Source organism: Streptomyces sp. NBC_01260 (assembly GCF_036226405.1).
Taxonomy (GTDB): Bacteria; Actinomycetota; Actinomycetes; order Streptomycetales; family Streptomycetaceae; genus Streptomyces; species Streptomyces laculatispora.
Map to the genome: position 1 here is coordinate 8873128 of NZ_CP108464.1, position 57051 is coordinate 8930178.

Consider the following 57051-nt stretch of genomic DNA (forward strand, 5'->3'; position numbering starts at 1 on the left):
GAGGGCTGAGTGCGGGCGCTCGGTGTTGTACCAGCCGACCCACCAGACGACGGCACGTTCTACCGCGCTGCGCCAGGTGATGTACAAGCTCGCCTCCGCTGGTGTGCTGCCGCACACGCCGTCGATGTACCGGCACCTGTCCTCCCACCTCGCCCAGGCCCGCCGTGAGGGCCGCTTCCCCGATCTCGTCGACACCCTGCGCGAAGTCCACGTCCCGCAGGCCTGGCCGGACGCGGGCACGTTCCTGCACGAGAGCCCTGACTGGTTCGGCCTGGACCTCACGCATGGCCAGTCGCATGCGGTGTACGTCGCTGCGGAAAAGGACACTCTCCGGCAGCTCCTCACGGGCTGGCTGGCTCCGTACGGCATCCCGGTACTGGTGGTCCGCGGCTTCGGCTCCCAGTCCTACGTCGACGTCGTCCGCGACCGGGTCGCCGCCGACTCGAGGGAAACGATTCTCCTGGTAGTCGGTGATTTCGACTGTTCCGGCGAGGACGTCGAACGGGACTGGGTAGCGCGCACGGCCTGTTGGAGTCACACCGAGCGGGTGCTGCTCACCTACGACCAGGTCGTCCACGACTACGAGCTGCCCGCGACCGAGGGCAAGCGCGGCGACCCGAGGTGGCCGGCCTTCGCGCGCCGCCATGGTTTTGAGATCGAGCACCCGGTGCAGTGGGAGGTCAAAGCACTGGAGCCGGACGAACTCCGCCGCCTGGTCCTCGCCGCCGTCGACCCGTACATCGACCGCCAGGCCCTCGCGCAGCAGACCGCCCGGCAGGAGGAACAGCGCCGCGCCCTGGCCTCCTTCGTCCGGGGCTGGGGCGCGGCAGGCGGGACATCGTCCTAACCCTGTGACGTGGCCTGGGCGGCCTGGGCGAAGTGCATGACGATCCCCTTCGCCCCGGCGGCGACTTCGTCGATGAGTTCGTAGCCGCGGGGGTCATCGGGGTGGTTGCGGACCCAGATCAAGGCGTAGCTGATGATCTGGTTGATGTCGCTGGGCCGCAGGAAGATGGCGTCGCCGGTGTGGAGCCGCTCGGGGGCCGTGCGCTGCCACAGCCGGTAGTACCGGCCTTCGACATCATGAAGCCCAAGCGCCGGTCGCCGTGCGGGTTGATCAGGTGGGTGGTGAAGGGCAGGTCGTTCGGGCCCGGCTGCCAGGGCTGCTCCGGCTGGTTCAACGTGTCCTCCGTCAGTACTCAGTGATCACGACGGTGCCGAGTGTGTCAGCGTCGGTCGGCGGGCTGGGCTTGCGGCCACTTCGTCCGCACTGGAGCGCCGGCGCTCCAGTGGGTGGTGTGGTCAGCCGAGGAAGGACAGCCGGACTTGGTGTTCGGGGCTCTCCCGGTTGGAGTTCACCAGTACAACGGACTGCGAGGCCCCCAGCTCCAGCTCACCATTGACTACGGGCAGCGTGGCGTGTGGTGGTACCAGTGCCGGGAGCACGTGGTCACTGCCGTGGCCTGGACGACCGTGGCGGGCTCGCCAACGGTCGTCCGCGGGAAGAATTTCGCGGAGGGCTGCCAACAGGTCATCGTCGCTGCCCGCGCCGGTCTCGATGATGGCAAGGCCGGATGTCGCGTGGGGGGTGAAAACGTTCAGCAGTCCGTTTCGCCCATGAGCGACCTCCCGGAGGAACGCGGAGCATGCATTGGTCAGGTCGTGCATGGTCTCAGTGGCGCCGGTTGCAATATTGATGGTGCGGGTGGTGAAGGTGCTGGTCATGCTTCACCGGTACCCATCGCGGAGCAAAAGCACTAAGGGCCGGATGGGTTGTTCCTCCGGGACTCCGCCGGTAGAGGCACGTACTCCCGTACCTGGACAGTCCCATCGCACCGTCTCATCCGAGTACCGCAAGCCAGAGCAGAACGGGCTCTCTGCGCCCGGGACGGCCCGGTCGGGGCCGGATCGTCCGTACCGGGGTCCAGTGGCCCGGCCCGGCGATACCGTGATGACACACGCCAGATGACAGCCAGGAGCCCCCGGATGAGCGAGCAGCCGGCCCTCGTGCCCGACCGCCAGCCCCTTGATGAGCACGCCGCCGCTTCCGCCCGTGCGTACGCGGCCGACCAGCGCGCGCGGGTCGACGTCCTCGCCTCGGTGCTGGAGGACATCGCCGCCAACGGCTACCCGTCCCCGGAGACGGGCGTGCTGTGGGAGGACGCCCGCGACGCCCACCTGGAGCGCCTCGCCGGTGAGCAGCCCCGTGTCGCTTGAGCACGCGCCGCGCCGGTCCCAGGTCGTCATGGTGGAGCCCGCGCTGAGCCAGCTGGCGAAGCTCACGGCGACCGAGACGCACCGCCTGGACCGCGCGATCGTCGCGATCAGCGTCAACCCCGAGCTGGGCACCCCGGTGCCCGACACCCTGCTTCGCGACTACGTCGATGTCATCGACGGAGTCCGCGTCATCTACTACGTCACGGCCCTTCGACAGATCTCTATCTGCGGTTCTGATCTGGCCCTTGTTGTGTGAGGCACATGGGCTCATCAGTACGTGTGACTGTGGGATATCTGCTGGTTGTGAGGCACGCCCCGCCACGGCCTCGCTGAAGAGCGACAGGCCCGGCGTGGACGCAGCAGCAGGGCCACCGCACCGAGGGCGGCCGCGTTCACACCGAGGTCGGCCTGGACGACCTCCACGCGCCGGGTGGCGAGCGGGAGCGCCGGTCCGGCAGCCCGGGAGTTGTTGCCGAGCACGACGGGCACGTCGAACTGGCCGACGGTCTGCTCGATGACCCTCACGAAAAGGAGTCCGTCGCGGGCTGACTGCCGGGTGCTCGCCGCGACGCCTGGAGCAGGAGCAGGAGTACGAGCGCGCCCGCCTGCGCCTGCGCCCGCGGTACGCATCGACCTGCTGTCGGCCCGTCCCCTACGGCATCTGCGTCGAGCTCTCTCCCTGTGCGGGGAGGCCGGAGGCCAGTTCGAGGACGCACGTTCCGGAGGGCGGAACCTCGATCGTGTGGATGCCCGGTGTGAGGGTGAGAGCCGTGGCCTGCTGCAATCGGCCTCGGGCGTCATGGATCCGTGCACGGACCTGGCGGGGTGGTCCGGAGACGTCGAGGACCATGCGTGAGGCGGTGGAGGCGTTGATGAGGGAGTGGGAGCGCCAGGACTCGGTGCGAAGGGGCACGATCCTGTCGGTGTAGTTGGTGATGACCCGTTGGTCTCCGTGAGCGGCGGTGACCTGGGGGAAGAGTTCGTCCGGGCGGCCGGGTTCGTAGTGGCCGGAGGTGAGGACGGGAGCCAGTCGACGCCAGGTGGCGAGCCAGAACGCGAGGGTCTCGCGGTGGCTGGGGGAGAGCCGGCTGAGGCGGACGGAGATCTGCGGCACGGAGTGCAGGGCCCCGTGGAAGTGGCGGGCCAGGCTCTCCGGTGTTGCCTGCGGATCCCACATCACCATGTCGGAGTGGACTGCTCCGCAGGGTGCGAGCAGTGCGATGTCCAGCGTCCGGATGCGGTTGGCGACGGGATCGGCGGGGCAGTCGGTGGCGCGCAGTGCGTTGCCGAGTGCGGTCATGGCCGGCCCGATGTAGGGCTGGCGCAGCTCGATGACGAACTGGTCGCCGCGCAGGGCCCGCAGGGCGTCGCGGATATCGGCGAGCAGCGCGGCCATCGCCTCCCCGATGTCCGGAATGTATCCGGGGGCGGGCTGGTCGGGTGCGGGCACTGCGGCGTAGGCCATGGCCTCGTCGAGGAAGTCGATCTTCAGGCCGTCGAGTCCGTACGTGTCGACCAGGGTGCGGCAGGTGTCCACGATGTGTGCGCGCACTTCGCTGTGGCGGGGGTCGAGGACGAAGCAGTCGAGGTGCGGGACGTGGTGCGGCGCGTACGGTGCCCAGGCCTGGTGGGCGGAAGAGCGCTCTCCCAGGAGAAGCGGGGCGATCCAGGCGGTGTAGTGCAGTCCGGCACGCCGAACGGTACTGACGTGGGCGCGGAAGTCGGGGAACTTGAATGGGTCCGGCTGCCAGTCGCCGCAGCCCGCGTAGCCACGGCCGTTGCCGAGCAGCTGCCAGCCGTCGTCCAGGAACAACTGGCCGCAGCCGAGGGCGGCGGCGAGGGCGGCCTCCTCCTCGACCTCGGCCGCGGTTACGTCCTGGGTGAAGGCATACCAGGTCGAGTAGACGGGCGTCCGGGCGAACTCCGGAACGGGCAGCGGCTCTCCGCCGGGCAGGCCGGCGAGCCACTGACGGAGCCTACGGAGGGCGGCAGCCATGGTGGTGCCCGGCGCGGAGATGCGGACTCGGCAGGTCTGCCCGGCGGTGAGGGAGAGGCGCAGCCACACGCCGAAGCGCTTGCGCTCCTCGGAGACACCGAAGCGAATCCAGCTCTTCTGGACGGTGCGGTTGGCGGCGAGGGCGAGCAGACTGCGACCGGCGGTGTCGTAGAGGCAGCCGACGGGGGCGGATCGTACGAGTGACAGGCCGCGCCATGCCGACCAGTCGACGGGCAGGGTGCGCTCCCAGCCGGCGTCGGGGTGCCAGAAGCCCACGGCGTCCCCCAGCGGGACGTCCAGGCGCAGGGTCACGGTGCCGTCCGCCGTCGCCGTGACGAGAGCCTCGGTCCCGGCGGCGTCGTCCTGCGACAGGGTCAGGGTGGCGCTGTCGGCGGGAGTACGCAGGCTGATGCGTGTGTCGCCCACATCGAGGGTGTTCGCGCCGTCTGCCCACTGGCCGGGGTCGAAGGCGGCCAGGTCGATGGAGTCGAGGGACGTGGTATCCACGGAGGGAACCTCTCTGCGGGACGCGAGTGGGGCGTCGTTGCGGTTGGCTGCCGCGCCTCGGGGACGCCGGCCGACGGCTTCCTGCCGGCCGGTGGTTTCGCTCCGGCCGGTGGATTCCTGGCGGCTCAGGCGGACTGGGGCGTGAGGGAGTGGAAGGGCTGCCCGTCGAGCGTCCAGTGCAGGTCGGGCGTGATACCCAGGGCGGCGTAGACGTGGGCGGCGACATCGGCGTGGCGGAGGCTGTCCGGTGGGGTGGTGGAGTCGATGCCGGGGCCGTTCGCAGCGATCCAGGCGGTGCTCTCCAGTGTGCTGCGACCGCCGTGGCCGCCTTCGTCGCGGTGGCCGTGGTCGGTCACCACGATGACGGTCCACTCCTCGGACCCGGCGTCGGGACGCTCACGTATGGCAGTGAGCAGCTGTCCGAGTTGCCGGTCGGCGGTCTCGATCGCGTTTCGGTACTCGGCTCCGCAGGCGAGGAAGTGGGCGGTCTCGTCAACAGCGCCGAGGTAGACGAAGGAGGCGTCGAGGTCTTCGCCGGAGCTGAGAATTCTTGCGGCTTCGTCGGCCACGCTCTGGTCGCACGCGTCCCAGCCCTGCGGGGTGTCCTCGCGCGGAGCGATATAGGCGAGCCTGCTCGGGGCCGCGAAGACCGGGCCGCCCTGCCGGGCCAGGAACAGGGGTTCCCAACCGCCGGCCGCGAAGGTCCGCTTCCCGCGCTCGGCGGCCAGCCGCGTGGTGAAGTCGGGGAACACCCCGAGCCGGTTCCCGGAGAAGTTGTTGCCCCAGACTCCGTGCTTGGCCACGCCGACACCGGTGACGATCGTGGTCCAGCAGGGGCCCGACATGGTCGGTGTGTCGTCGTCGATGTGGACGGGCGCGAAGAAGCCGGCGTTCGCGACTTCGTCGAGGTTGGGCGTTTCCAGCATCGGCAGCAGATCGAGGCGGACGCCGTCGATTCCGACGACCAGGACGCGGGGTGTGGGCATGTTCTCGGTTCTTTCGTGGGGCGGGCGGAAAAAGGGGACGGGGGATGCTCTTACCGGTGTCAGACGGTGCGGCGCAGCCGGATCAGGCGGCTGGCGTAGTCGCCGACGGGCAGCCGCAGGTCGATGCCCCGGCGGGTCAGGGCGGCGCCGCTGTGGGTGATGCCCTCGTCGATGTCGAGGTAGTGGGCCGCGGGGTCCAGGGCCGGCAGGGGGAGACCGGGGGCCGGGTGGCCGAAGCGGGTTGCGGGGCGCCAGGCGAGGACGGCGTGTTCGGTGTCGTCCTGGGACGCGTAATGCACGGCTGTCAGTCCGGCGGGGCCGTGGAGGCGGTACTGGCGGCCGTGCTGGACCAGGGGGCGGATCTCCTTGTAGCGGATGACGAGCGCGGCGGCCTCTTCGAGCTCCTCCTCGGACCAGGCGGTGAGATCCCCGCCGAGGCCGAGTGCTCCGGCCATGGCGACATGGAAGCGGAACCGGAGAGGCGTGGTGCGGCCGGTGGTGACATTGGGGCTGTCGGTCACCCAGGCCGCCATGGCCTGGGCGGGGAAGAGCTGGCTGAAGCCGTGCTGGATGTTGATCCGGTCGACGGGATCGGTGTTGTCGGAGGTCCAGACCTGGTCGGTGCGGGCGAGGATGCCGAGGTCGGCCCGTCCGCCGCCGCCCGCGCAGGCCTCGATGCGAAGGCCGGGGTGGTCGGCACGGAGGCGGTCCATGATCCGGTGGACGGCGCGGGTGTGGTCGATCCACAGCCGGTCGGGGTCCGGATGGCCGGCCCAACCGGCCTCGGTGACGACCCGGTTGGCATCCCACTTGAACCAGTCGACGTCGTGGTCGCGCACCAGCTGGTCCAGGGTCCGGTGGGCCCAGGCCTCGACTTCGGGGCGGGCGAAGTTCAGCATGAGCTGGTTGCGCAGCTCGGTCGCGTCCCGAGTCGCCGCATGGACGACCCAGTCGGGATGGGCACGGTAGAGGTCGCTGTCGCGGTTGACCATTTCCGGCTCCACCCACAGCCCGAACGCCATGCCCAGGCGGTGCACCTCGTCGGCCAGTGGACGCAGCCCGTCGGGGAACGCCTCGGGCCGGGGCGTCCAGTCGCCGAGACCCGCCCGGTCGCTGGTACGGCCGCCGAACCATCCGTCGTCCAGCACGAAGAGTTCGGCGCCCAGACGTGCGGCCACCCGGGCCAGGCTCAGCTGGCCGGGCTGGTCGACGTCGAAGCCGGTGGCTTCCCATGAGTTGTAGACGACGGGCCGGTCCCGGTCGGGGGCGGGCAGGACACCGGTACGGATGTGGGCGTGCCAGGCGCGGCTGGCGGCGCCGAAGCCGTCGGGGGTGTAGAGGCCGGCGAAGACGGGTGTGTGCAGGCTCTGGCCGGGCTGGATGGTCCAGCTGAGTCCTTCGTGGCCGAAGCCGCCGGTCCAGGTGGTCCGGCCGACCGGGTCGCGGTGCACGGTGATGCGCCAACTTCCGCTCCAGGCCAGGGCGGTGCTCCAGACCTCGCCGTGCTCCTCGTCGGCGGTGCCGTCGTCGAGGGCGAGCCAGGGGCTGGCGTGGTGGCTGGTGAGGCCCCGGCGGCTGGTGAGCACGGTCTCGGCGACCGGGAGCCGGTCGCGCTGCAACTGGAACTCGCTGTTCCAGCCGCCCACGAGGTGGTTGAGCCGGTAGTCGGGCAGTGCTGGCAACGTCCAGGCGGCCGAGTCCAGCCGGTCGACGGTGATGGGGCCCGAGTCGTCGGCTCCGGTGTGGGTGAGTTCCACCCAGCGCTCGATGACGTCACTGCCGGGACGGACGCGATAGCCCAGTTCGGCGGCCAACGGGTAGTGGCGGTCGGCAAGGTACAGGCGGAGTTCTCCGTCCCGGACCGTGTGGCCGGTGAAGGACCACTGGGCGCCGCGGGTGCCGTCGGCGAACCGCACCTGGAGGCCGGCCGGCCCGAACCGCGCACCGGTCTGCGGGGCCAATTCGTCCGGGGCGGGGTCTGTCTCGAAGCTGCTTGCGGCAGGTGAGGTGGCCGCGGGCAGTCCGCAGAGGGCGTCGGTGTCGAGCGGTTCCCCCCAGTGCAGATGCCGGGGGCTGCCGTCGGCGCCGATGCGTACGGCGTAGACGCTGTTCGGGGTCTGCAGGACCACCAGCCCGCGGGTGGGGTCGAAGGAAACGGATGAGGGTGTGGGAGGCACAGGTGATCCCGAGGGGTTCGAGCGTCGGTGAGGACCGGGCAAACGGAAACATCGAATGATGTTTGGAGTGGCCGCAGTTGGGCCAGAGCGTAGGGCCGCTCGAACGAGAAAATCAATACTGGACGAAGTTATTTATTTATCGTAGGTTGCCGCCGTGTTTCCAAACCACTCGCGACCACTGGTGACGGCACCGGCCGAAACCGCCATCCTCGCCCTGCTGTTGGCCGAAAGCCCGCTCAGCCGGGTGGAGCTGGCCCGCCGGACGGGCCTGTCCTCGACCGCTGTGACCAAGGCCGCGCGACCACTCCTCGACGACGGCTACCTGCACGAACTCCCCCCGGAGCGCACCGCTCCGGGGGCCGGACGTCCCGTGAACCCGCTGGCCGTCACTCCCGACCGGGAGTTCGTCGTCGGTGTGAAGATCAGTGCCGACACCCTCTTCGGCGCGGTCTGCGACCTGCGGGCGCGGATGCGCACCACCGCCAGCCGGCCGCTGGGCGACCGCGACCCGGCCGCCGTATGTGCGCTACTGGCCGAACTCGTCTCCGAACTCCTCGACGTGAAACCCGAGTACCGGGCCCGCACCCGGCACCTGGGCGTCGCGGTCTCCGGCGACGTGGACCGTTCCTGCGGACGTGTCCGCTACTCCGTGCTCCCCGATTGGCGCGATGTGCCACTGGCCGATAACCTCGCCGCGGCGACCGGCCTGACCGTCACCGTGGAGAACGACGTCAAGGCCATCACCGCCGCCGAGCACTGGTTCGGTGAGGGTATCGGTACCGAGTACTTCGCACTGGTCACCATCGGAGCGGGGATCGGCTCCGGGATCGTCATCAACGGTGAGCTGGTCGCCGGCGCGTACGGCGTGGCCGGAGAGATGGGGCACATCAGCATCGACCCGGCCGGGCCGCGGTGTCACTGCGGCCAGACCGGTTGTGTCGAGGCCGTCGCCTCCAGCGACGCCGTCCTCGCCGCCATCCGCCGCGCCACCGACGACCCGGACCTGGACTTCGACGGTGCCGTTCAGCTCGCCCGTGGTGGAGACCCCGCCGCGCAGAGCGCCTTCGCGAGGGCCGGCCATGCCATCGGCGTCGGCATCGCCACCCTTGTGAACCTCATAGGTCCCGAGCGCGTCGTCGTCACGGGCGAGGGGCTCGACACCTACGACCTTTTCGGAATGCACATCAGGGACGCCTACGAAGCGCACTGCTTCAAAGCAGCGGCGAAATGCCCGCTGACCCTGCGTCCGCTCCCCTGGGAGGAGTGGGCCCGCGGCGCCGCCGTCGTCGGCATCCAGGCTCTCTTCCCCTGAACGAGCTTCACCACCCCGTTCGCCGGCCCGAGCTTCCGGCGCAACCGATGTCCAGCACCGTCTGCCAACTGTGAATAACCGGACACCGGCTGCGCCGGACAACAACACCCGTACACCCAACCCTCTCAACCTGAAGGACGCGAAGTGAGCGCACGGAGCTCCAAGCTTAGTCGCAGAGGATTCCTCGGCGGATCCATCCTGTTCGTCGCCGGAGCGGCGGTCGGTTGCAGTACCGACCCGTCCAGCGGCGGCTCCTCCGGGGCGAAGACCACCCTGAACGTCTGGTCCCACGCCTACGGCGAGGCCGGCACCCAGCAGGCCCTCACCCGTTACGCCACCGCGTTCACCAAGGCCAACCCGGACATCGCGGTCAAGGTCACCTGGACCCCCGGCGACTACTCCAGCAAGCTCTACGCGACCCTTCTCACCGACTCCGCCCCGGACGTCTTCGAGATCGGCGACTTCAGCGAGAGCCTCGCCCGGCAGGGCCAGATAGCCCAGCTGGATGACATCTACGGCAGCGCCAAGTCCGACTTCAACCAGGGCGCCCGCGACATGGTGACCGTCGACGGCAAGCTCTACGGCGTCAAGACGCTCGACGACATCATGATGCTCTACTTCCGCAAGAGCGTGCTCTCCAAGGCCGGCATCACCCCGCCCGACAGCTTCGACGCGCTCGCCGACGCGGCCAAGGCCCTGAGCTCCAAGAAGACCAAGGGCCTGTTCGTCGGCCAGGACGGTCTGGGCGACAGCGCCATCCTCTCCGTGTTCTCCAACGGCGGCGACCTCGTCACCGCCGACGGCAAGGCGGGCTTCGGCTCCTCCCAGGCCGCCGAGGCCGTGGCCGGACTCAAGCGCCTTCACGACGACAAGTCCCTGCTGCTCGGCTTCACCACCGACTGGTGGGACCCCGCCGCCCTCACCCAGAACGCCGTCCCGATGCAGTGGGGCGGCCTCTGGTCGATGCCCGCCATCAAGACCGCGCTCGGCGACGACTTCGGCGTCATGCCGTGGCCCGCCTTCAAGCCCGGCGGCAAGCCCGCGGTTCGCGTCGGCGGCTGGAGCACCTGCGTAAACGCCAAGGGCAAGAACGTGGAAGCGGCCAAGAAGTTCGTCCAGTGGCTCTGGATCAAGCAGACCGACCTCCAGACGGACTGGTCGCAGAGCTACGGCCTCCACATCCCGCCGCGCACGTCCGTCGCCGCCGCCGCCGACAAGCTCGCCCAGGGACCCGCCAAGGAGACCGTCGAGCTGGCCACCAAGTACGGCAGGAACAACCCCAGCACCTGGAACAGCGCTGTGAGCTCCCTCTTCACCGCGGCCGCGGTGAAGATCGTCGGCGGGAAGGGCGACGCGGAGAAGCTCCTGGCCGACGCGGCCAAGAAGGCCCAGGGCGAGATCGACAAGCAGCGCGCATGATGAAGTCCGCACCTCCACCCACGCTTGACCACGAGCGTGTCGGGTGCCCCGCGGCTGAGCCGCGGGGCACCGCCCCCGTCCGCCGTTCCCGCCCGGACTGGCGTGCCTGGGGAGCGTTCGCACTGCTCGCCGGGCCCCTCCTGATCGGCCTGGTCCTCTTCAAGTACGTCGCCATCGGCTGGAGCTTCCTGCTCAGCCTCAGCGAGGCCCGTGGCAGCATCGCCCTGGGCCGCTGGGTCGGCCTGGACAACTACCAGGCGCTGCTCTCCGATGCGGTGTTCCGTAAGTCGCTCGGCCAGATCCTGCTGTTCACGGTCTTCATCGTGCCGGTGACGTTCGCCGCCTCGCTGGGACTGGCGCTGCTGGTGCACCGGATCCGGCGCGGCCGGGCCGTGCTGCGCACCGCCTTCCTGATCCCGGCCGCCGTCTCCTACGTCGCAGCCTCCCTGCTGTGGAAGATGTCGCTGTTCAACGGGCTGCCGAGCGGCATCGCCAACACGATCGGCGGATGGTTCGGCATGGATGCCGTCCCATGGCTGCAGGCCACCTCGCCACCGCTGTACTGGGTCGTCCTCATCACCCTCCGCCTCTGGCTCCAGGTCGGCTTCTACATGGTGCTCTTCCTCGCCGGGCTCCAGGGCATCCCCAAGGAGATGTACGAGGCCGCCGCCCTCGACGGCGCCACCGGCCTGCGCCTGCTGCGCAGGATCACCCTGCCGATGCTGCGCAACACCTCGGTGGCCGTCCTGATGCTGCAGTTCATCGCCGCCTTCCAGGCGTTCGACGAGTTCTACAACCTGTTCAACAGCGGGCTGTCCGGGTCCGCCGCGGCCCCGATCCGAACCCCTCTGGGCTACCTCTACGACACCGCGATGGGCTCCCAGAACTACGGCCTCGGATCGGCCGGAGCTTTCGTACTCACCGCCCTCATCATCGGTGTGACCCTGATCCAGGGCCGGCTCACCGGCTTCGGCAAGGGTGAGGAATGAGCAACATGACAACGACAACACGACAACTGCCGCTGGTGGTACGCCGGTCCGTGCGCGGCCTGCTGGCAGGCCTGCTGACAGCGGTATTCCTGGCGCCCTTCTACCTGATGCTGCGCAACGCGCTGATGGACACGCAGGGCCTGACGTCACCGGAGTGGAGCTGGTGGCCGTCGACGATGCACTGGGAGAACTTCAGCTCGCTCTTCAGCGACCCGGCCCTGCACATGGGCCAGGCCCTCGGCAACTCGTTGCTGATCGCCGCGATCACCGCCCCGGTGTCGACGCTCCTCGCCTCGGCCGCCGGATACGCCCTCGCGCGCATCCCGGTACCCGGACGCGGCGTCGTGCTCGCCCTGGTGGTGGCCACGCTGATGATCCCCGGCTCGGTGACGTTCGTCCCCACCTTCGTCGTCGTGGGCTCCATGGGCGGGGTCAACACCCTGTGGGGGATCATCGCACCCGGGCTGTTCAACCCCTTCGCCGTTCTGCTCTTCCGCAACTTCTACCTCCAGTTCCCCAGCGAGATCGAGGAGGCCGGACGCCTGGACGGGCTCGGTTGGCTCGGCCTCTACCGCCGGATCGCGTTGCCGTCGTCCGGCGCGATGCTCGCCTCGCTCGGCGCGCTCGCCTTCATCGACAGCTGGAACGCCTTCCTGTGGCCGTTGGTCATCGGTCAGGACCCGTCCGCGTGGACGGCCCAGATTGCCTTGTCGACGTTCCTCACCTCACAGACCATCAACCTGCCCGGCCTGTTCGCCGGAGCGGTCGTGACCATCGCCCCACTGGTGGCCATGTTCCTGGTCGCCCAGCGTTACATCGTCGAAGGCATCGCCACCAGCGGCCTCAAGGGCTGAGCTGCTGAAGACGTCGTCATCAGCGGCCTCCATGGCTGAGCCGCACCTGACTCCGGACCACCGGTCCGGTCCGCATCACCTGAAGATCCAACCCCCACACCCACCCCACCCTTGGAGGGGACAATCATGAGATCCGAAAGGTCGGCTCCCGCCGTCAGGAGATTCTTCTCCCGAATTCTGCCTGCCACGGCAGCCGCGGTCACCCTCGTTCTCGCGGGAACCACCGGCTCCGTCGCAGCGACCCCCACCGCCACCACCGCTCCCATGACCGGACCGCAGTTGGCAGCCTCCTGGACGGGGCCGCTGAGTACCCGCGGGCGGTACATCGTCGATGCCAACGGCAACCGCTTCAAGCTGAAGGCCGGCAACTGGGCCGGTGCCCAGGGCACCTGGGAGGGCAGCGGCGACGTCAACGACCCCACGAACCACCAAGCGGACCAGATGTCGCACAACCTTCCGTTGGGCCTGGACCGCGCGCCGATGGCACAGATCATGGCCGACTTCCACGAGCTCGGGCTGAACAGCATCCGGCTGCCGTTCGCCAACGCGATGATGCGTGACACCACGGTCGTACCCGACTCCGCGGTCGCGGCCAACCCGCAGCTGAAGGGCAAGACCCCGCTGCAGGTGTTCGACGCGGTGGTGGCGGCCCTGACCGCCGACGGGTTCGCGGTCATCCTCAACAACCACACCACCTCCTACCGCTTCTGCTGCGGCCTGGACGGCAACGAGCGCTGGAACAGCGGCCAGTCCGCCCAGCAGTGGCAGGAGGACTGGCTCTTCCTGGTGAACCGCTACAAGGCGAACAAGCGTGTCGTTGGCGCGGACCTGCGTAACGAGATCCGCCGCGACACCCTGGACGACCCCAACTGGGGCCGGGGCGACGATCACGACGTGTACGCGGCCTTCGAGCTGGCGGGCACCCGCATCCTGCAGGCCGACCCCGACATGCTGGTCATCATGGAGGGCATCAACTGGTACGGCATCCCGCTGGACGGGCTGGACTACGGCAGGCCGATGCTGACGCCGGTCCGTCAGCTCTCGAATACCCTGATCACCTCGGGCAAGCTGGTCTACGCCGCGCACTTCTACGGCTACACCGGCCCGAACTACACGGGTGCCGAGAGCGGACCGGGGCACACCAACGACTGGCCCTACGAGGACTTCCCGCTCGACAAGCTGAAGCAACTGGTCCACGACGAGGCCCTGTTCGTCACCCAGTCCGGCCAGCACTTCACCGCCCCCGTCTGGATCAGTGAGTTCGGTGCCGGCGGCCGGGGGTCGCAGGACACCAAGGAGAAGACCTGGTTCGGCAACTTCACCGACATCCTGGTCGAGAACGACACCGACTTCGCCATCTGGCCGCTGGTCGGATGGACCGGTCCCAACGGTGCGCCGCAGGATACCTGGGCCCTGATCTCCTACGACACCGCCGGCAAGCGGCAGAGCCTCAGCGACTCCGGCGACTGGCGGACCGCCGACTGGAACAAGCTGGTCAACGGCTCGGGGAAGACCGGCCCGGTGGCACAGGTCAACCACTGGAACATGCTCGACCTCGACTTCCGCGACCACAACGTCTCCTCCCGCATGCTCTCCCAGAGCGACTGGAGCCCCGGCTACCGCAAGGGCAACTGCCCCGACAGCCAGCGTCTGACCGGCCTCGGCCGCAGCGACAAGCGCGGCCTGTGCACCGACGCGAACCAGCCCGCCAAGGGAACCGGTGGCTGGGTGGCCGTCCACGACGAGCGGTACGTCACCCACGGTGACTGGGCGGCGGGCTACAACAAGCTCCAGTGCCCCGACAACACCTTCGCCGTCGGCTACAGCGTCAACGGCAACTCCATGGCCGGCCTGCTCTGCGCGCCGTCCGCCGCACCGCTGCCGCTCAACGGCCGCAACGTCTGGTTCGACCAGGGCGACAACCGCCCGGCCACGGGCGGCTCGATCGAAAGCGACTGGGCTCCCGGCTACTACAAGGGTCAGTGCGCCGACAACGAGTACATCGCCGGCGTCGCCTTCACCTGGAAGTGGAACCACAACGGTGTTCCCGACACACTGCTCTGCCGTCCGCTGAGCTGACCCACCCCCTCAGTTCCACCAGTTCGACCAGTTCCATCATCGAGGAGACCACGGCCATGCCCCGACTCGAGGTTGCCGCAGACGGCTTCCGTCTCGACGACCGACCGCTGCGGATCATTTCCGGCGGGCTGCACTACTTCCGGATCCATCCGGAACAGTGGGCCGACCGCCTTCGCAAGGCGCGCCTGATGGGACTGAACACGATCGAGACCTACGTCCCATGGAATCTCCACTCGCCCCATCCGGGTGAGTTCCGGCTGGACGCAGGTCTCGATCTTCCCCGGTTCCTCGATCTGGCCGCCGCCGAAGGCCTGCACGTACTGCTCCGCCCCGGCCCGTACATCTGCGCCGAGTGGGAGGGTGGCGGCCTTCCCTCCTGGCTGCTCGCCGACGAGGACATCGAACTGCGCAGCCGCGACCCGCGTTACCTGAAGGCGGTGGACGACTACCTCGCTGCCCTGCTGCCGCCCGTCCTTCCCTACCTCTCCACACATGGCGGCCCGATCCTCGCCGTGCAGCTGGAGAACGAATACGGCGCGTACGGCGACGACTCCGGCTACCTGGAGGATCTGGCGGAGCTGCTGCACCGGCACGGAGTCGACGTACCGCTGTTCACCTGCGACCAGCCCTCCGACCTGGAGCGAGGCGGCCTCGACGGTGTCCTGCGCACCGTCAATCTCGGCAGCCGGGTGGACGCCGGGCTCGCCGCACTGCGCACACACCAGCCGTCCGGGCCGCTGATGTGCAGCGAGTTCTGGATCGGCTGGTTCGACCGCTGGGGCGGAATCCATACCACCCGCAGCGCGGCCGACGCCGCCGCGGACCTCGACCGGCTGCTCGCGGCCGGCGCCTCGGTCAACATCTACATGTTCCACGGCGGCACCAACTTCGGTTTCACCAACGGCGCCAACGACAAGGGCACGTACCGTCCCACCGCCACGTCGTACGACTACGACGCGCCTCTGGACGAGGCCGGCGATCCCGGCCCCAAGTACGCCGCCTTCCGCGAGGTCATCGCCCGGTACGCGCCCGTGCCCGAGGAGCCGCTACCCGCCCCCGCGCCCAAGCTTTCCGCGACCACCGCCGAACTCACCGCATGCGCCGGACTCCTGGACCAGTGCGAGCGGCTCGGCAGCACGGTGCACACCGACCGCCCGCAGACCATGGAACAGCTCGGCCAGTCCTTCGGGTTCATCCTGTACGAGACGACGCTCCCGGCGGCAGGGCCGGCCATCCTCCGCATCGCCCAGGTGGGCGATCGCGCCCAGGTCTTCGTCGACGGCCAGCCGGTCGGCGTCCTGGAACGCGAGAACCATGAGCACGCCCTCACCTTCCACACCCCCCGGCACGGAGCACACTTGGCCGTGCTGGTGGAGAACCAGGGCAGGGTCAACTACGGGCAGGGCATGCACGACCGCAAGGGACTGCTCGGCGAGGTCACCGTCAACGCACAGCCCCTGGACGCCTGGTACAGCCGGCCGCTGCCTCTCGACGATCTGGGCCGGCTGTCCTTCACCGGGTCCGAGCCCGCCTCGCCCCCGGTCGGCCCCACGTTCCACCGCGGACACCTGGACATCGAGCAGCCGGCCGACGGCTGGATCGCCCTGGACGGCTGGACCAAGGGCCACGTCTGGATCAACGGCTTCGCACTCGGCCGGTACTGGTCCCGAGGACCGCAGACCACGCTCTACGTCCCCGCACCGATCCTGAACGCCGGCCGGAACGAGATCACGGTGCTCGAACTGCACGGCGCCACCACCCGCACGGTGGAGCTACGGGGAACTCCCGATCTCGGCCTCCTCGAGGACTGACGTCCGAGACACCGGACAACGGGCCTCACCCAGGCAGGCCGACCGGCCACGCCGACCGGACCGGTCGGAACGACTGGACATCCGCCTTCGGAAGGCCCCGCCCGGACCCGCACGAGGAGCCAGGAACTCGGTCCGCGCCGGGCTCGAACCGCTCCTGACGGTCGGCCGGCCGCGACAAGATCACCGTCCTCCACCGACGACAGAGGAATCCATGCACAGCAAGCGACGCCTCACCGAGCAGCGGCTCGACCGGGTGCTGAACCAGCGCATCCGGCCCGCGGCCCACGCCCGTACCGTCCCGGTCGAGATCGCGATCTGGAGCGTGCCGGGCGAGCCGGTCCCCGTGGCCGACGGCCTGGCCGCACCGTACGAACCCGTGGCGCTCGGGCACCGGTGGGGGCCGGCCTGGTCCACCAGCTGGTTCAGGATCAGCGGCAGGGTTCCGCAGGAGTGGGCCGGCCTGCGGGTCGAGGCGGTCATCGACCTCGGCTTCAACGTCACCGGCGCGGGCTTCTCCACCGAGGGCCTGGTCTACCGGGCGGACGGCAGCGTGGTGAAGGCCCTCAACCCCCGCAACGCCTATATCCCGGTCGCCGACCCGGCGGTCGGCGGCGAGGAGTTCACCTACTACGTCGAGGCTGCCGCCAACCCCAACCTGAACGACGACCACGTCCCGTCCCGGACCGGGGACCGCCCCTCCTGGATCACGGGAGCCGGCTCCAGCAGCGCGCCCCTGTACCAGCTGCTCCGACTGGACCTGGCGGTCTTCGACGCACAGGTGTGGGAACTCGCCCAGGACCTGGACGTCCTCGGGGGCCTCATGCACGAGCTGCCCGAGGCCGACCCACGCCGCTGGCAGCTCCTGAACACCATCGAGCAGGCCCTGGATGGAATCGACCTGCAGGACATCGCCGGCAGTGCCACCACCGCCCGCGAGGTGCTGCGCCCGGCGTTCGCCGCCCCCGCGGCCGCCAGCGCCCACCGCATGTCCGCCGTCGGACACGCCCACATCGACACCGCCTGGCTGTGGCCGCTGCGCGAGACCGTCCGCAAGGTCGCCAGGACGCTCTCCAACGTCACCCATCTCATGGACGAACACCCGGGCTTCCTCTTCGCCATGTCCCAGGCCCAGCAACTGGCCTGGCTCAAGGAGCACCGCCCCGAGGTCTACACCCGGGTCCAGGAGAAGGCGGACAAGGGGCAGTTCCTGCCGGTCGGTAGCCTGTGGGTGGAACCCGACACCAACATCACCGGCGGCGAGTCCCTCGCTCGGCAGCTGATCCATGGGAAGCGCTTCTACCTCGACGAGTTCGGCGTCGAGACCGAGGAGATGTGGCTGCCCGACACCTTCGGGTACAACGCGGCCATGCCGCAGCTGATGAAACTGGCGGGAATCCGCTGGTTCCTCACCCAGAAGATCTCCTGGAACACCACCAACAAGTTCCCGCACCATACCTTCTGGTGGGAAGGCATCGACGGCACCAGGATCTTCAGCCACTTCCCGCCGGTCGACACCTACAACGCCGAGATCACCGGCGCCGAACTCGCCCATGCCGTCGGCAACTTCCAGGACAAGGAGGCAGCCAACAGCTCACTGCTCCCGTTCGGCTACGGAGACGGCGGCGGCGGCCCCACCCGGGAGATGCTGGCACGGGCGGAGCGTCTCGCCGACCTGGAGGGCTCGGCCAGGGTCGTCATCGAGAGCCCCGCGGACTTCTTCGAGCGGGCACACGCCGAATACCCCGACGCACCGGTGTGGCAGGGGGAGCTGTACCTGGAGTTCCACCGCGGCACACTGACCAGCCAGCTGAGGACCAAGCAGGGCAACCGTCGCAGCGAGCACCTGCTGCGAGAGGCCGAGCTGTGGTCGGCGACCGCCACCTCGCGCACCGGACTCGCGTACCCCTACCAGGCCCTGGACCGACTCTGGAAGACGGTCCTGCTGCACCAGTTCCACGACATCCTGCCCGGCTCCTCCATCGCCTGGGTCCACCGGGAGGCGGAGCAGACCTACGCCGCCGTCACCGCCGAGCTGCGCGCGATCACGGACGCCGCCCAGCGCGCCCTGGCCGGCGAAGGCGATCTGCCCGTGGTCTTCAACGCCGCTCCGTTCGCCCGCGACGGTGTCCCCGCCCTCGGCGCCACGCTCCGCACCCGGCCGCAGGGCCGGCCCGTCGCCCCGGTCCCCCGCGGGGACGGTTTCGCGCTGGACAACGGCCTGGTACGCGTCCGGGTCGATGCCCAGGGCCTGGTGACCTCGGCGTACGACATCGCGGACGGGCGCGAAGCGCTGGCCCCCGGTGCCGTCGCCAACCTCCTCCAGCTGCACCAGGACTTCCCCAACGAGTACGACGCCTGGGACATCGACGCCTTCTACCGCAACACCGTTCACAACCTCCTCGACGCCGAATCGGTCGAGGCACAGGAAGACGGTGTCCGGATCGTGCGGACCTTCGGTGACTCCCGCATCGAACAGCTGGTCTCCCTGTCCGAAGGCTCCCGACGCCTGGACGTCGACACCGAGATCGACTGGCACGAGAAGGAGAAGCTCCTCAAGGCGGCCTTCCCGCTCGATGTGCGGGCCGACCACTCCAGCGCGGAGATCCCCTTCGGACACGTCCGGCGCCCCACCCACACCAACACCAGCTGGGACGCCGCCAAGTTCGAGATCTGCGCCCACCGCTTCCTGCACCTCGGCGAACGGGGGTGGGGCGCGGCCGTGGTCAATGACTCGACCTACGGGCACGAGGTCACCCGGGACGTCCGCGCGGACGGCGGCACCACCACGACCGTCCGGCTCTCCCTGCTCCGCGCTCCCCGCTTCCCCGACCCGGACGCCGACCAGGGCCACCACCATCTGCGATACGGGTTCGTCATCGGCGCGGACATCGCCGACGCCGTCCGCGAGGGCTACGTGTTCAACCAGCCCGAGCGTAGCCTCCTCGGCTCGGCCGAGGTCGAGCCGCTCGTCACCGTGGACAACGAGACCGTGGTCATCGAGGTGGTCAAACTCGCCGATGACCGCTCCGGCGACATCGTCGTACGTCTCTACGAGGCATGCGGGGGACGCGCCCGAACCGTTCTGACCGCCGGATTCCCGCTGGCCTCCGCGGTCGAGACCGATCTGCTGGAGCGTGAACTCGACCCCTGCCAGAACACGGACGCCGTACAGACGGACGGCCGAGGAGTGCACCTGGCACTGCGCCCGTTCCAGATCCTCACTCTCCGGCTGAGGCCCCGGAAGAGTGACTGACCGACGCTCTCCGGCAAGGGAACTCCGGAACCACCGACCTCACGAGTGATCAGCCAAGCCATGACCGAAGAAGGTAGGACCGCTGTGCCCGTACCCCCCGCCGCCGTCCTGTTCGACATGGACGGCACGCTGGTCGACACCGAGCGTCTCTGGCTCCGGACCACGGCCGAACTCGCCGCCGATCTCGGCCACACCCTCACCGAGGAGGACCTGCCCGAGGTGCTCGGCCGCGCTGTCGGTCACACCGCCGCCCACCTGTGCCGTATCACCCGGACCAGCCTCACCCCGGACGCCTTGGCCGAGATCCTCAGTGACACGTTCAGCAGCAAGGTCGCCGCTGAGGTCGTCCCCAGGCCCGGCGCACTGGCGCTGCTCGCCGAGCTGAGCGAGGCGGCCGTGCCCACCGCGCTGGTCTCGGCCTCACCCCGCCGCGTGGTGGACCTGGTCCTCGGCAGCCTCGGCGCTCACTGGTTCACCGTCACGCTTGCCGCCGAGGACACCGAGCGCACCAAGCCCGACCCCGCCCCCTACCTGGCCGCCGCCGACCGACTCGGGTTGGACCCTGCGGCCTGCGTGGCCGTCGAGGACTCTCCGACCGGGGTCGCCTCCGCGCACGCGGCGGGCTGCTCGGTGCTGGCCGTTCCCTCCACCGTGCCGATCGCCGAGGCCGACCGGATCACCTTGCTGGACAGCCTCGAACAGGCCGACCTGGCGTTGCTGTCCACACTGACCGTGGCGACGACACCGACCGCCTGAATCCGTACGCGACCGGTCAGAGGTGTCGTGTCCGGTCGCCGCGCGGACGCACCAAGTGGACAACCCGTTCGGCGACGACCACGGGCCCGGGCATGAACGCCGCCCCGCCCCGCGGTCGTACTACGCTTCCCGGGTGACGAAAGCCACCGAGTCCCCGGCCCCGCGACCTGCCGCCCGGGGCTCGGCCGCCGCGCAGGGAGGGCCGCCGGCGAGGGCCGTCCGACCAACCAGGGGCGCCGGGTCGCGGTCCGCAACCGGGCCGCCCTCATCGCCGCCGCCCACGAGGCCTTCGCCGAACAGGGCCTGAACGCACCACTGTCCGGTGTCGCCCGCCGTGCCGGGGTGGGGCAGGGCAGCCTGTACCGGCACTTCGCCGACCGGTTCGCGCTGGCCTCCGCCGTTCTCGACGAGAACGTCCGGCAGATCGAGCGGGCCGCAGCCGAGCCGGGCGGGGAGCGTCCTGGGCGTGATCACCTGGCACCTGAGCCGCTCCACGGCGTTCGCCGATCTCCTGCGGGTCCGCGGCGAGCAGGCCCGCACCCTGTCCGAGCGCGTCCGTCCCGCCTTGAGCCAGTGCCTGCCCGTCGGCCATCGCCTGCCGGCCGACGACGTCATGCTCGCCGTGGCCGTGGCCGTGGCCGTGGTCTCCGGAGCCGTCGGCGGCCCCACCCCGGCGGAACGAGAGCGCTCGGCCCTGCGGGCCTGGCGGCTGCTCGGCGTCGAAGTGGGACCGTTGCGGCCCTTCGAGGCCGCCGGCGACGAGTGACGGTCAGCCGCCGTTGGACTGGCGGATGCCCTTGGCGAGCGCGGTGAACCTGTACACGTACCCGCCGTCGGAGCCGCTGACGGTCATGTAGGCGGCCTTGCCGCCCTGGGTGATGGCGACGTTCGTCGCCGACTTCAGACTGCCGGCGTCCTCGGCGGGCACCTCGACAGTGGCGAGGCACTCCCCGTACTTGCTGTAGACGGCCATGGCCGGCCGTGCAGCGCCTGGTAGAGGCTGCCGTCGGCGTCCACGGCGCTGGAATCGGTCTGGGCCAGGCCGCCGTCGACGTGGATGGCCTTGTGCCGCGAGGTCACGGAGGCCTTGTCGGCGTCGAGCGACAGGTAGAAGATGGCGTCCTCGGTGAGCTCGCTGATCCACAGGCCGCGCACCTCGGGGTCGAACATGATCCCGCTGGGGTGGGCGAGCCCGTCGGCCCGGACGGTCGTCCCCGTGCCGTCGCGTTCGATGCGTACGGTGCGCCCCCCGGTGTCGCCGGGCTCGTTGCCGTGCGAGTCGCTCACGTACAGGTTGCCCTCGTCGTCGAAGGCGATGTCGTCCGGGGTCATCCGCGAGCCGTCCACCTTGCCGGAGAAGAACGTGCGCGGTTCCGAACCGTCCCGCTCGACGTCGACGACGGAACCGGTGGCGAAGTCGGTGAGGTACAGACACCCGTCGTACGGGCTGATCTGCGCGGAGGTGTAGGCACCTGTCCTGTCGGTGTAGACGCCCTGGTGCTCACCGGTGGCCACGTCGACAGAGATGACCTTGGGCTCGCCCGGGGGAGCGGTGACGTCCACGACGTACAGGTCGCCGTTCTCCGTCAGGACCGGGCCCTCCAGCCCTGGTACCGGTACGCGTGCAAGCGCCCCACGTTCTCCGGCCGGTACCTGCCCACGTTCAACCGGGACGACGTCACGCTCGTGGACACCGCCGACAGCCACGGCATCGAGCGCATGACCGCGCGCGGCGTCGTCGTGGGCGGTGTGGAGTTCGAGCTCGACTGCCTGGTGTTCGCCACCGGGTTCTCCGTCGGTGTCTCCGGCATCACCTCCGGCGCGCTGCCCGTGACCGGTCGCGACGGGGTCCGGCTCCTCGACGCACGGGCGCAGCACGGCCCGCGCACCCTGCACGGCTTCACCAGCAACGGGTTCCCGAACCTGATCCAGATGGGCTCGCTCCAGAACGCCAGCAGTGTGAACTTCACGCACATCCTGGACGAGCAGGCCGTGCACGCCGCCGCCCTGGTCGCCGCCGCGGAGAAACACTGCGCCGTCGTGGAGCCCACCCGAGAGGCCGAGGACAGCTGGACCGGCATCTGCGCCGGGGGCGCCCCCGACCAGGAGTGGTTCCACGCCGAGTGCACCCCCGGCTATTACAACCGGGAGGGCCGCGGCCGCCCGAACGGTCCCCTCGCGTACCCGCACGGCGCCGTCGCCTTCCACGACCTGCTGCGCAGCTGGCGCGAGGAGAGCATCATCGAGGTGCTGCAGGCCAAGGCCTCCACCTCGGTCTGACGCCCGCCCGGCATGCCCTGCCCGGCGTGCTCTGCCCGGGGCCCGCCGGGTGAGCCGGGAAGCCGTCAGGTCTTCCGGCGACCGGTCACCCCGGCGACGCACGTGTCGAAGTCACCGGATCCGGTGCCGGATCGGTGCCGTAGCGGCTTCGGGTCGGCTCCGGATCGGCTACGGAACACGAGCCGATCTCCCTCTGAAGCTGCTCCAACTCGCCTGGTAGGAACCGGGCTTGTGGCATTCGCCCTTGCAACATGAGCTCGTGCGCCTTCCGGATCTCCGGAGGTACTGCGCGCCCCGCCACACGATCGCGGATCCGTCATCCGGATTCACAGCTTCAACCCGGGCCCGCGGTAGCGGCGCCCGGTGGGCAGACCGGACGCCGCTACCACTCACCTTCAGGCCGGAGAGATGACCGTCCGGCCAAGATGCCGGGCGAAGAACCGGACCGCGCTGTCGGCCTCGAACCTGGGGAAGCCGAAGTGCCCGCCCGCGTTGGCGTGCAACGTCTTCTCCTTCGAGGCGAAGGCGTCGAATAGCGCGAGGCCGGCCTCGCGCGGGATGCGCTCGTCGTCCCACTGCAGGTCGAACTCGATCGGGACGGTGATCTGCCTCGCCGTCTCGACCAGGGCATCGGGCCACATCAGGCCGAAGACCGCGGCCGTGATCCTGGGCTCGACCGCCACCAGCGGTACCCCGATCGCGGTGCCCAGGGCGATACCGAAGTAGCCCACCGGCCCATCGGCGCCGATCTCCGGAAGTTCCTGAAGGGCATCCAGGGTCGCCCGCCACTCGGACACGGCGAGCTCCGCCAGACGGGCGTTGTACCGCACGACGATCGGGCCTTCCGGCTCGCCCGCCGCCTGCGCCTTGCGCAGCTCGGCGATCTCCTGCTCGTCGTGCTCGGTGCGTGGCCGGTCGCCGTGACCGGGCGCGTCGATGACGGCGACATGGAAGCCGCAGCCGGTCACGAGACGGTGGGCGCGGCCCACCATCGCCGGATGCTTCTTGTGGGCGCCGCCGCCGTGACCCATCAGGACCAGGGGCGCACGATCGGCACCGGAGGCCGGCGACCGGAGAACACCAGGGATGCCACCCACGGTGAAGTCGCGCTCGACCATGCCGTTCGACGACGACTCGGCGGTGAACTGCAGAGAATGCATAGGTGTTGCCTTTCGGGAGTGCCTTGTTGTCGAGGCGCTCCCGGCGACACTTACGTCAATCGCCCGACCGTGACGGAAAGAGGGAGCACCCACATCGATACGCGTTCATGGGTCTCACCTCCTCGGGCGGCGTCACGGTCGATCGCAAGTTACCAGTCCGATCATCATCCCTCCAAATTGTTTCAGTGGCACCAAAATGTCCAGCAAGCGGGCGGCTCGCTCGTCCCGTCTGCCCATGGTCATCGCAGTGAGCGCATCCGCACTACTGTCCGTCGTCGGTCCGACGCACGCGGCCCCGGCCAAGGACCCCTCCCGGCCGACATCCCCGACCACCAGGCCGCCCTCAACGCGGTGAAGTCCACCGACGCCCGCAACGCCGTCTGCCGCTTCCTGCGCACCCCGGTGCCCACCGGCGTACACCGGCGTACACCGGCAAGCCGGTGCAGACGATCCCCGAAACGGCCGAGCCCTGCGCGGCACTCCTGCGGACCCTGATGTGACGTGCGCCTCGTCTCCCGGATGTGTCTTCCGACCTGGCGCTGCAACGATCAGCCTGTTCGGCCCACTACCCGATGACAGAACACACCAGGAGGGACAGGAGGTGCGGCAGTGCCCGACTACGACGCGGATCGTTTCACCGTCATCTACGACGGCTGTCGGCAACGCGTGTGGGCCTACGTCGTCAGCCGTGCGGGACGGCAAGTCGCCGACGAGGTGGTGAACATGCTGACTCTCAGTGGGTGTTCTGTGAGCTTTCGCCGGGTCTCAGTCTGAGCGTGAGGTTGGCTGTGGCGGTAGGACGAGGGCAGGGGGTGAGGCCACCGGCAAGGTCCGGGGGTGATCTCCAAGACGGTCTCCCGGGTGCAGTCGCTCCAGGGCCTTTTCGGCGACCTCGAGTTGGACGGTGAGCTGAGAGATCTGAGTGCGGCGCATGTCGGGCAGGTCACGTCCCGCCGCTTCGCGTATCTCGATCCACTCCAGGAACTGGCGCATACTCACTCCCGCCCGTTCGTACCGGTCCCAGCGGCCGGGCCGGTGGCGGATCACGCCAGGCCATCGTCGCCGTAGCGGTGAGCCGGCGGGTCATCACATCGGTCATCGACCAGCGGATCCATGACGCCGAACTGGCGGGCAGGGTCTCGTAGTCGCGGGCCAGGCACCGGCGCAGCATCAGCATGCCGAAGGTCTGTTCGACGATCCACCGCTTCGGCGCCGACGCGAAACACTTGTGGTCCGGATCCCGCCGGACCATCTTGACGTTGATACCCAGGGCGGCGCCGTGGTCGAGGACCGCGTTGTTGAACCCTGCGTCCACCCGGCCCTTGGAACCGGCCAGGTTCGCGTCCGCGACCTGGCCCAGCACCGTGATCCCGATGGCTTTGTCGTGCACGCTTGTGGCGACCACGAGCAGGCCGAGCGCGTCGGTGGTGATACCTCGCTCGCGGCCCCGGCTCTTGCCCGGATCCAGACCGGTCGCCTCCTTCGGCGCATTGAGCGACGCGTGAACGGTCTGGGTGTCCATCACGATCGCGGACGGTCCTCCCGCCGGCCGCGCCCCTCGCGGACCTGCCAGCGCAGCAGATCGTGGATCACCTGGTCGGTGCCGTCGACACGCCACAGCCCGAAATAGTCCAGGAGGAAGGCGGCAAGGCGCGCCTCTCGCTGATTTGCGCCCGCATCTTCTTGGGCATGGAACTGACAACCTCGCGTAATCGTGAGTCGCCTATTCAGCAGCATGTAGGGGTGGTGTTAACCGTGAGTCGTGAGGGGCCGGCAGCGTGCGAGAAGTCGGCGGTGAACCGAGGGCGTGGCGCGACGCGCAGGATGTAGCCCCGGCCGCGTCGTACGGCGCCCCCTGGTCGAGCGCGGCCCGCTCGGTGGGCTCCAGCTCGACGGCGCGGAGGAAGTCGGCGGCCTTCGGCATCGGCCCTCCTACCGCCCTCTCAGTGCTCGACGGGCACTGTACTGCCACGCACCACCATGCCGACTGCGACACCCTTGCGGTACTGGGACAGCACATTTCCGTCGAGCAGCAGGCGGGTCGCCGCAACTGCCATCTCCTCCACCGGCATGCGCATCGTCATCAGGGGCGGATTGGCGCATACCGCTGCAACGCTGTCATCGAAGCCCACGAGGCTGACGTCGTCCGGAACCTTGTGGCCACGCTCCGTGATCGCCTGCACCGCGCCTGCTGCCATCAGATCGCAGGCCACGAACATTGCGTCGACCTCCGGGTGCGCTGTCAGCAGCCGATGCGCCGCCCGGTGGCCTCCCTCCCGTCGGAAGTCTCCCCCGCAGCTGAACTCGGGAAGGCCGAACTCCCTTACCGCTCGTAGATATCCCTGTTGGCGCGCGCGTGCGTCGGCACTGTGATCAGGACCGTGCACTGCCGCAATACGTCGCCTGCCCGACCGGTACAAGTACTCCACGGCCGCGAATGCGCCACCCTCGTTGTCGGCCTCGATTGCCGGCCGGGACGACGACGTTGCGGCCAGCGACACCACCCTGCGGCACCGTCGCTGAAACCGCACAGCCATGGCAAGCGGGACATCGGCCAACACCGCACCGACGGTCGCATGAGCCGCGATCGCGTCCACCGCTTCGAGGTCGTCAGATCTCGAGAGCGCCCGGACACGAACCTGCACATCGGTGCCCTCCAACGCCGAGATGACTCCGGCCAACACCCGGCTGTAAGTCAAGCCAGCCATCTGACACTACGTGAAGAGATCTGGCTGCCCGCAGGCCGCTGCACCTGGACGTGCTTCAGGTGCGCTTGCGGTTCGGCTGTGAGGTGGACCTTGCTCGCGGGCCGGTCAGTTCGACCGGCATCGCGCTGAGGCACCTGCTGCTCGGCCTTCTGATCGCTGCCGCTGCGATGATGGGGTCATGTCTGATGGTGGAGCCAAGGTGCCTGCGTCCTCGCATGGGTATGCGAAGGGGCGGGCGCGCCGTGAGCAGATCGTGACGACCGCTGTCGAGGTGTATGCGGATGTGGGTTATCACGGCGCCTCGTTGCGGGAGATCGCGAAGCGGGCCGGGATCAGCCACGTGGGCCTCCATTACTACTTCCCCAACCGTGAGGCGCTGTTGGCGGCGGTGCTGGAGCGCCGGGACGAAGAGGACACCGCTCAGCTCGGGCCGAAGGTGTATTCCCCCAAAGCGGCGGTGCAGCATCTGGTTGATCTGGCCGATCACAATGCCCGGCATCCAGGCATGGTGGAGTTGTACGTGCGTCTCGCGGCGGAGGCGTTCGCTGAGGATCATCCCGCGCATCAGTACTTCAGGGAGCACTACAGGACGACGCGGGAATATGTGCACCATGCGCTGCGGGAGCTGGCGGAGCAGGGGGCGTTGCGGGACGGGGTCGATTCCCGGGTGGCGGCGGCCGGGTTCGTGGCACTGATGGACGGGTTGCAGGTGCAGTGGCTGACGAGTCCGGATGCGGTGGACATGGCCGGGGTGCTGCGTTCCTATGTGGAGCAGTTCCTCAAGGAGTCTTCGGCGTAGCGCCGTGCAGGCGTCGCAGCAGCAGGAGGGCGGATGCTGCGGTGGCCACTTCGCCGGTGGCCAGTGCGGTCCAGACGCCTGTGGTGCCCATTCGGCCGAGGGCGGCGATCAGTGGGACTTTGATCAGGAGCAGGGTGCCGATGGAGATGAGGTACGCGGGTGCCGGGCGGCCCAGTGACTGGGCGTAGGCCGCTACCAGCGGGCCGATCCCGGCGACGGTCAGCCCGATCGCGATGACCGGCAGTGCCTGTCCGGCGGCGGTGATGGTGTCGTCATCGTTCAGGAACAGGCCGGCCAGGGGCCTGGCCAGCGCGGCGAGGGCGGCGGCGGTGATCAGTCCGTACAGGAGTGAGGCGAAGAGTGCGTAGTTGCGGGCTTTGAGTGCGCGGTCGGTCAGGCCGCGGCCGCTGTTGTAGCCAACGATGGGCTGCAGTCCCTGACTGATGCCGGTGTGCGGCATCATCACGAAGGTCTGCAGGCGGGCGCAGACGGCGTAAGCAGCGAGCGCGGTGGCCGACCCGGTAGCCGCGAGGGCGGCGTTGACAAGGACGGCCAGGAGTGTGACACCGGTGCCGGCGAGGAACGAGGGCAGGCCGACGCCCAGCAGCGCTCGCAGCGTCGGGCCGTGGGGCAGCAGGTCTCGGAGGCTGATGCGGTAGGAGCGGCGCGTCTGTATGAAGAAGAACCATAGGCTCATCGCCGCGGAGACGGCCTGGCCGCCGATGGTTCCGAGCGCGGCGCCCCGTACACCCATGTCGAATCCGAAGATCAGCAGCGGGTCGAGGGTGATCTGTACGGCGACGGGCACGAGCCACAACAGGGTTGAGAAGCCCATGCGGCCTTCGGCTCGCACCAGGCTGGAGAAGCCGGTGGAGACAAGGGCCCCGCACAGCAGTACTGCGGCGTAGGGGCGGGCGGTTGCACGCAGTTCGCCGGTGGCGCCGAGCAGAGTGAGCAGCGGGTCCAGGAAGGCCAGTCCGAGGATGGTGGTGGCGGTGGCGCAGGCCCAGAACAGGGCGAAGGAGTTGCCCGCCGCACGGGCGGCGGCCCGATGATCTCCCGCGCCCAGGGCACGGGAGATCAGGGAGGCGCCACCCGCGCCGACGGTGGTGGACACTGCGCCGAGCAGCAGCAACAGCGGGGCGACCAGGTTGACCGCGGCCATCGCGGTGTCGCCTACGCCGCGGCCGACGAACCAGGCGTTGGTCAGGGCGTAGATGCCGTACACGCCGACCGCGGCGGTGGTCTGGGTGCAGGTGCGCCACAGCAGACGGCCTACCGGGTCGGTGCCGAGCCGGGTGGTGTGGTCTGCGGCGGGAGGCGTCGGCGCGGAAGTCACCGGCGGGTGCGGCCGAGCAGAGCCATGGCCTCGTCGAGGTGCGGGCGTGCCCAGTCGTACTGCTTGGTGTCGGTGTGCCCGCGGTACACGGTCTCGATGACCATGATCAGCAGCAGGTGCAGGCAGTACAGGCGGCGTCGTGTCTGTTCGGTCTCGGTCAGCTCGCCGTGACCGTAGCCGCGCATGAAGGGCGCCGGGTCACCGAAGGCGGCTATCTGGGTGCCGGCGAAGCCGGCCTCGATCAACGGGTCGCCGTAGGAGGCACGTTCGTGGTCGATGATGCAGACGATCTTGCCGTCGCGGACCATTACGTTGCTGTCCCACAGGTCCCACTCGACCAGGCGGGGTTCGGTGACCTCGTCGAGGCTGCCGGCGTGTTCGGCCACTACTGCGCGCACGGTGTCGTAGTCCCAGCCGATGTCGACGCCGCGACGCTCGCCGTCGACGAGGACGTTCTCGATCATCGTGGTGAACGCCTGCCGCCAGCTGGCATGGCCGGGTCCGGCCAGCGGGCCGAAGTGCTGACCGCGGATGGCGTTGATCTCCTGGTTGACCGCGCCGAGTTGCTCCATCAAGGCGTCGCGATCGGCCGTGGGGAGCGTATCGGCGATGATGCCGAGGTTGTCGGCGTCGATATACGGCATGAAGAAGTAGTGGGCGTCGCACAGCTCGCGGCTCTGGTCGGCGAAGTCGACGGCGGGGACCGGCACGGTGGTCTGCGTGCGCAGAAGGTCCAGCGTAGTCATTTCGATCGACATGGCACCGTGCTCGTAGGTCATCACCTCCACCGCCGGCGGCGGGGCGATCTTCAGGACGACCTCGGCGCCGTCGCGCAGACGGATGCGATAGGCGACGTTGAACCAGCCGTGACCCAGCTCACTCGCCCATCCGTCCCCGGCCGGGACTTGGGCGGCCCCGTAAGCGCGCTCGATCATGGCGCGCAGCACCTCGGGAGACTGCCTGTTCTTGGTGATGCTCTCCACACTCGGTCCCTTTGTTGATGGCGTGTTGGTGGTGCCTGCTGCGGGTGCGAGATCGCCCGGTGCAAGGTCGGTACCACGGTCGGCCGTAAGCCGCCGCCAAATATCTACCACGTGTTAGAAATCTTCACTAGGGGGGAGAGTACGTTCGTACGCACGCACGCAGGTCTAGACGTGTCCTGTGTGGCGAGGCGGACAGGACGCTTGTAGCAGCACAGAGCAAGGCGGCGAGTCCGAGAAGGGCCAGGTGGTCATGGGGAGCGCCGAGGTCACGCCGGGGTACTCGTCGTCGCCCAGCGCGGTGCCCTCGAAGGTACGGGTATACAGGTCAAGGACGCGCTGGGCCCGGGGGTGGAAGTCTGGGTCAGTGATGAAGATCCAGGAGTGGTGCTGCCACGGCTTGAGCGCGTCGGTCTTGAGCCAGCGGCGCACGGTGGAGGCTGACAGGAAGGTGACGATGCCCCGTGTGACGGCCTCGCGGGCCAGCTCCGGACACGACCAGCGCGAAAGCGGCACTCCGCTCTCGGCGGGCAGCCGGCAGGCCAGTGCCTTCACCTCGACCGCCTGCAAGGGCGTGAACGAAGACGGGCGGCCGGATCGCTGACGGTCCCGGAGCCCGGCAAGTCCCTGCTCGGCGAAGCGGCGCCGGCATCGGCGCACCGTGTCGAGGTGCAGATCCGTCTCCCGCGCGATGTGGGCATTGGAACGGCCGTGCGCGGCGTGCAGCACGATCTGCGCCCGCACCCGCTGCCGGTACTCGCTCTTGTGGCCCCAGGCCACCTTCTTCAACCGCTTGCGATCGGTGGCGGTCAGAAATATCGCACAGGCGACGGTAACAGGCACGGCAGACGGGCCAATCGGGAGAAAATGATCACGGTCGGAGGCGGCCTGCCGCACCCGCGCGCCGGCACGCCACACGCCTTGCTACGGGGCTCGGGCAGGATGGCCGCCATGGCCGCACCTCCCGACTCGTCCAGGGTCAGTGAGGCGTGGAGAACAGCGCGTTGAGTTCCGGGAAGGCCATGCCTTCGGCGAGCGAGTCGTAGTCGCCGGTGCCGAAGAGCTCCTGCGCGGTGCGGCGGGCGGCAGCGTAGGCGGCCTGGGCCACGCCCGATCCGAGACTGACGCGAGCCACCCCGAGGGTGCCGAGCTCCGCGACGGTCGGGGCGCCGGGGCCGGCCATGACGTTCAGCGGTACGGAGATGTCCCTGGCCAGCGTCGCGATGGTGGCGGTGTCGGTGACGCCGGGGACGAAGATGCCGTCCGCGCCCGCATCGACGTACATGTGCGCCCGGGACAGGGTTTCCTTCAGTCGGGTGTCCGGGTCGCCGAGCCCGAACAGGAAAGTGTCGATACGGGCATTGAGAAACAGGTCCGCGCCGGCCTGGTCGGCGGTCTGCCGGGCCGCGGCCAGCCGCGTCGCGAGCTCTGTCGGTGGCCGGGTGCCGTCCTCGATGTTGATGCCGACGGCACCCGCCGCGAGCACTCCGGCTACGGTCTCGGCGACACCGGCGGTGTCCGTGCCGTACCCGCCCTCGATGTCAGCGGTGACCGGAACCGCGACGGCAGTGACGATTCGGCCGATCAGTTCCAGCGCCCGGTCCCGGGTAAGGACATCGCCGTCCGGAGAACCCAGTGACCAGGCGACGCCGGCACTGGTCGTGGCGATCGCGGAGGCACCTGCGGCCTCGATGACGCGGGCGCTCGCAACGTCCCAGGCGTTGGCGAGCGCAAGCGGTTCAGTTGGGGTGTGCAGGGAGCGGAAGAGGCGGGTGTTGTCCGGCTGTGTGATGGTCATGGCCGCAATCAAACATCGACTGCCACCCGCCTTCTGGCAAGAATCCGACACAGACGTCGACCTCGAAACCGACGCATATGCCCCGCACCTCCGGAGTCAACCCCCCGAAGGAGCTCGTGGGGTGGCGTGTGAGCCATCCTGTGACCTGCCGCACCGTTGGTGGCGGAGGCGGAGCCTCGGGTGCGACGGAACGCAGGGTCGCGATGTGGGCCCGGACCATCTGGTAGGTGACGGGCGCGTTCTCGGCGAGGAGTTCGCGGTGGAGACGGGTGACGCTGGTGCATCCCGCTGCAAACCGGCTCTCCAGGTAGGGCTTGTAGGGGTCCAGTCTGCTGGGCCGGGGCCGGTTCTCGCGGAAGGTGTCCTGCCAGTGTGCGGCGTTCGCGTATCGGAGCACGGTGTTCAGGCCCCAGCCCAGATGCCGGGCGATCGCCCGTCGTGAGCGTCCTTGGGCGAGCAGCTCATGGACCAGGGCGTGTGCGGCCTTCTTGCAGTCGGCCCGTCGCCCGACGGGGTCCGAGGTGTCCCGCGGCCCTTCGAGGTTCGGACGGGTCGATCGCAGGCTGGGCAAGGAGCCGCGCAAACAGTCGCGGTGGGCGGCGACGCAGGTCTCCACCGCCCGGCCCAGGCCCTGCCGCAGATGGAACCGGTCGGCGACTTGCAAGGCGGTGGGGGCGCCGCGCCGGGCACCCTCGGCGTAGGCGCCCGCTCTGTCCCGGCAGATGACCTCCACGCCAGGGTGACGGACCAGCCACTCGGACAGTGGCCCGGCCTCACGCGTAGGGAGCACATCGACGACCCGATGGGCTTCAACGCAGGTCAAGACGGTGTAGTAGGTCTGACCACGGCGAATCGCGAAGTCGTCCACCCTCAATACCCGCGGCGTTCCGAGCTGAGGATCGGGCAACAGCATGACCCTGCGCAGCAAGGTCATCCCTCCCGCGCCGAACCCCAGCTGGGCGGTCAGCCGCGCGCCGGCCCGCCCGGCCAGCGCGAGCCCTACTTTCTCCAGGGCGTGGTTGAGCCGAGTGGTGAATCGTGCGTACGGAGTCGTCAACCGGGAGAAAGGTTCGGCGAACGTCCGGCGCCGGCAGTCCGCCGACACACAGATGAAGCGCCGGACCACCAACCGGATCACGAAGCTCTGCCCACCGAGAGGAAGGTCCTTCACCCTGAGCTGATAGCGGTCATGCACCCGGTCCGAGAAGTTGCCGCAGTCCGGGCAACCCGCCCCCGTCATCCGGCCTCTCGCCACCACCTCAACCGTGCCGAACACGGCAGTCACCCCCTCGACGTCCACGTCGTCGATCCCGTCGAACACAAGCGAGTCCCAGAACGATGCGTCGGCCTGCATGACCAGCACCATCACCCCCCACTGCTACCCGCAGGAGCGACGTACAGGTACGTGATGGAGCGTCACTTCCTGTGGCTCGGCGACAAGGCGTACGCGGTCTCACTCGAACCACCATCTCGCAATCGAACACCGGGGTGACACTCAGCAACGCTCCCCAAGATCTGTGCCAGAACCCAATTCTCGTGAACATCCCTGACGCGCTCACGCGCCAGATGCCTCCCGAAATCACAAACAAATGCTGCTGCTGGAAGTGAACGAAGCCAGCTGGTGATCGCCCATGGCAGGCTCGTGGCTTTCCGGGCGAGGGGAGCCGGGCAGGGGCCCGGCGAGCATCTCCAGGACCAGGCCGGCCGTGGGCGGTGAGGTGGTCGGCGAGCGCGGTGAGTTCGGCGGCGTCGCGGCCGAGGCGCTTCATCTCGTACACGGTGAAGATGACCCGGCAGTGCGGGGCGTGCGCCTTGACCTCCCGCGCCGTCCGCAGCGCCTCCTCGAACCGGGGTCGGACCCGCACCCGGGTGCTGGTCTTCTCGCTGAAGATCTTGTCCCTCGGGATGCCGTGCCCCGCGAGCGCGTCGAGCTGGGAGTCGAGTTCCTGCCCGAGGGTCGAGCACCGCGCGCATCCGAGGCGGATGTCCGCGCTCGGCAGGTCTGGGTCGACCGGCGCCGGCGGCGGGGTGCCGGGCCGCCAGGGCCGGCCCGGGCCGCGGTCGGCGGGGGTCGGCACTCGCAGCGCCTTCTTCAGCCGGGGCACCTTCGTGAAGCGGCGGGTGTGGTAGGCGGAGGCGACGGCGCCGCCGCGTTAGCGGCACGGCGAGCCGGGCTGGGCGTCACACTTCGGACAGGCGTGCTGTTCGACATCGTCCGCGTCCGACCGGTCGGTCGGGGATGGCTGCTGAGGGTCCGTCATGAGCCCGGACTTTCGCACAAGGCAAGTCTCAGAAGGGGGTCCGTCCCGCTTTTGAGTGAGAACGGGTTCTGCGTCCAGGTTCGGTGGAGGTCTGGCGGCCCATTTCTGATCTTGCTCCCGCAAAGGACCGTTTGTGAGAGTAACCGCGTGTGTCAGTCTCCGAAGTCGGCTGCGCAGATGACTGGAGTCAGGTGCACTGAGCACCGCCTCCGCTCGTGGGCCGCCGGCCTCTGTCGGCTGCCCAGTCGGGTGGGACGGCTGGGTCGATGATCCGATATCCCACGCCGGGTGTGGTGGCGATGACCGGGGGGTCGCCGAGTTTGCGGCGCAGGCGGCTGATGGTCACCGTGACCGTGTTGGTGAACGGGTCGGCGTGCTCGTCCCAGACCTGTTCGAGGAGGCCTTCCGCGCTGAGGAAGGCGGGGCTCGAGTTCAGGAGGGCTTCGAGTACCGCGAATTCCTTGACAGAGAGGTCGAGTTGGCGGCCGTCGCGGCTGGCGATGCGGCGCATCGGGTCGAGTTTGATGCCCGCCGCGCTCAGGGTGCGGGACCGGGCGGCGGGGCGACGGCGGGCCAGGGCGCGGATGCGCAGGACGAGTTCGGGAAAGTGGAAGGGCTTGGCGAGGTAGTCGTCAGCACCCAGGGTCAGGCCGCTGACGCGGTCGCCGGGTGAGTCGGCGGCGGTCAGCATCAGGACCATCACGCGGCCGTCCCGCTCGGTGATCATCTGGCAGAGAGTGTCGCCGTGGATGCCTGGCAGGTCGCGGTCGAGCACGACGACGTCGTACGCGTTGACGTCCAGCTTGGCCGCGGCGTCGAGCCCGTCGTGGGCCACGTCTACGGCCATGCCCTGGTCGCGCAGTCCCTCGGCGATGACTTCGGCGAGGGGGCGGGCGTCCTCGACCACCAGGACTCTCAACGCGCCACGCCCGTCTCTGTGTCGGGGGCTTCCGCCGTCGCCCTGCCGTCCGTACGGGGGAGGGTGATGGTCACGCGCAGGCCGCCGTCGGGGCGGGCGCGCAGGTCCAGGGTGCCGTGGTGGGCCTGGGTGATGGCCGCGACGATGGAGAGGCCGAGGCCGCTGCCCTGGCCGGTGCCGGTCCGGTCGGCGCCAAGGCGGCGGAAGGGTTGCGCGAGGTCCGCCACCCGCAGCTGGTCAAGGACCGGCCCGCTGGACTCGACGACGAGGGACACTGCGCCCGCGTCGTCTCCTTCAGCCCGTACCGCGACACTGATCCAGCCCCCGGGGTCGTTGTGCGCGATCGCGTTGTCGACCACGTTGTCGGCCACGCGGCGCAGCAGCGTCTGGCTGCCCCACACCCACGCGGAGTCGTCGCTCCGGTTTTCACGCACGGTCAGCCCCTTGGCTGCGATGTCCTTTGCCCGTCCGGTCAAGGCGGTCAGCGCGAGTTGGCCGAGGGCGAGGCGCGCCGAGTCGGTGAACTTGCCGTGCTGGGTGCGAGCCAGGACGAGGAAACTCTCCAGCAGCCGGTCCACCTGGTCGAGTTCGGCGCGTATCCGGGCGGCCAGCGTGGCCGTGGTCTCGGGTATCGGGCCCGGCTTGGCGAGGGCCACGTCAAGGGAGGCCCGCATCGTGGTGAGCGGGGTGCGCAGCTCGTGGGAGGCGTTGGCGACGAAGAGGCGCTGGGCGTCGAAGGAGCCCTCCAGGCGGCCGAGGAGGTCGTCGATGGTGTCGGCGAGGTCCTTCACCTCGTCGCCGGGGCCGCCGATGGCCAGGCGTTCGTGCAGGCTGTCGGCGGTGATCCGGCGGGTGGCCGCAGCCATCACGCGCAGCGGGCGCAGCACCCGGCCGGCGACGAACCAGCCGAGGCCGGCCGAGATCACCACCATGACGCCGAGGGCGATGGCGGAGCCGATCACGATCTGCCGGGACTGGGTGTCGTGCGCCTGGGTCAGCTGCTGCTCCAGCTCGTCGATGCGGCCCTGGGCCTGTGCCGCCGTGGCGGGCTGATCGGTGCCGCCATCGGGGGCGGTCTGGCTGGAGCGCGATCCGCCGGATGCCACCACGGCCGCGATGGCCAGCAGCGCCGTTCCCGACAGCAGGAACAGAGTCACGTACAAGGCGGTGAAGCGGGTGCGGGCAGTGCCACGGCGCAGGCCGAGCCGGGCAGTCAGGCCCGCGAGCCGTCGGGGCGGACCCCATTTCATCCGCATGCTCCCCTCTCGCCACCGCACCAGGACACGTACCAGGCCAGGCTAAGCCGAGGCGCCTAACAACGAGATGACAGTGACCGTTCGGCCCCTGTAACTCGCTCCGTCACAGGGTGGGGGCCATGAGCGATGAGAGTACGAAGGCGACGATCGAGGTCATCGGTCTGCGTAAACGATTCGGGCCACAGCTGGCTCTGGACGGTATGACGTTCACCGTGCAGCCCGGACGGGTGACCGGCTTCGTCGGCCCGAACGGCGCGGGCAAGTCCACCACCATGCGCGTGATCCTGGGCCTTGACGCGGCGGAGGAGGGAAAGGCCCTGGTCGACGGGGTGCCGTACCGCACCCTGCGTCGCCCGCTTCGGCATCTGGGGGCACTGCTCGACGCCTCCGCGCTGCAGCCGAGCCGCACCGCCCGTAACCACCTGCTGTGGCTGGCCCACTCACAGGGCGTGTCGGCCCGGCGGGTGGACGAGGTCATCGATCAGGCCGGCCTGGGCACGGCGGCCCGGCGCAAGGCCGGCGGCTTCTCGCTGGGCATGCGCCAGCGCCTGGGGATCGCGGCGGCGCTGCTGGGGGACCCGCCGGTCGTCATGCTGGACGAGCCGTTCAACGGCCTGGACCCTGACGGCATCGTGTGGATGCGCGGCTTCCTGTCGTCGCTGGCCCGGCAGGGCCGCGCCGTCCTGGTCTCCAGTCACCTGATGAGCGAACTCGAAGACACCGCGGACCATCTCGTGGTGATCGGCCGCGGCCGGGTCGTCGCGGACACCAGCGTGTCCGAGCTGCTCGCCGAGGCGGCCGGCGGCCGGGTCACCCTGCGTACCTCCGCGCCTCCGCGCGCCGCCCAGGTCCTGCACGGCGCGGGCGCCACCGTTCTCGCCACCGGCCCCGACACCCTCGGCGTCACGGGCCTGCCCGACGAGGAGATCGTGGCACTGCTCGCCCGGAACGGGGTGCCGTTCTCCCAGGTGTCCGCGCACCGGGCGACGCTCGAAGAGGCGTACATGGAGCTCACCCGGGACGCGGTGGAGTACCGGGGCATCCCGGCGGGGGAGGCTACGCGATGACCGCCACCGTCACCCCTCGTCCCCCGGCCACGAGGCGCGCTGAGCAGAGTGGGTTCCTCAGGACGCTGCACGCCGAGTGGACGAAGTTCCGTACGGTACGTGGCTGGGTCCTCGCCATGGCGGGGGCGCTCCTGGTGACGATCGTGGTCGGCCTGCTCGGCACGGCCGCCCCCGCCCCCGGCGGTCGCGGCGCCGACTCCGCCTCGTACCCGAAGGGACCCGGCGGCGAGGCAGTCAACGACAGCTTCTACTTCGTCCACAAGACGCTCACCGGCGACGGCACCCTCACCGTTCCCCTGCGGTCGCTGACTGGTGTGGCCGACACCGGGACCGGCAAGGCGGCCCAGGGCGCCCAGCCCTGGGCGAAGGCCGGGATCATCGTGAAGGAAAGCCCCACCCGGGGAGCCCCGTACGCGGCGGTCATGGCCACCGGCTGCCACGGTGTGCGCATGCAGTACGACTACACGCACGACACGGCGGGCCCTTCCGGCAAGGTCGCCCAGGAGTCCCCGCGCTGGCTGCGCCTGGTCCGCTCCGGCGACATCCTCACCGGTTCCTCCTCCACCGACGGCTCCCACTGGACCAAGGTCGGCCATGCGAAGCTGCCGAGGCTTGCGCGCACCGTGCAGGCCGGGCTCTTCGCCACGTCACCGCAGGCGAAGCAGGACACCGCGGCGGGCACGGGCTTCAGCCCCGCCGTGGCCACGGGCACCTTCGGCCGCCCCGCCCTCACCGGCGACTGGTCCCAGAGCGCGTGGAGCGGCACACAGGTGGGTGGCGACGCGGGCACCTCCGGCAGCTACACGAACACCACCAAGGGCGGCTTCACCCAGACCGACGGCGGCGGGTTCACCGTGACCGGGGCCGGTGACATCGCACCGGTCGTCGGCGGGCCCGTCATGGGCGTCGGCTTCTCCGTCGAGAACTTCCTCGTCGGCACCTTCGCCGGGCTGATCGTGGTGATCGCCGTGGGCACGGTGTTCATCACCGGCGAGTACCGGCGCGGTCTGCTGCGTACGACCATGGCGGCAACTCCCCTGCGGGGCCGGGTGCTTGGTGCCAAGGCGCTGGTGGCCGGGGGCGTCGCGTTCGCCATCGGCCTATTGGCCGCCGCGATCACCATTCCCATCGGGGAACGCAGCGCGCGCGGCAGGGGCTTCCATGTTTTCCCCGTCACGTCGGCGACCGAAATGCGCGTCATGGTCGGCACCGGCCTGCTCTGCGCAGCCGCCGCCGTGCTCGCTCTCGGCGTCGGTGCCCTGCTGCGGCGCAGCGGCACGGCGGTCGCCCTGGTCATCGGGTCGATCGTGCTGCCCTTCCTGCTTGCCACCTCCGGCGTACTGCCCCCGGGCGTCTCGGAGTGGCTGCTGCGGGTGACCCCGGCTGCGGGCTTCGCCATCCAGCAGACCCTGCCGCAGTACGCGCAGGTGCTCAGCGTGTACGAGCCGTCGACCGGCTACTACCCGCTGGCGCCATGGGCCGGCCTCGCCGTGCTGTGCGGATACGCCGCGCTCGCCTTCGGTCTGGCCGTGGTGCGGCTGCGCGGGAGGGACGTATGAGTCTCCTGAGAAGTGCACGACTCACGAGCACGGCGGACGGCGCGTGGCGAGGGGACTTCGGCCGCGCCCTGCGCGCGGAGTGGACGAAGCTGCGCACCGTAGGGGACATGGGCAGGTTGCTCCTGCTCGCCGTCGCGCTGACCGTGGCCGTCGGCTGCGGCACCGCCAAGGCCGTGAAGTGCCCGGATGTGGGGTGCGGCCAGGACGCCGTCAAGCTCGCCCTGACCGGCGTCACCGTCGGGCAGGCGGTCATCGCCGTCTTCGCGGTGCTGGCCGTCAGCGGCGAGTACGGCACCGGGATGATCCGCACCACGCTCACGGCGGTGCCGAACCGGCTCACCGTCCTCACCGCCAAGGCGACGGTCCTCACCACGGTCGTCCTGATCTCCGGGACGGCTGCCGTCCTCGCCTCGCTCCTTGCCGGCCGCTACATCCTGCCCGGCAACGGATTCACCGAGGCCCACGGCTATGCCCCGCTGTCCCTGGCCGACGGCCCGACCCTGCGCGCGGCCGTGGGTTCGGTCCTCTACCTCGTCCTGATCGCCCTGATCGGTCTCGGCGTGGCGACGGCGGTACGGGAGGCGGCGACCGCCATCGGGATCGTGCTCGGGCTGCTCTATCTCTTCCCGGTCGTCACCCAGGTGGTCAACGACCCGGAGTGGCAGCGGCACCTCCAGCAGATCTCGCCCATGACCGCCGGACTCGCGGTCCAAGCCACCGTCCATCTGCACGAGCTGCCCATCGGCCCATGGGCCGGCCTGGGCGTGCTCGCCACGTGGGCCGCGGCCGCGCTGCTGGTCGGCAGCCTGCTGCTGCACAGGCGCGACGCGTAGCCGAATCGAGCCGACCACGAGCGCGGTGGCTTCGGGCCCCTCCCCGGCCCGGCGCCACACCCGGTCAACGATCCAGCCGACCGGGAGCGACGCCGGGCGGGCGGGTCTTCAGGATGCCGACCCGGACCCACCGTCCGCCGCCGATCGGGCGGCTTCCGCCTCTGGCACGGTGCGGGGGCCGGGCACTATGGACGCCGCGGCGGCGAGGGCGAGGTGCGAGTGCATGTCCAGCTCGAACCGGCCGTAGGGGTTCACGTGGGTCCAGAACAGTGGGGACAGGGCCCGCCGGTCGGCGTCGGTGAGCCGCTTCTGCCACTTCTCCTCGCTCAGGATGTCCTGGAGGAGCAGGGTGCTGACGTGCACCAGAGCGGACTGGAGCAGGTGCAGAGCGAGCATGGACACCTCCTGGGACTCCTTGTCGGAGCCGGTCAGGTCGCCGTCCTCGCCGTAGAACAGGTCGTGGTTGGCGGAGTTCCAGTTCTCCACGACCTGGAGCCCGTCGTTGATCTCGCGCCGCAGGTCGGCGTCGGCGAGGTAGTCGCAGATGAACGCCGTACGCACTGCCCGCCCGAGTTCCTCAATCGCGCGATAAGTGGGGTGTTTGGGCCCGCCGCGGGTGAAGCGACGCAGGACCTGCTCAGCCTCGGCCGTGCCCAAGCGCAGGGCGGTGGTGCACTTCACGATCTGGTCGTACTGCTGGCGGATCAGGTCCCAGTCGATCGTCTTGGTCGACAGCACCGGCGCCAGGTGCGGCCACTTCTCGTCCTCCCCGGCGGCCGGCCGGTACAGCCGCGCCGAGCCGACGTTCTTCAGCCTGGGGAGCAGGTTGAAGCCGAGCATGTGGGCGAAGACGAACCCGACGATGGAGGCGCCGTGCGTGTCGGTGTACTGCCGGTCGATCTCCACGTCCGTGCAGTGCCGCAGGACGCCCTCGATCATCGAGGCCACCTCGGAGGCCGAGCAGGATTTGAGCTGGCTGTAGACGCATAGCGACTTCTTCTCGACGTGCCAGTAGATCATCACGCCGGGGCCGGAAGCGCGCGGGTTCCTAGATTCTGCGACCGGACCGTTGCGGAACCCGCCTGTGCCTCAGCCATCTTGGCACGGCTGATGGGCGGGTTCTTGCTGGTGGCCCGTTCAGGACGACGCGTCAGGCGGTGGCACTGTCGAGTCGCCGGTGTACGAAGGACAGCGTGGAGAAGGCCCTTACTGGTCCGAGCGATCCGGGCGCCCAGCTCCAGCTGGGGAAGGTCCGACATCACCGACGTCACGAAGCCGTCGGCGTCGAACTGGGGGCAGACCGCTTGGACTTCGCGGCCGATGCGGTCGGCGTTGAGGGCGGTTTCTTTCAGGGGGACCTTCGCGGTCATGGACAAATCCTAGGGCAGGCTGCAGCAGCCGGCGGTGCGGGAACTGTCGCAGGGGGAGCCGGTGTGGAGGGTGGCGAGGTTGTCCCGGATGTTGAGGCTAGTAGCTCACCGCCGTCGACTGGGCACTATCGGCTTCATGACCTCCAAGCCCACCGCCCCCGACGCCCCGGTCGCGATACGTCTGACGCCCTCCGTGACCGCCGCGCCCTATGGCCACCCGGACGCCCGTCGGCTCACCCAGGCCCTACGAGCCGAACAGCTCGGCCTGTACGGCTTCGCCGACGACCCGGCCACCACACCTGAGGCGGACTTCGAACCGCCCCACGGCCTGTTCCTCATCGCCCACGTCGGCGAAGAGGCGGTCGGGTGCGGAGGAGTACGCCTCCTCGGCGGGCACACCGCAGAGATCAAACGGATATACGTCTCCGGCGAAGCCCGCGGCCACGGAATCGGCCGGTACCTCCTCGAACACCTCGAACGCCACGCCGTCAGCTGCGGGGCAACGCGGGTCATGCTGGAGACGGGACGGCGCAACACCGCCGCCCTGGCCCTCTACCACCGCACCGGTTATCTGCCCTGCCCCTCCTACGTCGCCGGACGCGACCACCAAGTAAACCGGGCCATGACCAAGTCCCTCGGCAGCAGCTCACCGTGACCGCCGGAGGACCGCCCCGCCCGGCGCCGGCCTCCTGCCAAGGAGGGTGAAGTACTCCGTCGCGATGATCGACTCCCGCTCCGCTGCGGGAAGCCGGGAGAGGATTCCAGGGAGGGGCCGCTCCCGCGCTGCTTCGCTGCGGTGCGCCAAGATCGCGGCCCACTTCCGATCCAGGCAGTCGCTCACGTCGACCGCCTCGGTGACGTGTCCGTCCGGCACGCTGAGCACCTTCTTGCCGACCCGCGTCAACAGCACACCCAGTTCGCACACCCCCGAATCCGGGTGCGTCGCGGCGTACAACGCATCGGGCTGCCACGGAGCCCCGGCCTGCGGGTAGAGGTGTTCCAGGCCCGCGGCGTGGAACGCCAGCAGGGTCGCCTGGTGGGTGCGGAGGTGGTCGGGGTGGCCGGTCAGTTGGCCGTAGGCATCGTGGGTGACGACGACCTGTGGCCGTACGGCGCGGATGTGCTCGACGATCAGCCCCGCCACCTCCCCAAGCGGGGCGTCGCAGAGCCGGGTGCGGCCGGGCGCGGAGTCAGGGATGCGGGCATCGGTCAATCCCAGCATTCGCGGCCTGCCCGCCCCCAGGATGTCCAGGGCGTCGGCGAGTTCACCGGCGCGGTGACTGTCGGGCGCCCAGGTGGCGGTGACCACGGCGGTCGCGGCGCCCGCAGCGGCGTGCTGCGCGAGGACGCCGCTGGCCAGGAGGGACTCATCGTCCGGGTGACCGAAGACGCCCAGCAGGGACGGCCAGGACGCAGAACAGGATGGAAGCACGGTGGGAAGCCTTTCTGTCGAACGCGGAGGCGCGAGCTGGCCCGCGCCGGTCTACCGGCCGGGGGAGGCGTACGGCTGGAAGTGGGCGGGCGGGTGATCGAGCGGGAGGCCCGGGTCCCAGGCGGTCAGGCACTGCGCGCTCGGTACGAACAGCGGCTGCGGCAGCGCGGTGAGAGGCCAGAACCGCCAGACCCCGATGGCCTCTTCGCGCTGATGGGGGATGCCGGACCTGTCAATCCCCTGATTTCGTAGAGACCTTGTTATGCAACTTGGCCCTGATGGTGGGTTTGGTTGCGTCCTTCTTGGATGGTGTTCTCGAACGTGACGGGCGGCTGCCCGCCGGCGGCGCTGTGGCGCCTCCTCGTGTTGTAGAAGTCGGTGATCCAGGTCGCGGTCTTGATCCTGGCCTCGGCCCGGGTGTCGAAGCGGTGCCGGTGGACGTACTCGACCTGCACTGTTGCGCTGACTCCTTGAATCTAAGCCCTTCACTCCGTAGAACGACGGCTTCGCGGGCCGTACCTCGGATTGCTCCAGCGTGCCGGCGAGCGGGGCGAACCCCTCGCTGCGCCGGACGCTGCCCAGCGCTTCCTTGTCCTCCCACAGCTCCTGTGCGGTGCTGATGATCAATGACTTCAGGTGATCCGACGCGGTCACGGTCTCGTTCGCTGCCACGGTGTGTCCGCTCACAACAGGATGCCTCCGGTCGCCAGGCCGGCGATGTCAGTCAGGGAAGCGGCGATGAACAGTCCCCGGTACTTCTCCTGCACGTTGACCTCCTTCCTCGGCAGGAAGGTGTGCTCGAGTCGGCCGAAGCCTCTGTGGGAAGCCTTGGGCGACTTCAGGGGAAGGGGAACCCGGCACGCTCATACAGGGGCCTCGGTTTCGTTTCGGAGCGACACTTGTCAAGGCCGCTTCAGCTGGTCACGTGGTCAATGAGTCGAGCGAGCAGACGAGTGCGGGGGACCATCTGGGCGATCTCGACGTACTCGGTGTCCGCGTGCGCGCCACCGCCCACAGCGCCCAGGCCGTCCAGCGTCGGACAGCCCGCCGCCGCGGTGTAGTTGCCGTCCGAGGCGCCGCCGACGGCCATCCCCCGCATCGGTTCCTGGCCCAGTTCCGCGGCGATTCGGGAGGCGAGGGCGAACAGTTCGGCGGAGGACTCCGGTTCCATAGGCGGCCTTCTCCTGCCGCCCAGTACCTCCAGTCGGGCTCCGGGTAGCCGGGCGACGAGCCCCCGCATGAACTTGTCTATCCGGTCCTGCGCCGCCAGGGTCGGCACGCGCACATCCGCCGACACCTTCGCCAGTGCGGGCACTGTGTTGAGAGTGGTGCCGGCCGCCAGGAGTGTGGGCGTGATGGTCGGCGCCCCCAGGACGGGGCAGGTGGCTCCGGTGGCGCCCATCGAGCCTGCGAGGTCGGCGACGGCCAGGACCTGGTGAGCGACCTCGATAGCGGCGTTGACCCCCTTTTGCGGTTCCAATCCCGCGTGTGCGGCACGGCCGTGCACTACGACCTCGTACCGCGAAGTGCCCTTGCGGGCGGTATTGAGCGCGCCTTCCTCGTCCGCGGACGCCTTCAGTACCAAGGCGGCCGCGCACCCCCGGACGGATTCCTCGATCAGCTGCCGGGAGGTCGCGGAGCCGACTTCCTCGTCCCCGTTGACCACGACGCACACCCCCTCCGGGGAGGGCAGGGAGGCCAGCGCGTGGAACATCTGCACCAGGCCCGCCTTCATGTCCAGGACCCCGGGGCCGCGGGCGATCCCGTCGGCCACCGACCAGGGGTGGTTCTGAAGCGAGCCCATGGACCACACCGTGTCGCGGTGTCCCACCAACAGGACCCGTGGAGTGCCGAAGCTCCACCGCAGATGGGTCACACCGTCGATCACGATCACCTCCGGCCCGGCCCCCAACAGCCTGGCCCCCAGGGCGCCGACCACCTCGGCGCTGCGCGCCACCGCCGCGTGGTCCGCCGAGAAGGACTCGCAGAGTACGAGGTCCTCCAGATCGGCCAGCATCGCCGGCAACACGAGCGCGGCCCCGCGGGTCATCGGTCCTGCCCCATATCAACTCCCTTTCGTGCCAACACACTTCCCCCTCGGATCTCGCGGTTCGTTGGAGTGCGGCGGTGCTTGTCCCCCTCAAAGCACCGCTGGTTCAGCGGCACAGGCAGGCCGGGTCAGGCCACTGATGTCGCGTCAGCCCGCGACCCCGGGCACGACCTTCTCTGGAGCACCCGCTGCCTGGACGCCTCGGTCACCGCGCTGCGCGAGGTCGGCGTCGAGGTAAACGACGAGGACGCGGCTCGACTGTCCCCTCTGCGGGCCAGGCACTTGAACATCCTGGGCCGCTACAGCTTCCGCGCCTCCACTCCGGCGGCCGGCGGCGGCTTCCGCCCGCTGCGCACTGGCCATGGTGTCGGTGCTGCAGTTCGCCGAGGGGCTGATGGACCGGCAGGCCGTGGAGGCCGTGCCCGGCGTGTAACTGGACGTTCCTCCCGGGAGGTACCGGGACCGCTGCAAGCTCCGCCGCCAGGGGCGTGCGAGCGGCCATCAACCGCCCAGCCCACGCTGCGCACCGGCCGTTGTCGCTGTGTCCGTTAATGGTCACAGCAACGTCATGGATCAAGGACACCCCGCTCTCAGGAGTCCGACGTGATGCATGGTCAGTGAACAAGCAGTTCACAGACGTCAGCTGCTCCGACTCTTTGAAGGCTTCTTCGACGAAGGCGGCTGCCGAGGGCAAGGACGCAACGGCTTCGGACACCAGCACCGCCGCGCCTTCCTCCTCCGGTGGCGATTCCGGCAACTCCGGCTCGAAGAGGCGCCCGCCGCAAAGAACGGCTCCAGTGGTACCGGTAAGAGCGGCTCGGGATCCGCCCCCGAGAGCGCCGGCGACGGGGACAACCAGGGCAAGGTGGGCAAGGGCGTGAGCGGCACATGGTTCGGGAATGTGTCGTACCTGGCGCCCGGCAAGTACACGGTGTCCGGCCAGAAGGGCGAGGAGCAGGCATTCTTCACGGCCGATGACACGGAGATCTGGGGCGAGGGTGACATCTGCGGCGACGAGAACGACCAGTCCGCCACCAAGTGCACCGAGCAAGAGCTGCAGGCTGCTGCGCAGAAGGGCGTCTCCGCCGAGGTGAAGATCAGCAACGGCATCGCCACCCGCATCACCGAAGACCACTGACCCTTCAGCTACAGCCGGGACCCGGACCTGCGGGACTTCTGCCACCGTCAGCGCCTGCCCCACGTGCTCGGCGTCGCGGTGGGCCTGCCCCTGGACGGACCGCCCGGAAAGCCCGAACGCGACCAGGCCCGCATGTGGTGGCCTGGATGAACGCAACCCGGAGACGCCCGCGCTGTCGCGCCGGAGGGTCAATGGCCGGCCGCTGCTGTGAGACGCCTACAGGATGTCAGTAGACAAGCCGCCTACTTGGCGGTGACGCGACGTGGCCAATGGCCTATGAGCTGGGAATCTGCAGGACCGAATGCTGCGATGTGATGTTCCCCCTGTGAGCTGGACTGCTTCCTCCGGGACCATCTGTCCCAGTATCAAGCCGTCCAGCTCACAGGGGGAACATCACAGTGACCGTTCCAGAGAGGCGTCGGCCCCTTGTCCCGTCTCCGTCGAGGTGGTCTGCGTCTCAAGTGATCTGGTCCGATTCGTCTCTGGTCTCAGGTGATCTGGCACGACGCGCGGGAAACGGTCATGCACACAACGTGGATCGGCGCACGAGGGAACGCGCGATGTGGAATCCCACCTCGTCGCCGTGGGCTGAGCCGGCCCAGGGGCACCCCCGGGCCGGAGGGCGTCCCCATCCTTGCGCCGGAGGCAACTCCCTTGTGTCAGAGGCCCTCTCTCTTCACATCGCCTTGTATCGAGCATTTGACACAAGATCCCGACCAGGGCATCTTGTACTCACCGCTTAATACAAGATGATCTGGGGGGATCTCCGTATGCTCGACACCGCCCCGCTCCAGTCCCGGTTCCTCGACCACGCCGACTACTACGCCCGCTGGTCCGGCCTGGCCATCGGCATCGTGGCCGCACAGCAGTTGGCCACCATGGAGAGCGGCGACATCACGATGCCCCTCGTGTTCGCCATCACCGCTTTCGGCCTGTGCGTGGTGGGCGGCGTCCTGCTCGGCGACGCCCTGACCCTGCGTCCCCAGGAAGCAGTACGCACCGCGAGTGTCGCCCCGCGCCTGGTCAGAGACCAAGTGCCGCCCCTCATGGCGCCACTGCTTCTTCTGCAGGCGGCGTCCCTCGGTAGCCTGCTGGTGATCGGTGCGGTCACGGCCTCCTCCGACCCCTACCAGATAGGCGGAGCGGGGCATGTCATCACCGTCACCTGCGAAGGGATGCGCACATCCCTCGGCCCCTGGCCCGGCCTGTACTACAGCGGCCCGATGTTCGCCGCCCTCGCGGTTGGAACCCCCGTCTGCGTCTGGGCCCTGCGCCGTATCACCCACGGCCCGGGCGGTGACCAGCAGCGCCGCGACCGCGCGTGGGCGATCACCGGAGCCTGGGGGCTGCTGGTGTCGAGTCAGGTGCTGCTCGTCGTGCTGATGATCTTCGTCGCACTCACGGAGAAGGGCTGCGCCGGCCGGCTGGGAGCCGTCACCATCGTGGTGATCTGCCCCCTGGGCCTGCTGAGCCTGTTCACCTTCGGATGGTCCCTGGTCACCGTGGTGGCACCCCGGGCGGTCGACGACGAGGCAGCCGACAATGGCCCTTTCGACGATGAATGACCCCGCCATCCGTGTCGACACCACCAGCCAGGCACCGCCGTACGAGCAGATCCGCACCCAGCTGGCCGCGCTGATCCGCACCGGCCGGCTGACCGAGGGCGAGCGCCTGCCGACCGTGCGCCAGCTCGCCGCCGACCTCGGTCTGGCGCCGGGCACCGTGGCTCGCGCCTACCGCGAGCTGGAGGCCGCCGAGCTGATCCGCACCCGCCGTGGCGCGGGCACCCGGGTCGCGGCGCTCCCGTCCGAGCCACACCCGCACGATGCCGATCAACTCACCACTCTGGCCCGGGACTTCACCTCCACCGCTCGTGCGCTCGGCGCCGACGCCGAGGACATCCTGACCGCCGTCCGCGACGCCCTGAGCCCGGGGCTCGCCTCCTCTTCTGCCACCTCCGAAGCGGAGCGGGTGGCCCCAAGACGGCCGAGTCGCCGACGCAAGTCACAAACTTGAGCATCAGGCGTAAGAATCTGTTGTCTTTCCGGATGTGATCGCCGAGTTTCCGCTGGTCAGGCGTGAAGTTGCTTTCGCTGCAGTAGAGATGACACGTCGTGTTCTCTCTTTGGTGGAGGTGCCGGATGCCGTCGGTGATGGGGTTGATCGAGGAGCGGGAGGTCGCTGCCCGGCAGCGGGTGGAGTCGCTGCGGGACGTGCTGGACCGGCTTGTTGCCGAGCTGGAGGAGGCGGAGGCCGTGCGGGATCGCCTGGTGATCGCGAAGGAAACGGTGAGTGAGGTGCTGTCCGAGGCCGGCGAACCCGAGGATGCGCAAGTTTTCCGGGATGCCCGGCCGGTTGAGCCGGAACCGGCGGTGGCCCGGGCGGTGCTCGGCTCGGTGGTGCGGCGGGAAGGGCTGGACGTGACGGTACTGCCGCCGGACTACCAGCGGATCATGCACGTCCTGGCCGATCGTGAGCGGGCCGGCGAAGGGTCGGCGATCTGCCGGCAACTCGCCAGCTTGTTGGCCTCGAGCCTGTTCCGGCGAAGATCGAAGGGGTGCGGTCCAAGGCGAAGTGTCTGGCCGCACGAGGCTGGCTCGTCGAGGACACTCCGGGCTCCTTCAGCGTCGCTGTTTCGCAAGGCGGCGACTCATGACCATGGTCATCGACCACAGCACCATCGCCTCGGACGTGTCGGTCCGCCTTTCGTAGTCGCGTGCCAGCCGGCGCGAGCGCATCAGCCACCCGAACGTCCGCTCCACCGCCCACCTGCGGGGAAGCACCACGAAGCCCGACAGGCCCGCATCGCGTTTGACGACCGTGAGTGCGAGACGCAGTGCCTTCGCGGCGAAGTCGACCAGGGGACCGGTGTAGCCGCCGTCGGCCCAGACCAGCCTGAGCAGAAAGAACCGCCTGGTCAGCCGGGCGAGTAGAACCTGGGCCGCCTCCCGGTCGGTCACGTTCGCCGCGGTGACCATGACCGTCAGCAGCAGCCCTGCCGTGTCGACCACGATGTGCCGCTTGCGGCCGTTGATCTTCTTCCCGCCGTCGAAGCCGCGTGAGGAGGCAGGCACGGACGCGGCGCCCTTGACCGACTGGGAGTCGATGATGCCCGCGGTCGGCTCCGAATCCCGGCCGGCCGCGGCACGGGTCTTCCCACGCAGCCGGTCGTGGAACTCTTTGACCAGGCCCTTGTCCCGCCAGCGGCGGAAGAACGCGTAGACCCGGTGCCAGGCGGGGAAGTCCACGGGCATCGCCCGCCACTTGATCCCGTTGTCCACGAGGAAGCGGAGCGCGTCGATCATCCAATGCCATGAAGTTAAAGCTCAGTTGACATTGTCAAGCCCCCCCCGGAAGAGGGATCTGGTAGGTACTCGGTGCCGTGCGGATGAGTCAGCCGTTGCGTGCCCAGTAGCAGAGCTGCGCGTTGAAGCCGCTGAGCATACGTCCGGTGACGGTGAGGCCAAGGTGTCCTGCGATGTCGCGGGCGGGCATGGCCTGGTTGAAGTTCTCCGCCAGGATCCGGCAGACCTGCCCCCAGCGGCCGGAGGCGGCCCGGTCTGCGGCGTGCACGGTGGGGAGAGCCGGTGGATGCACGGTGATCACGATGCTGGTGATTGGCGTACTGTCGCGAGGCCGCCCATCGCGGTTCCAGATGTTGTAGCGGGACGTTCCGCACTTGACGATGCGCGCGGACAGCCGCATCCGGCGCTTGGGCAGCAACGCCCGCAGGACACGGGCGCCGATTTGGCCTACCAGGTCGGGGCGTCCGCTCGGAGCTGCGGCTGCGGTCGTCCCGGCGACGCTGACGACCGTGTCGCGCGCGGCCTCCAGGGCCACGGTGAAGCCGGCCCGGTCGGGATTGCAGCCGGGCGCTGTCTCCACCGCGGTCACCATCATCGAGCGCAGGGCCTGGTAGATGGCCAGGAGTCCCCACATCTCCTGAGTGAGGCCCACCGGGTCCTTCGACCGTAGAATGCGGCCCTTGAGCAGGGTATGACGCAGTGCCAGGTAGGCGATCTCGATCTAGCGACCATCTCGGCCCTACGCGGCAGTTGGCCCCTTGCCCAGGACACCTTCGCGGAGCTCGGGTCGATGGACACGGTCGCGGCTCACGTCGAAGCTCTCCGCCGTACCCACCCTGAGCGCACAGGGGCACTGGGCGACGGACGGGTGGCTCGCACCTTTGGTCACCCGCCGGCAGACACACTCCCGGCGGCCACCCTGATGGCCCTCACCGTGACGATCCTCGACGACCCGAGCGGACACCACACGCTCGCTCAGTTCCTGTCCGCTCTGCCCTCGACCAGCACCGCACACATCCGGCTCCGGCAGCACGCCCCTCACTGCTCACCCGCCATGACCGAGGCGATCCGTGGGAGCGTCCGACTTCCCCGCAAGGCCGCTGGCCAGCCCGCGTTCTTCCCCCAGCTCCCTACCCACCGGGGCCGGCTCGACCCTCGCACCATCCCGGCTGTCCTGCCCGAGCACTGGGCGGCGCCGCTGGAGGATCTCGACGCACCGAGACGGCAGCTGCGCCGGGACGCGGCAATCCGCCTCGTCCAGATGGCCACCGGCCGCTCCCGCCGTTCCGCCGCCCTCTACCTCGGAATCCCCCTGGGCTCGCTGCAGTCCTCCACCGTCACCATCCGCGCCTGGCAGAAGGAACCAGGCAATGCCGTGGCGTATCAGAATGCCCTTCACCGCGTTGCCGAGATCGCTATCGCCGAAGGCGACCCGAGAGGTACACCCGCCAGGTGACGGGGTTCCCGTGGTGGGGCGGTGCTGCTGCAGCCAGCCCCGGCCGTGAGTATCGAAGTTGGCCCCGAAGCGTTCCAGTTGACCGAGACGGCGCTGTAGAGGATCTACCCTCTGCGGACGGAGGTTTGCGGCAAGATGCGGCGCATGCCCCTCTCATCGTGCTTCACCCTGCCGGGCCAGGTCCGAGCTGTGGCCGCGTTCGATCCGTCCGGGCCGTTGACCGTGACCGGCTACGGTGCGAATCCCCTGGTGACCGTGATCACGAGGGTCGACCTCTCAGGCAAGGTGGCGTGGCAGCGGGCCTATCCCGGGACGGGCAGGCCGCAATCCCGTTTGTCCACGGAGGGCACGCTGTGGGTCGCCTATCCGGACGGCGACGGCCGGCTGCTGGAAGGTGTTCTGCCGGACGGGTCGACTGGGCCCACCGCCCGTCCGGAGTGCCGACCCGATGAGGAGATCGGGGCGTTCGTTCTCCTCGACGACGGGTTCGTCATTTCCTGGGTCAGTGCTTCCCGCCTGGTTCGTGGGGAACGACGTTGGCCCACGTCTGTATCGGAGCCTCGCGTGGCCCGGTACACGAGAGAGGGCGAGTGCCTCTGGTCCACGCCGATCGTGCTCGGTGCGGTGTCGTTTCCGGGGGCGGTGGAGATGGGAGACCGGACCGGATGGGAGGTCCGGCCGCGTAGACCTTGGATCCCGGAGGAGATCGGCGTCGATTATTGGGAGCCGCTGCTCGTGTCGGCCGACCGGATCGCGGCCAGTTTCACGGACACACGGGGCGGCATCGGGCGGACGTTCTTCCTTCACCTGGGCAGCGGCGAGACCGTGGCGGCCACCTCTCCCGCTCCCACGGGCCGAAAAGCGATAGCGGGACTTGGTCAGTTCCTGATCGGATCCCAGGGCTACGGCGCGTTCACGACCAGCCGCTTCGGCCGCGACGGCACCGAAACCGCGCGCTGGGCCAGCCACGGGGCCATGCTCGTCGACAAGAACGGCAGTGCCAGCGGCCCCGAGCTCGAAAACCGCCTGCCGTCGAGATCACGCTTCCGGCGGCTCGCACCGGACAACACCCTCGTGGACGGGCCCGCGCTGACGGGCTACTACACGTCCGACCCCGCGATGGATTGCGAGGGAACCGCGGTGTTCTGGCGCGACGGCAAGCTGCTCGCCGTGGACAAGGACCTCGCCGGACACGAACTGTTCGCCATGGACGACAGCCGAGCCATCATCGGTCGCGCGCTACTGATGAACGAAGGCTGCGTCGCTATCTCCCTGGACAACGAGGTCCTGGTTTTCCGAACACCGCTGGGCCCCCTGGCCGAGGGCCCCTGGCCGTGCGGTGAAGCGAATCTCCAGGGCAATCCCCTGCTGAGCTGAAACAGCCAACGTGACGTCGAAGGGACTGGCCGGCTTCCTGTACCCGGCCAGTTGCTGACGCTATACCTGGCCGCTGAGCGCGATAGTTGGCCGGTCAGAGCGTTGTAGTTGGTCTGCACATGCTTCGCTCGGCACCTGTGCTCGGAAGTGGGACGGATCCGAGCGTTGGGGGACTTCCTGGCCGTGATCGGCGGCGGGATGTGGCTGCTGCATGCTCGCCCGATGAAGCTGGTCAAGGACACGGACGGCTGAAGTTCGCAGCGGGCAGGGAGGTGGCCGCGGCCTGCGGCTGGCGCTACTCGGTGGTCGCGGGCTGGCGTCCGCACGTCTGGAGCATCCTTGATCACTGTCCACGCGCAGTCGAACGAGTTTGGGCTCCACTTCCTGATCTTCAAGGCCGGAAGTGACAGTGAGAGTTGTCCCCGCCATCAGGCCGCTCTGATGCCTCCCTCGCAATGGTCCGACGTGAGAGACTCGGCCGTTGAAGAAGGGGTGGCGGTGTGGCGGAGACGGCAGATCGAGGTCGCCGGACGATCCTGGAGACTCTGGAGCCGGGCCAGGTCTGCAAAGGGGTGGTGTCGTCCATCGAGGAGTTCGGCGTGTCCGTCGACATCGGAGGCCTCGACGGACTGGTGAATGTGACCGAGTTGGCCTGGACTCGCTTCGAGGCGGCGTCGGACATTGTGGAGGTCGGACAGCAGGTCACCATCGTGGTGCTGGGCGTCGATATCGAGCGGCACCAGGCTTCCTTCTCACTGAAGGCGCTTCATCCGGATCCGCTTGAGGAGTTCGCTCGCGTTCAGTTCGGTCGCGTGATTCCGGGGCGTGTGGAGAACGTCTTCTTCAGCGTTGGAGTATTCGTGGAAGTCCACGAGAATTTCAAGCACTAGCTTGATCTTTAACCTGTGCGGCGTGGACGTGGAGTCGTTGGCTTCTTCGTCTGTCGCTTTGTGGAGTCTGGTTTGCCGACTGTGTGCACGTCGTAGCGTGCGGTGGGTTGGTTGTTTCTGCGGCCGGGTGGCCGTCCTGGGCCGGGCTGAGAGGATTTCGGTGCTCCGGCTGGGCAGGCGGCCTTCGGCCGGAGGTGCCGGAAATCTCGGCGGACTCGTGCAGGGGTAAGCCTGTCCGCGGGACTTGGCTTCTCCCAGGGTCGGCGCAGGTCCGCCGCCAGGGGGCGGGCGAGCCGGAGCTGGGTGAAGACCACGAGGATCAGCCAGGTCCAGCGGTCGGCGGCTTCGGGGCTGCGGATCTTCGGGCAGGTCCAGCCCAGGGTCTGTTTGAACAGCCGGAAGGTGTGCTCGATATCGAAGCGCCGCAGGAATGCCTGCCAGAGCAGATCGACTTCCGCCTCAGTGGCGTCGAGCCCTGACCACCACAGCCAGTGAACCGTTCCGGGTTCGGTAGAGACTCTAGATTGTGGCTGTGACCTGCGGTTCTTGGGTGTTCTGTTGGTAGTAGGTGGCTTCGTATTCGACTGGTGGGACGTGTCCTATTTCACCGTGGAGTCGTCGGTGGTTGTACCAGTCGGCCCATTCGGCCGTGGCCAACTCGACGTCGCTCAGGGCCTTCCAGGGACGCTGCGGTTTGATCAGCTCGGTTTTGTACAGACCGATGGTCGATTCCATCAGGGCGTTGTCCAGGGCGTCGCCGACGGTGCCGATGGAGGCCGCGATCTGTTCGGACGCCAGGTGGGCGGCGAGCCGGAAGCTGGTGTATTGCGAACCGGCATCGGAGTGATGGATCAACTCCCGTGCCATCACAGGGGTGTTCGCGCGGTCACGTTGCCACAGGCCCATCTCGAGTGCGGACAGCACCAGCGGGGTCTGCTTGTTCGTCGCGGCGGACCAGCCGACAATCCGGCGGGAGAAGGTGTCCACGACGAACGCGACGTAGACGGTGCCGGACCAGGTGGCCACGTAGGTGAAGTCGGCGACCCACACCCGGTTGGGGGCGCTGGCCACGAACTGCCGGCCCAGCCGGTCCGGCGCCCGGTCGGCTTCCTTGTCCGCCCTGGTGGTGACGATCTTCTTCCCGCGCACCGCCCCCGTGAGGCCCTCGGCTTTCATCAGGCGCTCAACAGTGCACCGCGCCACCTGATGACCTTGCCGCTTCAGCTCGGCCCAGATCTTGCGGGCCCCGTAGACGCTGTAGTTGTCCCGGAATATCTCCACGATCAACGGAGCCAGTTCCGCGTCCCGCATGGCACGGGCTGACAGCGGGCGCTTCTTGTGTGCGTAGTAGGTGGACGGGTGGATGCTGCAATCGTGCTCGGTGAGCGTCCTGCAGATCGGCTCGACTCCGCCGAAGCGGTCCCGGTGCTCGTCGATGAACGCTACGAGCGTGTGTGTGGCCGGTCGAGCTCGGCCGCGAAGAAACTCGCCGCCGCCTTCAAGATCTCGTTCGCCCGCTTCAGCTCGGCGACCTCCTTCTTGAGGGCTTTGAGCTGGGCGGATTCCTCGGTCGTTGTCCCGGTCCGAGCACCGGCGTCGACCTCGGCCTGCCGCACCCAGTTGCGCAGGGACTCCGGCCCGATGTCGAGCTTCGCTCCGATCGACCGGATCGCCGCGGACTCGGTCTTGTACTGATCACGAGTCTCCAGGACCAGGCGCACGGCCCGCTCCTTGAGCTCCTTGGGGTATTGCTTCGCCATAACGGACTCGATCCTTCCAAAAGATCGAGCCTCGATCAAACCCGGAACGGTTCAAACTGCCCAAGGACTTCCCGCCCTGGCCCACTGTGTACTGGTACGTCACCTGGTGGCACGACGACGGCACCGTCGAGCAGCTCCAGGACCCCTCGCGCGGCCGGGTCCGTGAGGCTGACGGCCGTAACGCGGAGCCGAGCGCCGGGCTGATCGACTCGCAGTCCGTGCGCACGGCCGACACTGTCCCCGCAGGCACCCGGGGCTTCGACGCGGGCAAGAAGGCGAAGGGCCGCAAGCGGGTCGTCGTCACGGACACCCTGGGCTTGCTGCTGGCGGTTCACGTGGTCGCGGCGAACATCCAGGACCGCGACGGCGCAAAGCCTTTATTGCTGTGGACCCGCCTGGACCACCAGGGCGTGCAGAGGATCTGGGCGGACCAGGGCTTCGCCGGCCGCTTCGTTGAGTGGTCGGGCACGATCCTCGGCCGTGAGCTGGAGATCGTGCGCAAGGCCCCGGACCAGCGCGGATTCCAGGTCCAGCCCAAGAGATGGGCGGTCGAGCGCACCTTCTCGTGGCTCACCGCCCACCGCCGCCTCGCGCGTGACTACGAGACCAGCCCGGCCCGCTCAGAGACCATGATCCGCTGGGCAATGATCGGCATCATGGTCCGCCGACTCACCCGTGGCCGACCGGCGACGCGTCCCGGCCCGCGCTCGCTCCTGCGAGACGTTCCGCAGAAACGCCGGCCGTCCCGTCCATGGGGAATGTCCTGCGTCGGTGCTCTATGGAGCCAGGAAGCTCCTGACGGGCCTGCCCGGCCGGTCAGCTGGCGGTCAGCAGTGGCCCGAAGGTGGTCCTGCCGATCTCTTCGGCGCGGTCCCGGTCGACGATCTGCCCGTCCACGTCCGGATGCTGCTCGATCCACGCCTGGGCGGAGGACGTGCTGGTGAAGAAGTTCAGGGTGTCGCAGCACACCTCGGCGGCGGGCCCCGAGCAGCCGCGGCGCCCGACGAACACCACCGCCGATGCCGGCGCCCATATGGTCTTCCCGTCCTCGCTGGTGACGGTGACCTTCTCTCCGGTGACCGGATCGGCAGAGGAGATCACGGTGTCCGTCTCCAGCATCGCGGAGATGCCCAGTGCGTCGATCGCGCACATCGACCACACCTGCGTTCCGCCCGCGATCGCCACCCGATGCGCGGTCGGCACCGCGGAGAAGGGATACGCGGCCCGGATGCGTCCGTACCGGTCCAGAGCCAAGAAGTCCTCCCGGGCCAGCTCGGCCAGCACCTTGGATGCCGTCTGACCGATGGCTGCCGCGACCGGTTCCAGCTCGGCGAGCTCGGGCGCGCTGCCGGTGGCGGCGAAGTGCCGCAACACCGCCTGATGCACCGCCCGCAGCCCGCCCTCGACCGGCGCGACACGACCCCGACCGTCCCGCCCAACCAGGTCGAGCACATCCGCACAGGAATCGTCGTCCGCCACTTCCGGCAAACCCGCGGCGGCCAGGGCCCGGCGCAGGTCGTCCACGCTCGGCGCCCCATCCGCGTTGCTGTCGGCGTCCCGATAGATCCGGCACGACACGCTCGCCACCGCTCCGGCCTGCACGAACGGGTCGATGCCATCGAACAGGACGGTTGGTGAGCCGGTCATCCCTGCCCGCTCGGCCTCCGCCTGCTCGGAGATCTCGATCAGTTCCGCCTCGACGTCCCGCCCGGCCAGCGCGGTCGTGATCCGCTCCCGCACGACCGGCCCGTTGGGACAGTCCGGAACCGTCAGCACCCTGATCCGCATGATGTCGTCCTCCCAGCTCATCGCCTTTGCAGCCGACGTTAGACCTTCCAGCACACTGGAAGGTCAAGAGTTAGCCTGGAGCCATGCGCATCGGGGACCTCGCCACCATCAGCGGACTGACCGCCAAGACCATCCGCTACTACGAACAGGCCGGCCTGGTGCCCCCGCCGCCCCGGACCTCGAGCGGTTACCGCGACTACCCGCCCGCCGCCGAAGCCCGCCTCACCTTCATCCGCGATGCCCAGCACGCCGGCCTCACCCTCGCCGAGATCCGCGGCATCCTCGCGCTCCGAGACAGCGGCGAGGCCCCCTGCGCACACGTCACCGACCTCATCCACCAGCACCTCGAAGAGATCAACCGGCGAATCGCCGAGCTCCGCAAAACCCGCACCGCTCTGCGCGACCTGGCCCAGCAAGCAGCCAAGACCGACCCCCAGTCCTGCAGCGACGCCGACACCATCTGCCGCATCATCAGCCCACCCCGTCCCGCACGAAGGACGCCTCAAAGCGACACGCACAGAGCGACACCCGCTGACAACAGCACCCCGTCATAAGGGACAGGACCAGGAATCGGGACACGCCCAGTGCGGAAACAAGCAGGGACTGGAGGGCTTGGTCGCGAAGCGCGGGACGGCTGCCTACCCGCTGGGGCGCCGGTCGTCGTGGGTGAAGATCAGGCACGCGACCACGGCCGAAGCGGCCGTGGTCGGTTACACCGGCCCCCGGCGCCGGCCTCGGAACCTCGCCCTAGGGCGTGTATCGAGTCGTGATCAATCTGTGTGTTTCGCCCTCGTCGAGCGGGCGGGTCCGGTAGTCCGTAATGCATGACACGGGCGCAACTGACGGACTTGGAGTGGGAGTACGTTGAGCCGTACCTGCCGATCGGCGAGTACGGCCCGTATCCCGCGTGGCTGCGGAAGCAGTTCGAGGGCGTGATCTGGAAGTTCCGCTCGGGAGCGCAGTGGCGTGAGATGCCGGCCGAGTTCGGTGCGTGGTCCACCGTGCACAACCGCTTCCGCCAGTGGCGGGACGCCGGAGTTTTCGAGGCCCTGCTGGAAGGGCTGATCGCGCAGGCGGCCGCGCGGGGTGAGGTGGATATCTCTCTGGTCAGCGTGGACTCCACCACCACCCGTGCCCACCATGACGCGGCCGGCATGCGTCTGGGCCCCG

At 69.1% G+C, this 57051-nt stretch carries 51 protein-coding genes and 8 pseudogenes (2 of these 59 cut by a window edge); 29 read left to right on the forward strand and 30 right to left on the reverse strand.

Annotated elements, in window-relative coordinates; translation table 11 throughout:
- Nucleotides 1–87, reverse strand: the 5' portion of a protein-coding gene (locus OG322_RS41835; protein WP_443066583.1) for an integrase core domain-containing protein. It extends 69 nt beyond the left edge of the window; the window shows 87 of its 156 coding nt (coding positions 1–87); its start codon is at nt 85–87; its stop codon lies off the left edge, out of view.
- Here OG322_RS41835 and OG322_RS39465 point away from each other — a divergent pair.
- Nucleotides 23–847: a hypothetical protein gene (locus tag OG322_RS39465; RefSeq protein ID WP_329307664.1), complete on the forward strand. Its 825-nt coding sequence runs from the start codon at nt 23–25 to the stop codon at nt 845–847. The two genes, OG322_RS41835 and OG322_RS39465, sit on opposite strands and share 65 nt — an antisense overlap.
- On the opposite strand, the gene OG322_RS39470 is transcribed toward OG322_RS39465, so the two are convergent.
- The gene (locus tag OG322_RS39470) at nt 844–969 is read right to left on the reverse strand and encodes a hypothetical protein (protein ID WP_329307665.1); all 126 of its coding nucleotides are present in this window, start codon (nt 967–969) and stop codon (nt 844–846) included. The two genes, OG322_RS39465 and OG322_RS39470, sit on opposite strands and share 4 nt — an antisense overlap.
- A gap of 333 nt (nt 970–1302) precedes the next feature.
- Nucleotides 1303–1725 carry a YjbQ family protein gene (locus tag OG322_RS39475; protein ID WP_123465792.1) on the reverse strand — a complete coding sequence of 141 codons (423 nt, stop codon included), beginning with the start codon at nt 1723–1725 and terminating at the stop codon, nt 1303–1305.
- A gap of 261 nt (nt 1726–1986) precedes the next feature.
- Here OG322_RS39475 and OG322_RS39480 point away from each other — a divergent pair, with 261 nt between their 5' ends.
- Complete coding sequence (locus tag OG322_RS39480; protein ID WP_329307666.1) at nt 1987–2217, forward strand: hypothetical protein; 231 nt, start codon at nt 1987–1989, stop codon at nt 2215–2217.
- The gene (locus tag OG322_RS39485) at nt 2195–2473 is read left to right on the forward strand and encodes a hypothetical protein (protein WP_241200371.1); all 279 of its coding nucleotides are present in this window, start codon (nt 2195–2197) and stop codon (nt 2471–2473) included. Before OG322_RS39480 ends, OG322_RS39485 begins: the two co-directional genes overlap by 23 nt.
- Before the next feature lie 14 nt (nt 2474–2487).
- Here the strand turns inward: OG322_RS39485 and OG322_RS39490 are convergent, their stop codons facing one another.
- The 4 genes from OG322_RS39490 to OG322_RS39505 form a co-directional block, all read right to left on the reverse strand.
- Nucleotides 2488–2742 carry a hypothetical protein gene (locus tag OG322_RS39490; RefSeq protein ID WP_329307667.1) on the reverse strand — a complete coding sequence of 85 codons (255 nt, stop codon included), beginning with the start codon at nt 2740–2742 and terminating at the stop codon, nt 2488–2490.
- 127 nt (nt 2743–2869) lie between these two features.
- A complete protein-coding gene (locus tag OG322_RS39495; RefSeq protein WP_329307668.1) occupies nt 2870–4720 on the reverse strand; it encodes a glycoside hydrolase family 36 protein in 1851 nt (616 codons plus the stop codon).
- Nucleotides 4721–4845: 125 nt separating this feature from the next.
- Entirely contained in the window at nt 4846–5706 is an 861-nt protein-coding gene (locus OG322_RS39500) for an alkaline phosphatase family protein (RefSeq protein WP_123465800.1), read from the reverse strand.
- 59 nt (nt 5707–5765) lie between these two features.
- Nucleotides 5766–7883 carry an alpha-galactosidase gene (locus OG322_RS39505; RefSeq protein WP_329307669.1) on the reverse strand — a complete coding sequence of 706 codons (2118 nt, stop codon included), beginning with the start codon at nt 7881–7883 and terminating at the stop codon, nt 5766–5768.
- A gap of 154 nt (nt 7884–8037) precedes the next feature.
- Here OG322_RS39505 and OG322_RS39510 point away from each other — a divergent pair, with 154 nt between their 5' ends.
- The 9 genes and pseudogenes from OG322_RS39510 to OG322_RS39550 all read left to right on the forward strand — a co-directional run.
- On the forward strand, nt 8038–9195 hold the full coding sequence (locus OG322_RS39510) for an ROK family transcriptional regulator (RefSeq protein WP_241200372.1): 1158 nt from the start codon (nt 8038–8040) through the stop codon (nt 9193–9195).
- Between the two features lie 144 nt (nt 9196–9339).
- Nucleotides 9340–10614 carry an ABC transporter substrate-binding protein gene (locus OG322_RS39515; RefSeq protein WP_123465804.1) on the forward strand — a complete coding sequence of 425 codons (1275 nt, stop codon included), beginning with the start codon at nt 9340–9342 and terminating at the stop codon, nt 10612–10614.
- The gene (locus OG322_RS39520; RefSeq protein ID WP_206432444.1) at nt 10611–11603 is read left to right on the forward strand and encodes a carbohydrate ABC transporter permease; all 993 of its coding nucleotides are present in this window, start codon (nt 10611–10613) and stop codon (nt 11601–11603) included. Before OG322_RS39515 ends, OG322_RS39520 begins: the two co-directional genes overlap by 4 nt.
- Before the next feature lie 5 nt (nt 11604–11608).
- A complete protein-coding gene (locus tag OG322_RS39525; protein WP_123465808.1) occupies nt 11609–12457 on the forward strand; it encodes a carbohydrate ABC transporter permease in 849 nt (282 codons plus the stop codon).
- Nucleotides 12458–12583: 126 nt separating this feature from the next.
- A complete protein-coding gene (locus tag OG322_RS39530; RefSeq protein WP_241200373.1) occupies nt 12584–14536 on the forward strand; it encodes a glycoside hydrolase family 5 protein in 1953 nt (650 codons plus the stop codon).
- A 56-nt stretch (nt 14537–14592) separates the two neighbouring features.
- Nucleotides 14593–16347 (forward strand): glycoside hydrolase family 35 protein, encoded by a 1755-nt coding sequence (locus OG322_RS39535; RefSeq protein ID WP_329307670.1) that lies wholly within the window; start codon nt 14593–14595, stop codon nt 16345–16347.
- A 211-nt stretch (nt 16348–16558) separates the two neighbouring features.
- Complete coding sequence (locus OG322_RS39540) at nt 16559–19600, forward strand: alpha-mannosidase (RefSeq protein WP_124286021.1); 3042 nt, start codon at nt 16559–16561, stop codon at nt 19598–19600.
- Between the two features lie 84 nt (nt 19601–19684).
- Nucleotides 19685–20356 (forward strand): HAD family hydrolase, encoded by a 672-nt coding sequence (locus OG322_RS39545; RefSeq protein ID WP_260147164.1) that lies wholly within the window; start codon nt 19685–19687, stop codon nt 20354–20356.
- A gap of 210 nt (nt 20357–20566) precedes the next feature.
- Nucleotides 20567–21122: pseudogene (locus tag OG322_RS39550) on the forward strand (TetR family transcriptional regulator); the annotation flags it as partial.
- Between the two features lie 3 nt (nt 21123–21125).
- On the opposite strand, the pseudogene OG322_RS39555 reads toward OG322_RS39550, so the two are convergent.
- Nucleotides 21126–22063: pseudogene (locus OG322_RS39555) on the reverse strand (SMP-30/gluconolactonase/LRE family protein).
- Here OG322_RS39555 and OG322_RS39560 point away from each other — a divergent pair.
- Nucleotides 21953–22636, forward strand: a pseudogene (locus OG322_RS39560) (monooxygenase); the annotation flags it as partial. The pseudogenes OG322_RS39555 and OG322_RS39560 overlap by 111 nt on opposite strands.
- A 395-nt stretch (nt 22637–23031) precedes the next feature.
- Here OG322_RS39560 and OG322_RS39565 read toward each other — a convergent pair.
- On the reverse strand, nt 23032–23796 hold the full coding sequence (locus OG322_RS39565) for an alpha/beta hydrolase (protein ID WP_329307671.1): 765 nt from the start codon (nt 23794–23796) through the stop codon (nt 23032–23034).
- Nucleotides 23797–24405: 609 nt separating this feature from the next.
- Here OG322_RS39565 and OG322_RS39570 point away from each other — a divergent pair.
- Complete coding sequence (locus OG322_RS39570; protein WP_260147165.1) at nt 24406–24570, forward strand: hypothetical protein; 165 nt, start codon at nt 24406–24408, stop codon at nt 24568–24570.
- A gap of 169 nt (nt 24571–24739) precedes the next feature.
- Here the strand turns inward: OG322_RS39570 and OG322_RS39575 are convergent, their stop codons facing one another.
- From OG322_RS39575 to OG322_RS39585, 3 genes are all read right to left on the reverse strand, one after another.
- Entirely contained in the window at nt 24740–25321 is a 582-nt protein-coding gene (locus OG322_RS39575) for a transposase (RefSeq protein WP_206432445.1), read from the reverse strand.
- Entirely contained in the window at nt 25318–25533 is a 216-nt protein-coding gene (locus OG322_RS39580) for a hypothetical protein (protein ID WP_221198145.1), read from the reverse strand. The genes OG322_RS39575 and OG322_RS39580 overlap by 4 nt, the downstream gene beginning before the upstream one ends.
- Before the next feature lie 206 nt (nt 25534–25739).
- A complete protein-coding gene (locus OG322_RS39585; RefSeq protein WP_329307672.1) occupies nt 25740–26504 on the reverse strand; it encodes a substrate-binding domain-containing protein in 765 nt (254 codons plus the stop codon).
- Between the two features lie 178 nt (nt 26505–26682).
- Between OG322_RS39585 and OG322_RS39590 the strand changes: the two genes are divergently transcribed.
- A complete protein-coding gene (locus OG322_RS39590; RefSeq protein ID WP_164494510.1) occupies nt 26683–27303 on the forward strand; it encodes a TetR/AcrR family transcriptional regulator in 621 nt (206 codons plus the stop codon).
- Here the strand turns inward: OG322_RS39590 and OG322_RS39595 are convergent.
- From OG322_RS39595 to OG322_RS39630, 8 genes are all read right to left on the reverse strand, one after another.
- Nucleotides 27284–28642, reverse strand: a complete 1359-nt coding sequence (locus OG322_RS39595) for an MATE family efflux transporter (RefSeq protein ID WP_123465830.1) — start codon at nt 28640–28642, stop codon at nt 27284–27286. The two genes, OG322_RS39590 and OG322_RS39595, sit on opposite strands and share 20 nt — an antisense overlap.
- Nucleotides 28639–29625 carry a phosphotransferase family protein gene (locus tag OG322_RS39600; RefSeq protein ID WP_123465832.1) on the reverse strand — a complete coding sequence of 329 codons (987 nt, stop codon included), beginning with the start codon at nt 29623–29625 and terminating at the stop codon, nt 28639–28641. Before OG322_RS39600 ends, OG322_RS39595 begins: the two co-directional genes overlap by 4 nt.
- Before the next feature lie 165 nt (nt 29626–29790).
- The gene (locus OG322_RS39605) at nt 29791–30519 is read right to left on the reverse strand and encodes a helix-turn-helix domain-containing protein (RefSeq protein WP_329307673.1); all 729 of its coding nucleotides are present in this window, start codon (nt 30517–30519) and stop codon (nt 29791–29793) included.
- 82 nt (nt 30520–30601) lie between these two features.
- Nucleotides 30602–31420: an isocitrate lyase/PEP mutase family protein gene (locus tag OG322_RS39610; RefSeq protein ID WP_329307674.1), complete on the reverse strand. Its 819-nt coding sequence runs from the start codon at nt 31418–31420 to the stop codon at nt 30602–30604.
- The gene (locus tag OG322_RS39615) at nt 31362–32774 is read right to left on the reverse strand and encodes an ISL3 family transposase (protein WP_329307675.1); all 1413 of its coding nucleotides are present in this window, start codon (nt 32772–32774) and stop codon (nt 31362–31364) included. The genes OG322_RS39610 and OG322_RS39615 overlap by 59 nt, the downstream gene beginning before the upstream one ends.
- Entirely contained in the window at nt 32680–33525 is an 846-nt protein-coding gene (locus tag OG322_RS39620; RefSeq protein WP_329307676.1) for a recombinase family protein, read from the reverse strand. The genes OG322_RS39615 and OG322_RS39620 overlap by 95 nt, the downstream gene beginning before the upstream one ends.
- 343 nt (nt 33526–33868) lie before the next feature.
- Entirely contained in the window at nt 33869–34600 is a 732-nt protein-coding gene (locus OG322_RS39625) for a response regulator transcription factor (RefSeq protein ID WP_329307677.1), read from the reverse strand.
- Nucleotides 34597–35850, reverse strand: coding sequence for a HAMP domain-containing sensor histidine kinase (locus OG322_RS39630; protein ID WP_329307678.1), 1254 nt, complete (start codon nt 35848–35850; stop codon nt 34597–34599). The genes OG322_RS39625 and OG322_RS39630 overlap by 4 nt, the downstream gene beginning before the upstream one ends.
- Nucleotides 35851–35975: 125 nt before the next feature.
- Between OG322_RS39630 and OG322_RS39635 the strand changes: the two genes are divergently transcribed.
- Genes OG322_RS39635 through OG322_RS39645 form a run of 3 tightly spaced genes read left to right on the forward strand, consistent with a single transcriptional unit; the run spans nt 35976 to nt 39315 of the window.
- The gene (locus OG322_RS39635) at nt 35976–36923 is read left to right on the forward strand and encodes an ABC transporter ATP-binding protein (protein ID WP_123465838.1); all 948 of its coding nucleotides are present in this window, start codon (nt 35976–35978) and stop codon (nt 36921–36923) included.
- A complete protein-coding gene (locus OG322_RS39640; RefSeq protein WP_329307679.1) occupies nt 36920–38482 on the forward strand; it encodes an ABC transporter permease subunit in 1563 nt (520 codons plus the stop codon). Before OG322_RS39635 ends, OG322_RS39640 begins: the two co-directional genes overlap by 4 nt.
- Nucleotides 38479–39315, forward strand: coding sequence for an ABC transporter permease subunit (locus OG322_RS39645; protein WP_124286028.1), 837 nt, complete (start codon nt 38479–38481; stop codon nt 39313–39315). Before OG322_RS39640 ends, OG322_RS39645 begins: the two co-directional genes overlap by 4 nt.
- Before the next feature lie 108 nt (nt 39316–39423).
- On the opposite strand, the gene OG322_RS39650 is transcribed toward OG322_RS39645, so the two are convergent.
- Together OG322_RS39650 and OG322_RS39655 are read right to left on the reverse strand one after the other, a co-directional pair.
- Nucleotides 39424–40335: a Tn3 family transposase gene (locus tag OG322_RS39650; RefSeq protein ID WP_329307680.1), complete on the reverse strand. Its 912-nt coding sequence runs from the start codon at nt 40333–40335 to the stop codon at nt 39424–39426.
- The gene (locus OG322_RS39655; RefSeq protein ID WP_241200380.1) at nt 40335–40685 is read right to left on the reverse strand and encodes a hypothetical protein; all 351 of its coding nucleotides are present in this window, start codon (nt 40683–40685) and stop codon (nt 40335–40337) included. Before OG322_RS39655 ends, OG322_RS39650 begins: the two co-directional genes overlap by 1 nt.
- A gap of 136 nt (nt 40686–40821) precedes the next feature.
- Here OG322_RS39655 and OG322_RS39660 point away from each other — a divergent pair, with 136 nt between their 5' ends.
- A complete protein-coding gene (locus OG322_RS39660; protein WP_329307681.1) occupies nt 40822–41340 on the forward strand; it encodes a GNAT family N-acetyltransferase in 519 nt (172 codons plus the stop codon).
- Here the strand turns inward: OG322_RS39660 and OG322_RS39665 are convergent.
- From OG322_RS39665 to OG322_RS39675, 3 genes are all read right to left on the reverse strand, one after another.
- Nucleotides 41332–42117 (reverse strand): PIG-L deacetylase family protein, encoded by a 786-nt coding sequence (locus OG322_RS39665; RefSeq protein WP_124286029.1) that lies wholly within the window; start codon nt 42115–42117, stop codon nt 41332–41334. The genes OG322_RS39660 and OG322_RS39665 overlap by 9 nt on opposite strands.
- Before the next feature lie 260 nt (nt 42118–42377).
- Nucleotides 42378–42572 (reverse strand): integrase core domain-containing protein, encoded by a 195-nt coding sequence (locus OG322_RS39670; protein WP_164494511.1) that lies wholly within the window; start codon nt 42570–42572, stop codon nt 42378–42380.
- 458 nt (nt 42573–43030) lie between these two features.
- Nucleotides 43031–44134: a M20 family metallopeptidase gene (locus tag OG322_RS39675; protein WP_443066604.1), complete on the reverse strand. Its 1104-nt coding sequence runs from the start codon at nt 44132–44134 to the stop codon at nt 43031–43033.
- Nucleotides 44135–44338: 204 nt separating this feature from the next.
- On the opposite strand from OG322_RS39675, the pseudogene OG322_RS41840 reads away from it, so the two are divergent.
- The 4 genes and pseudogenes from OG322_RS41840 to OG322_RS39690 form a co-directional block, all read left to right on the forward strand.
- Nucleotides 44339–44521 (forward strand): annotated as a pseudogene (locus OG322_RS41840) (Tn3 family transposase); the annotation flags it as partial.
- Between the two features lie 256 nt (nt 44522–44777).
- Nucleotides 44778–45305 (forward strand): hypothetical protein, encoded by a 528-nt coding sequence (locus tag OG322_RS39680; protein ID WP_329307683.1) that lies wholly within the window; start codon nt 44778–44780, stop codon nt 45303–45305.
- A gap of 770 nt (nt 45306–46075) precedes the next feature.
- Entirely contained in the window at nt 46076–46870 is a 795-nt protein-coding gene (locus OG322_RS39685) for a hypothetical protein (protein ID WP_206432448.1), read from the forward strand.
- Nucleotides 46863–47237: pseudogene (locus OG322_RS39690) on the forward strand (GntR family transcriptional regulator); the annotation flags it as partial. The gene OG322_RS39685 and the pseudogene OG322_RS39690, both read left to right, overlap by 8 nt.
- Before the next feature lie 689 nt (nt 47238–47926).
- Here the strand turns inward: OG322_RS39690 and OG322_RS39695 are convergent.
- Both OG322_RS39695 and OG322_RS39700 read right to left on the reverse strand, forming a co-directional pair.
- Nucleotides 47927–48610: an IS5 family transposase gene (locus tag OG322_RS39695; RefSeq protein WP_124286032.1), complete on the reverse strand. Its 684-nt coding sequence runs from the start codon at nt 48608–48610 to the stop codon at nt 47927–47929.
- An 88-nt stretch (nt 48611–48698) separates the two neighbouring features.
- Nucleotides 48699–49262, reverse strand: coding sequence for a hypothetical protein (locus OG322_RS39700; RefSeq protein WP_206432449.1), 564 nt, complete (start codon nt 49260–49262; stop codon nt 48699–48701).
- A 39-nt stretch (nt 49263–49301) separates the two neighbouring features.
- On the opposite strand from OG322_RS39700, the gene OG322_RS39705 reads away from it, so the two are divergent.
- The 3 genes from OG322_RS39705 (at nt 49302) to OG322_RS39715 (ending at nt 52333) form a co-directional block, all read left to right on the forward strand.
- Complete coding sequence (locus OG322_RS39705) at nt 49302–50066, forward strand: hypothetical protein (RefSeq protein ID WP_329307684.1); 765 nt, start codon at nt 49302–49304, stop codon at nt 50064–50066.
- A 189-nt stretch (nt 50067–50255) separates the two neighbouring features.
- The gene (locus OG322_RS39710; protein ID WP_241200383.1) at nt 50256–51443 is read left to right on the forward strand and encodes a hypothetical protein; all 1188 of its coding nucleotides are present in this window, start codon (nt 50256–50258) and stop codon (nt 51441–51443) included.
- Between the two features lie 500 nt (nt 51444–51943).
- Nucleotides 51944–52333: a S1 RNA-binding domain-containing protein gene (locus OG322_RS39715; protein WP_124286035.1), complete on the forward strand. Its 390-nt coding sequence runs from the start codon at nt 51944–51946 to the stop codon at nt 52331–52333.
- Between the two features lie 8 nt (nt 52334–52341).
- On the opposite strand, the pseudogene OG322_RS39720 reads toward OG322_RS39715, so the two are convergent.
- Nucleotides 52342–52824, reverse strand: a pseudogene (locus OG322_RS39720) (NF041680 family putative transposase); the annotation flags it as partial.
- Nucleotides 52825–52852: 28 nt separating this feature from the next.
- Nucleotides 52853–54093 (reverse strand): IS3 family transposase gene (locus OG322_RS39725; protein ID WP_260146865.1). Its coding sequence is split into 2 segments (ribosomal slippage): nt 52853–53820 and nt 53820–54093, totalling 1242 coding nucleotides; the frame shifts between segments, so codons are not numbered across the junction.
- Between the two features lie 56 nt (nt 54094–54149).
- Here OG322_RS39725 and OG322_RS41845 point away from each other — a divergent pair.
- Nucleotides 54150–54740, forward strand: a pseudogene (locus OG322_RS41845) (IS5 family transposase); the annotation flags it as partial.
- Nucleotides 54741–54909: 169 nt separating this feature from the next.
- On the opposite strand, the gene merB reads toward OG322_RS41845, so the two are convergent.
- Entirely contained in the window at nt 54910–55902 is a 993-nt protein-coding gene (gene merB / locus OG322_RS39730) for an organomercurial lyase (protein ID WP_241200388.1), read from the reverse strand.
- A gap of 62 nt (nt 55903–55964) precedes the next feature.
- Here merB and OG322_RS39735 point away from each other — a divergent pair, with 62 nt between their 5' ends.
- Nucleotides 55965–56435, forward strand: coding sequence for a heavy metal-responsive transcriptional regulator (locus OG322_RS39735; RefSeq protein ID WP_123465895.1), 471 nt, complete (start codon nt 55965–55967; stop codon nt 56433–56435).
- A 270-nt stretch (nt 56436–56705) separates the two neighbouring features.
- Nucleotides 56706–57051, forward strand: a pseudogene (locus OG322_RS39740) (IS5 family transposase) (it continues 646 nt past the right edge of the window).

Excerpts from the sequence above, each read along its gene's own strand:
- OG322_RS39475 (WP_123465792.1), bottom strand. The coding sequence starts at position 1,725 with ATGACCAGCACCTTCACCACCCGCACCATCAATATTGCAACCGGCGCC.
- OG322_RS39480 (WP_329307666.1), top strand. The coding sequence starts at position 1,987 with ATGAGCGAGCAGCCGGCCCTCGTGCCCGACCGCCAGCCCCTTGATGAG.
- OG322_RS39500 (WP_123465800.1), bottom strand. The coding sequence starts at position 5,706 with ATGCCCACACCCCGCGTCCTGGTCGTCGGAATCGACGGCGTCCGCCTC.
- OG322_RS39520 (WP_206432444.1), top strand. The coding sequence starts at position 10,611 with ATGATGAAGTCCGCACCTCCACCCACGCTTGACCACGAGCGTGTCGGG.
- OG322_RS39525 (WP_123465808.1), top strand. The coding sequence starts at position 11,609 with ATGACAACGACAACACGACAACTGCCGCTGGTGGTACGCCGGTCCGTG.
- OG322_RS39530 (WP_241200373.1), top strand. The coding sequence starts at position 12,584 with ATGAGATCCGAAAGGTCGGCTCCCGCCGTCAGGAGATTCTTCTCCCGA.
- OG322_RS39535 (WP_329307670.1), top strand. The coding sequence starts at position 14,593 with ATGCCCCGACTCGAGGTTGCCGCAGACGGCTTCCGTCTCGACGACCGA.
- OG322_RS39540 (WP_124286021.1), top strand. The coding sequence starts at position 16,559 with ATGCACAGCAAGCGACGCCTCACCGAGCAGCGGCTCGACCGGGTGCTG.
- OG322_RS39565 (WP_329307671.1), bottom strand. The coding sequence starts at position 23,796 with ATGCATTCTCTGCAGTTCACCGCCGAGTCGTCGTCGAACGGCATGGTC.
- OG322_RS39580 (WP_221198145.1), bottom strand. The coding sequence starts at position 25,533 with ATGCTGCTGAATAGGCGACTCACGATTACGCGAGGTTGTCAGTTCCAT.
- OG322_RS39585 (WP_329307672.1), bottom strand. The coding sequence starts at position 26,504 with ATGGCTGGCTTGACTTACAGCCGGGTGTTGGCCGGAGTCATCTCGGCG.
- OG322_RS39590 (WP_164494510.1), top strand. The coding sequence starts at position 26,683 with ATGTCTGATGGTGGAGCCAAGGTGCCTGCGTCCTCGCATGGGTATGCG.
- OG322_RS39610 (WP_329307674.1), bottom strand. The coding sequence starts at position 31,420 with ATGACCATCACACAGCCGGACAACACCCGCCTCTTCCGCTCCCTGCAC.
- OG322_RS39615 (WP_329307675.1), bottom strand. The coding sequence starts at position 32,774 with ATGCAGGCCGACGCATCGTTCTGGGACTCGCTTGTGTTCGACGGGATC.
- OG322_RS39630 (WP_329307678.1), bottom strand. The coding sequence starts at position 35,850 with ATGAAATGGGGTCCGCCCCGACGGCTCGCGGGCCTGACTGCCCGGCTC.
- OG322_RS39635 (WP_123465838.1), top strand. The coding sequence starts at position 35,976 with ATGAGCGATGAGAGTACGAAGGCGACGATCGAGGTCATCGGTCTGCGT.
- OG322_RS39640 (WP_329307679.1), top strand. The coding sequence starts at position 36,920 with ATGACCGCCACCGTCACCCCTCGTCCCCCGGCCACGAGGCGCGCTGAG.
- OG322_RS39645 (WP_124286028.1), top strand. The coding sequence starts at position 38,479 with ATGAGTCTCCTGAGAAGTGCACGACTCACGAGCACGGCGGACGGCGCG.
- OG322_RS39650 (WP_329307680.1), bottom strand. The coding sequence starts at position 40,335 with ATGATCTACTGGCACGTCGAGAAGAAGTCGCTATGCGTCTACAGCCAG.
- OG322_RS39655 (WP_241200380.1), bottom strand. The coding sequence starts at position 40,685 with ATGACCGCGAAGGTCCCCCTGAAAGAAACCGCCCTCAACGCCGACCGC.
- OG322_RS39660 (WP_329307681.1), top strand. The coding sequence starts at position 40,822 with ATGACCTCCAAGCCCACCGCCCCCGACGCCCCGGTCGCGATACGTCTG.
- OG322_RS39675 (WP_443066604.1), bottom strand. The coding sequence starts at position 44,134 with ATGCTGGCCGATCTGGAGGACCTCGTACTCTGCGAGTCCTTCTCGGCG.
- OG322_RS39680 (WP_329307683.1), top strand. The coding sequence starts at position 44,778 with ATGGTCAGTGAACAAGCAGTTCACAGACGTCAGCTGCTCCGACTCTTT.
- OG322_RS39685 (WP_206432448.1), top strand. The coding sequence starts at position 46,076 with ATGCTCGACACCGCCCCGCTCCAGTCCCGGTTCCTCGACCACGCCGAC.
- OG322_RS39695 (WP_124286032.1), bottom strand. The coding sequence starts at position 48,610 with ATGATCGACGCGCTCCGCTTCCTCGTGGACAACGGGATCAAGTGGCGG.
- OG322_RS39705 (WP_329307684.1), top strand. The coding sequence starts at position 49,302 with ATGACGCAGTGCCAGGTAGGCGATCTCGATCTAGCGACCATCTCGGCC.
- merB (WP_241200388.1), bottom strand. The coding sequence starts at position 55,902 with ATGAGCTGGGAGGACGACATCATGCGGATCAGGGTGCTGACGGTTCCG.
- OG322_RS39735 (WP_123465895.1), top strand. The coding sequence starts at position 55,965 with ATGCGCATCGGGGACCTCGCCACCATCAGCGGACTGACCGCCAAGACC.